The sequence below is a fragment of the Exiguobacterium sp. KKT215 genome (genome assembly GCF_055635335.1).
On the sequence record NZ_CM145756.1, the window covers coordinates 315350 to 371341 of the forward strand.

Genomic DNA, 55992 nt, shown 5'->3' on the forward strand with positions numbered 1-55992 from the left:
GGAGAAGTGGATGAGGTCGCGGCCCGGATTCGTGCCGTTCAAGATGCGACTGGAATCGGTATCACTGGCTATCTCGTACCGCAGGATGGCTATTGTTCGACCGAGATCAGTATCGGGGATGCGTACGGAGAGATTGAGTCTAACCAACTTATACGCTTGTTCACGTTATTAGAAGACCCGGCGGAACTTCGGTGAGTATTGAGAGTATCGTTAATTCGTGTCGCCACTTTTCAGATTTACGAAAAAGCACCGCGCCTCATTCGAGGCGCGGTGCTTGCTGTTATCTGGAGACGATGGCGTCGAGACGGTCGAGCTGTGAGGTGAAACCTTCGACGGCTCCCATGTCGACGACTTGTCGGAGCGACTCGGCGTCCGTGAATTCGGAGCGGCTAATGAACAGCGTGCCGTTCGGAATATCGATGAACTCATTGGTAATTGTCATGACGGGAAGCTCGGGATTGACGTGGCCGTCCGCGTCCGAGAATGCGTCCGTATAGACGATTTTCCGATGCGGGTCGATCTCGAGGAACGTCGATTTGCCCCATGACTCCATGCCGTAATAATCACCTTGACCTTTATCGACACACGTCATGCAATAATGCCACGTGCCCCCAGGTTCGAACTCGAACGTGCGAATCTCTGTCTTCCATCCAGTTGGTCCCCACCAGGTTTCGAGGTGGGCCGGTGTCGAGAAAGCCTCGAACACGAGCTCACGCGGTGCGTTGAAACTTCGTTCGACAACTAACGTGTTGCCTTCGACTTGAGATTTCACTTTTTCCATTGGAAAGCCCCCATTCTCGAGAAAGAAAATGCATATGTCTAATCAATGTAGTCTCTATTCCCGATTCATGGACCTCTTCAACCTTTTCCGTCAAATATCAAATCGAGCACGGTCTCGCCGATCGGCCGCTCCTTGCCTTCGTACGGGAAGGAATGGATATGGATGGCCGGATTGAAGTTCAGCTCGATGATGCCATAGTCATCTTCACGCTCGAGCGACGGAATCATCATATCGACCCCGCAAATCGTCGCGCCGATGGCTCGGGCGGACTCGACCGCAATTCGTTTGTAGGAATCGGCAATCCGGTCTGTATAGTCGATACTGTCCCCGCCCGTGCTGATGTTCGAGTTCTCACGCAAGAAGACGAGCTCACCATCGGCGAGGACACTGTCCGGTGTCTTGTCTTGTGGACGGAGGAACGCCACGACGATGTCATCGATGTCGATTTTCTCGAGCGGTGTCTTATAGCCTTTGCCACGGAGCGGGTCTTCATTCTTCTTGTCGACGAGCTCACGGATCGTCGACACGCCGTCCCCGGTCACGTTCGCCGGGACGCGGTGCAAAATGCCCGCGACCTCGTCACCGATAACGAGAAAACGATACTCTTTCCCGGGCAGGAACGTCTCGAGCAGGACGACGTCGTCGAACGAACGGGCATGACGGAACGCCCCGCGCGCCTCCTCGAACGTCGTGCCGTCTTTGAAGATGTGGATGCCGATTCCGAAGTTTGTCGATTTCGGTTTCAAAACGATCGGCTCGTCCGCAAATGTAGACCAGGCTTCCTGTAAATCAGCTTCAGTGCGCAGCTCGACCCCGCCCGGCACGCGGATGCCATGTTCGGCGAGCACGTGTTTTGTCACTGTCTTGTTCTCCATCATGAGTACCGACACGTAATTGTCTTTCGACGTCTTCGTCGCCTGTTTGACATATTCGGTCTGGTTACCGTGGCGGATGCGGAGAAATTGGTCGTCGCGGTCGATCACGTCGACGGCATAGCCGCGTTTCAGCGCCGCCTTTATCAAAATCTGCGTCGATAGCTCCATGTCCGTGTAGCCGTGCACCCGGAACCGGTTGGCGTACGCATCTTGATAGAATAGTTCCGCTTGCTGGAGCGACCAGGCCGTGTAGCCTTCGGTTGTCATGATATTCGTCAATTGAGCCGCATACGTCGACTCGACATGGTTAACCCGCTTCCGGACAGAGGGGAAGACGTCATCGAATCCGAGAGTGTACCGTTCATTGAACGCTTCGACTTCGTCGAGCAAATCGCGTGCGTACGTCTGAAGCGGCACCGCCTCGCCGTCCCGATGCAGCAAGAGCGTAGGGGATAGCCCTTCTTTCGCCACGCGTTGCTGGTTGTGGAACGCCTCGGCCTGCCAGTCCGCGAACCGTGTCTCGTCTTTCAACGTCAAGTAGAGCAGGAAGACGTGCAGGAACTTCAAATCGGACAGGGCGATCCCGGTCTTCTCGAACGGGTTGAGGTCGATGTTGCGAATCTCGATGTAATCGATGCCGTTCGTCTCGAGTCGTTCCAAGTCATTGCCGCCCTGTGACGTCTTCAGTCGAATCGGAGAGTAGAGCTCGTTCGGGTTGGCGATATCGCCTTGGGCGATGAAGCGGCGCACGCTCGCGGTGTAGTCTGAGAGAGTTGAATAGTCCGGATAGAGCGGCTCGACGTTCGTATAGCCGCAATCGCTATTCCGGTATGACAACGCCGTCGTATTCGAATACACGTCCTCGCTGAGCGCCTGCATCTGACTGACGCAACGTTCTTCATAGCTCGTATGGACAGCTGGTGTCCCGCCTAACAGATAGACGACGAGCCAACGTGTCCGTAAATAGTTGCGGACGAGTTTTAAATACAAATTGTTCTTGAAGCCTTCGTAGTGCTCGGATGATCCTTCATAGAGCGCCTCAATCAGCTCGTCTGCGAACGAGAAGTTGAAATGGATGCCTGAGATGAGCTGTTTTTTCGCCCCGTATTTTTGGAGCAGGTGCTCCCGATAGCGTCCGGCCTCGATCCCAGAGCTGCCAAAGTCGGCGAGCGGGATGACGCCGCCGTCCGGAAGCGCGCACGGCATCGACTGTGGCCAGAGCCGTTCATCGCCGATGTTCAGTGCCGTGACATCGTACAGCGTCTGTAAGAAGTTGTGCGCGGCTTCGACGGTCGGAAACGTAGGGGTAATCAGTTCAATCTGACTTTCTGAGAAGTCGGTCGTGATATACGGGTGCGTCGCTTTGTCACCGAGTGCTGTCGGATGTTTCGTGACGGCGAGCGTCCCTTCAGGGGTCACGCGGAGCATCTCACGCTCGATGGCGAACCGGCCACGCAACAACTGGTTAGTAAGGTCATTAAATCGCTTCTGCAAGGGAAGTCACTTCCTTTTTCATTAGTCGGACATAGAGGACGGAGACGAGCCCTTTGATGATGCTTGAGATGGCGATGCTCCACCAAATGGCATCGAGACCGAGATAGGGTTCGAGGGCAAGCGCGAGCGGGATGCGGGCAACGGTGAAGACGATGGAGATCGTTGCCGGGATTTTTGGCAGGCCGAGTCCCGAGAAGTAGCCGTTCCCAATCATCTCGAATGAGGCGAAGATGAGCGAAATCCCGATGATACGTAAATAGCTCGCGCCGATGTCAATCGTTGTCGGGTCATCGACGAATAGCCCGATCAGGACGTCCGGAACGAACAGAAAGACGAGGGTGATCAGCCCGGTATACAGGATACCGAGACGCGTCGTCACCCGGTAGCCTTCATGGACCCGGTCCACTTTGCGGGCGCCGAGATTTTGCCCCGTATAACTCGCGATGGCCCCGTTCAGTCCGCCGATCATCATATAGGCGATCGATTCGATTTGTAATCCGATACGCTGGGCTGCGATTGCCTCTGTCCCGTACGAACCAATCATCCGGGCGAGGAAGATGCTGATGACGGTGAACAAGACACGTTGCGTCGCCATCGGGAAGCCAAGGCGAAGAATCTCTGTATAGTCCGTGCGATTTGGTTCGACCGTCTCCTCCCAATCGAACAAGAGGCGGGCTCGGTGCCAGAAGAAGCCGAACATGACAACGTTCGCGACGAGCGTCGCGAGACCGGCACCGACGACCCCGAGTCCGAGTGGATAGATGAAGAGCGGCGACAGGATCATATTGAGAGTGACCCCGGTCGCGTTGATGCGCATTGCTGTCGTCGTATTGCCGTAAGCGCTAAACAGACGGGCATAGAATAGGTTGGCAAACGAGAAGACGAGCATCGGGGCACTGACGAGCAAGTAACTGTACGCCAATCGTTCGACAGGTGGGGCGTCCATGTTCAAAAATCCGATGAGCGTCTGGCCGAACCCGGCGAGGAGGACGGCAAATAACAGGCCGAGGCCGAGGTTCATCCGCCTCCCGGCCCGGATGTAGCGCTGAATCAACGCCTGATCTCGTCGTCCGACGGCTTGCGACACTTTGATGCCGGCGCCGACGACGATAAGGGATTGAATCGCCTGACCGAGCATGATATAAAAGCTGGCCGCGCCGATGCTGGCGACGGCGTCGCTACCGAGCGCACCGACCCAGAACATATCGACGAGACTATACGTGAACTGTAAAAGCGAACTGCCGACGAGCGGGAGGGCGAGCGCCACGATGACGCGTTGAACCTGACCGGTCGTCAAATCGATGGTTTTCACTATGAAAGACCCCTTCAATACATTTAGTATATAATCGTTTAGTTATATATAAGCACGACGTGACTGAATTCGCAATCGTAGGGAACGACTCGACGAAAAATCGACACAAAAAAAGGAATTCGATGTGAATTCCTTAATGGGTATAGGCGCGGATCCAAGTCGTCATATAAACGAGTGTCGAGATGATCAGTGTCGAGGCGAGTGCGTAAATCGGATAAGCGGGGAGCGCGTTCTCGAACAGCGGATAAAACATGAATGACGCCATGAGGAGCGGCACAGTAATCCCGAACGAGACGTAGGCGGCTTTCGTCGCTTTCGCCGTGATGATCTGCTCGCGTTCGTCGACTTCGCTAAATTCTGTCATCCGGACCGACCATTGGCCAAAGCTTAAGTTTTGGTTCGGGCGTGTCTTGAACGAATAGATTGTCCAAATGATAAAGAAGCCGACTAACAGCAAGAGCGGCAATAAGTTAAACTCAATTTCGAATCGGTCGGTCTCGATGACGGTCGACACGTCAGACAAGAACGAGCTGAACAGAAATGCCATCAGGACGTACAAGATGATGCTGGAGATGGATTGGATGACGACGTGTTTCAATTTGTTTCCTCCTCGATTGTGAAAATAGATTCGACCGGTTCCTCGAATACGCGGGCGATTTGCATCGCCAGCATAAGCGACGGCGTGTAGATCCCTTTTTCGAGCGAGATGATCGTCTGTCTCGTCACACCGACTTTGGCCGCCAAGTCACCTTGAGTCAATTGATGCCGGGCCCGCAACTCTTTGACGCGATTGATTAATGGCATGCCGCCACCTCATTTCTTGTTTCTATCTTCAGTGTAAAGTAAACTTTACTTAATGTAAAGCTAACTTTACTTATTTGTGGATGGTACAATATAATCAAAGTTGAAAGGGGAGAAGTCGGATGAAGGCGATTTTTGGACAACATCACGTGTCGGCGATGACAGGGGACGCGTTGAAGAACTTGCGATTCTATACGGAGGTACTCGGGATGCGACTCGTCAAAAAGACGGTCAACCAAGACGATCCATCGATGTATCACTTGTTTTACGCAGATGAATCGGGGACACCGGGGACGGATTTGACGTTCTTCGAGCTGCCTTTTCTCGGGCAAACGTATAAAGGGTCGAGCAGCATCTCGCGGACGGCGCTTCGGGTGCCGGATGGGGCATTGTCGTACTGGCTTGAGCGATTTTTCGAATTCGGTGTACTCCATGATCCGTTAGAGGATGTGCTCGGTCGTCCGACGCTTTACTTCGAGGACGAGGAGGGGCAACGGCTCTGTCTCGTCGAGGGCGGATCAGGGACGCCGCGGAAAAACGGACCGGTGCCGGCAGACGTCGCCGTCTTCGGCCTCGGATTTAGCGAGTGGACGGTACGGCGAATTGAGAAGACGGAGCGGGTGCTGACGGACGTGCTCGGTTATCGCTTCGCGTCTGAGTTCGAACGGAACGGTCAATCGGTTCGTGTGTTCGAGACGGGGGATGGCGGTGTGGCGACAGAGATTCATCTCGTCGACCGTCCCGATTTACCGTCGGAGCGTCCAGGACGAGGCAGTGTCCACCACGTCGCGATTCGCGTCGAGGATGATGACGAGATGGCGCGTTGGGTCGAGCGGCTCGATTCATTCGGCATCAGTCATTCGGGCCTAATCGATCGTTATTATTTTAAATCAATTTATTTCCGCGAACCGAGCGGGATTTTGGTGGAACTCGCGACGGACGGCCCTGGATTTGCGACGGACGAACCAGTCGAGACGCTCGGAGAACGTTTGGCGCTACCACCGTTTCTTGAGCCACAACGAGCCGAGATTGAGGCCAAATTAAAACCGCTATAACAGACAAACCCGACGGACTATTTCAGTCCGTCGGGTTTTGTATGCCTAGCAACATGGCCAGTTCGTTCGTCCGGTTGGCAACGAGGTCGGCAATCGTATAGCGGTCGAGCACGTGCAGGAACGCGAGCATCGCCTCGTTCAAGACGCTCCGCAGGTCGCATGCGGGTGCGATGACACATCGTCCTTCCCCGAAGCATTCGACGAGCTCGAACGGTTCCATCGTCCGGACGACGTCGCCGACGTTGATGTCCTCCATCGGTCGGGCGAGCCGGAAGCCGCCACCACGGCCGCGCACCGATTCGAGATACCCATGCTTGCCAAGCTCATAGACGACTTTCATGACGTGATTCTTTGAAATCTGATATTGGTCCGCCACTTCTTGAATCGTTACGAGACGATGGGAGAACGTGGCGCTATACATGAGTGTTCGGAGTGCGTAATCGCACGTTTGCGTGAGCCGCATGTTGTTTCACCTCTTATCCGTTCATTGTACAAGACATCGTCTGAAAGCGCGATGATGGAAGATGTGAAAAAAGCGTGGCGGATTCAAGGCGGAAATTTGAACTTGTATCTAAACAAGTATTTTATATATTGCTTTTGAAGTGACTTACCTCACATAATGAACATGAACTTTCAAAAAGGGGGAAACAAAATGTTAGATCAACAAACCATGGATATCGTCAAAGCAACCGCACCGGTCTTGAAAGACCATGGTGTCGCCATCACGAGTCACTTCTATAAGCGCATGTTCGAAAACAACCCAGAAGTCCGTCAATTCTTCAACCATACGAACCAAAAACGCGGTCGTCAGCCAGAGGCGCTCGCCAACGCCGTCTATGCGGCAGCCGTCCATATCGATCGTCTCGAAGCGATCCTTCCGGCCATCCAACCGGCACTTCATAAACATAAGAGCTTGAACATCCGGCCAGAACATTATCCGATTGTCGGACAAAACTTACTCGGCGCGATTCAAGACGTGCTCGGTGAAGCAGCGACGCCGGATATCATCGACGCTTGGGCGAAAGCATATGGTGTCATCGCCGACGTCTTCATCTCGCTCGAGAAACAGATGTACGATGATGCACCATGGATCGGTTTCAAACCGTTCACGGTTGCTGAAGTGATTGAAGACACACCGGAAGTGAAACGATTCCACATCAAAGCGAACGACGGCGTCGTCGGGATGGCCATCCCAGGTCAATACATCTCGGTTCAAGCCCGTATTGCTGGGGAAGACATCTTGCACCATCGCCAATATAGCGTCGTCGAGACGACAGAAGACGGCTACTGGATTGCTCCGAAGGCGGAAGGTCTCGTCTCAAACTGGCTCCATGAGCAGACGGTCGGTACGGAGATTCCAGTGAGTGCCCCAGCTGGCGAATTCGTGCTCGAAGCATCGGATCGTCCGCTCACACTCGTCGCTGGCGGGATTGGCATCACACCGCTCTTCAACATGGCGAAAACGGCACTCGGTCAAGGCCGTTCGGTCACGTTGCTCCATGCTGTCCGCAGCACGAACCTCCGTCCGCTCGGTGAAGAGCTCGATGAACTTGTGAACGCTGGTCTCCAGCTCATCACACACGTCGATGACGTATCAGGTTGCATGAGTGCGACACAACTCGAAGCACTTGATGTCGAGGGACACGACGTCTACACGTGCGGTCCGACCGCGATGATGGAGACGGTCGTCCAAACGATTCCACAAGCCCGTTACGAGTTCTTCGGTCCATCAGCCGTACTCGCTAGAGCATAAGAAAGGACGACTGCGAAAACAGTCGTCGTATCACCGCAGACCGGTTATCGGTTTGCGGTTTTTATAGTTGCTCAGCGTGGATCACGTTTTTGTCGCGGTCGAGCGTTTCGATTGTCCAGTCGCCAAGTAGCGTCTTCTCTAGAGTAATCAAGTAAGTCCTGATATATCCTTCGTCTCGAGGATCGTTGACCATGTAGGTTTTACTCCAATCGGAATTCTGTAACCGCAAGTACACGACGTCTTCGGGTTGATTGTTCAACCGAACCCCAAGGTATTCGTCTGTTCCATTGCCAAGATGAGCCCAGTCGAATGGTGTTTCTTCAATTGTGTCACGGGTCGAGCTACTAAACTCACCGTTCGTTTTCATGATGCCTAGACCGAGAATCGTGTCGTCTGCGTTCGTGAATAGCGTGACGGTCGATCCTTCTAATTTATGGTATTCGTAAGCAGACCACCCTTGGGCAGTCATCTGGTCGTTCAATTCTTGTTGTACCTGTTCGGATGCTTGTTTTCGTTGTTCGTCGTTATAAGACCGGATACCGGCCGTGACTGAAATGGCGATGATGATGATCATACCTGTAAGGAATAATGCGAGTCCACGTTTTGACATTTTGCCTCTCCTTGTTCAGTTTTCAGAAATCGATCGAGTCAATGACTTGCTCATTTTGGTCTAACGTTTGAATCGTCCAATCTTCTTGAGGGACGTTATGTAATTTCAAGATATGATATTTAGAAAATGTATCCTCTTCGGGACGATTGAGGACGTGTTCTCCTTGCATACGCTCTCCGATGATGCGGAGAGAAGCCACTTTTTGAGGGTTGTTGTGGAGACGCACCCCCCAATAATAAGTGCCTTCATGTTCAAGCTCGATATAGTCGAACGGAGCTGCATCGACTGTCTCGACAGTTGTGGCACTATACCCGTCACCACTCATTTCGGCGAGTCCAAGCATTGTCTCGTCCTCATTTGTGAACAGTGCGAGGTTTGATTCATCAAATTGATCGTATGTATAGGCGTGAAACCCGTCATCAGCCAAATAGCGATCAAGCTTTCGATTCTCTAAAAATGTAGGTCCGTTTTGTATCAAGGCGATAAGTGCGATACAAGCTAGCAACACTCCGATAATTTTTCGTTTGAACATTTGTCTCTTCCTTTCTATAGCAACAGCCCATGCCTCAATCCTGAGCGCATGGGCTGTTTGATTAGTACGTCAAGCTCGCGGCGACGATGATGCCGACGACGAGTGAGGCGGAGAAAAGGCTGATCCCGATGGCGAGGTTGCCGTTCTCGACTTCTTTCTCTAAGTTCACGCCTGGTGTCAGGACGTATTCAAATGTCCAGAAGGCGAGCACTTGGGCAAGAATCCCGACGAGTCCCCAGATGAAGGCGTCGAGCAGGTTGACGCTGTTCGCCCACACCGTGTAGATGACGATGGCGAGTCCGATTGCTTTCCCCCAAAGTTTCAAGGCGACGGCGACGTTACCTTCTTTAATCAATTTACGTTCCGAATACTTCGTCGTAAGGGCGAAGACGACGAGTCCGGCTAAAATCAGGCCAAACCCTGTGCCGAGGTGAGCGAGGAAGCTCAAGATGGAATCGAGCGTGATGAACGTCATAAGTTATTCTCCTTTGTTGTGCCGATGGCTAAGTAGTAAGACTGGTTATTCGTAATCATGCTGCCGGCGCGGACGCCGAGGGCGGACGGATGGCCGTTCAAGCAAAAACAGCCGACCATGTAGTGCGTCTCGAACGGACCGTTGACCGTGTTCGTCAGACGGGTCGGCAGCTCGATGAACTGTTGATACACCGCCGTCTCGTCCGCGTACGTCTGGAGTGTCTCTTTATGAAACGGGACGCCGGCTTGGTCGTAGAGGATGACCGAGTCGCCTTCCCGGCCGAAGGCGGGCTTTTGCACGTACGCGCTCTGGCCGATAAACGGATCAGGCTCGAGATACGTCGGTAAAAAATATGTCTCGATGATGGAACGTTCCGCTTCGTCGAAATATGTATCGGCCTCATACAGTTCCCAAATGAGCGCTTGGACGCCTTTGGACTGCATGAGAAACGCCGAGAGCGGATTGAGTACCGAGACGTGTTTGGCTGCGTTCAGTTCGAGCAGGCGGATGCCAATCAAATCACCATTGGGTGCCCGGTCGTCGACCAGATGCTCGATCGGGTACGTCTGACGATATAACACGTCGACTTTTTCCCCGGACGGTGTGAAGACGCCGTCCGCATTGACGAGCAATCGGTCGAGCGGGACGAATTCGGACGGTAAATCGAGCGTCTCTTGAAGGAAGCGCGTCGTCCATTTGTCCTCGATGTTGTCGTCATGGGCCGTGAAGACGATTTTCGGTGTCCCATCCCGGTCGAGTCGTTGCCACGCTGCGATGACGGCTTTTCGAAGTTCGGCCTTGAGCTCTTCGGTCGACGCCGCGTTCGGGTCGTCGAGCCCGAATTCTGTCGTCACATAGCCGTTCACGTCGAACAGTTCTTTGATGAACGTCGGTGTATCGGCATTGAATTCCATCAACTTGAGGGTGCCGTCTTTGACGATCCAGTCATAGCGACCGATAATCGTCTCTTGCGGCAGCGCCTTGTCGCGCAGGAACGGTAGGCTCGCCTCAGGATAACCGAGCAAGCGGAGTGTATCGTCCGGGAGGGTGCGCAATAGGCGGTTCGTCTTACGGAAAATCGCATCGACGTCACGCGTCGCTTTCCGAATCTGCCCCACCGCGTCCGTAGACATGGTAAGACAGTCGTAAAGAGCGTACTCCTCGTCGTTCAAGTCAGACCAAAAGAAAGGGATTTGGCCAAACAGTGCGTCTCGCTTCATCCCCCAAAGCCGCCTTTTGAACCGCTACCGAGTCCCGAGTTGGAGCCTGAGTTTGATTTGTTCGGGGTGATGTTGCTGGCGCCACCGTTCGAGCGGTAATTTTTATATGCCGAGGAGTTCTTCAATGCACTCTTTGAATTGAATAGGCTACCGAGTAAGAAGAAGCTCCCGAAGTGAGGGGAGCGATCATCGTCACAGTAATATGACTCCGTCTCATCATCCCAGTCCCAATCGTCGCATTCATAGCCGGTCGGTTCTTCCGGTAACGTCGCTTGTTCTGTTTCGTCGGTGCCGCAAGCCGCTAACGATGCGGTCAAGACAGCAGCCGACAGACCGCTCAAGATTTTTTTGCTTGTCTTCATGTTGATTCCTCCAATGTATAACCTGTAGGGGTGACGTAAATGACATAGACGCCACGATCTTCGTCCGTCTCGGCCGAGTCGCGCTCATATTCTTTGCCGGCGACGTACAAATACTGACTGCCGATCATGGCGAGTGCGTCGAGATGCCGATCGACGTAATACGCCTCGAGCATCGGGTTGTCGAACCGGTCGTCGAGCGTCCGGATCTCGACTTTAATGTCGGTCGTCTCGTGCTTGTCGACGGGGCCTTCCGTGTAGCGGTCGACGTAAATCAAGAAGTATTGTTCGCCTTCGAGCGCCGATGAGCGCTGTTTGTAGGTCATGCCGTCCTTGACGAAAAATTCGCATTCGCGGCGGGCGAGTACTTCATCGAGGCCGAGCGATGTATAATGGTAGAGTGGCTCGAACGAAAGTTCATTTTTATAGAGTCGATATTCCAAAACGATTGAGTTCATGACGTCGTCCTTTCTTTTTTCTTTCTATACGGAACCGAATGTAAGGTGGTTTCGTAAATCAAGTAAGTTGTCTCTAGTATATAGGAAAAGGAGGGGTTTTTCTGTGCATATCTTTTTTCGTGTCTGGCGCGGGTTATCGAAATTATCGTTTTTGAACGTCGTCCTGGCATCGCTCGTCATCATCTTGACCGGTACCGTCCTCGGATTTGTGCTTGAACCGGAGACGTTCCCGTCGATGTTCGACTCATTCTGGTGGACGATGACGACGCTCACGACCGTCGGATATGGTGACTTTTTCCCGACATCGGTCGCGGGACGTTGGCTCGGGATTTTCTTGTTCCTGTTCGGGATCGGGATTATCGGGGCGTTGATTGGAAAACTCGTTGAAGTCGGTGCGACGTTTCAACGGTTAAAACGGGAGGGGAAGTTAGTGTATCGAGGAGAAGGGCATTACGTCTACATCGGCTGGTCGCCGAAGACGAAAAAAGCGATTGATGAAGTGCTCATCTATGAGCCAAAGGCTGAGATCGTCTTAATCGATCAGTTGAAGGAAGAAACGTACGACCACGACAACGTCCACTTCGTCCATGGTGACGCGTCGGACGAGGCCGTACTCTTGCAGGCCAATATTTTAAAGGCGCGCCGGGTCGCCATCTTCGCGGATGCCCGCATCACGGAGACACTCCTCGCCGACGGGAAATCGTTGCTCATCGCGTCAGCGGTCGAAGCGCTCTCGTCTGAACGCGGCGTCGATTTGCATACGGTCGTTGAGGTGTGCGAGGAACGGAACATCTCGAAATTCAAACACGTCCGAATCGACGACTTTATTCTCGCGAACGACTCGGTGTCACTCCTCATGGCGAAAGCGACGCTGCAGCCGGGGACGACATCGATTTTCCGTCAGCTGCTTAGTAAACAGTCAGGCGGCAACATCCAGGCGCTCGCGCCGAAACCAGAATGGACGACCATTCGGGATGCAGCGGAAAGCTTGTTGCACCAAGGCGTCACGTTAATCGCCGTCAACGACCGTCTCGATTACGCGACGGTGCTCGATACACCGCTTCAAGCGAACGATATGTTGTACGTCGTCTGTCACGATGACTCGTGGGAGCGACTGAACCAAGGAGGAATTTGATGTATAACGGAACGTTTATCCGTAAGATGACACGCATGCAGAACGTGCAACGATGGGACGAGTATGCACCGCATTATCATGACAATGCGGCAAGCCACAGTTTCCGCGTCGCTGTCTTCAGCTTAATCGCGGCATACTACGAAGAGAACAAAGGACGGGACGTCAACTTGCTCGACGTGCTCGGCAAGGCGCTGTTCCATGATATGAATGAAGTGCAGACCGGTCCAATCATGCACCGGACGAAAAAAGAACCGACGCTCAAAGAACATATCGAACGGATGGAGCGGACGGCGAGTCTCGGACTCGTCGAGTTGTTGTCGCAGTCGCTCCGGCCGCATTTTTATCGTTTCCTCGTCGAGGCGGAGGACGACTCATTCGAAGGACGGCTCGTCGATGGAATCGATTCGTTCGACGCGATGCTGTTCGTCCGCCGGGAAGTCGGACATGGCTCGCCTCATTTCGTCGCGAAGCTTGAAGAGATGAAAGCAGCCCTGCGCGATCATCCGCTCGAATCGGTCCGCTGGCTCTATGAACAAGTCGAGGCCGAGACCGACGTGGCGACGTTCATCGAGAACGTCATGCGGATGGACAGTGTAAGACGGTGGAAAGGCCGTTTCAATACGATCGACGATAACGACGCCATCCATGGATTCCGGGCGGCCGCGCTCGGGCTGTTCAGCGGCTTGTTGGAACGCGAGAAATATGACGTCGACGTCGATGTCGCCGAATTGACGGCCCGCCTTCTCTGTCACGACCTCGTCGAAGGGGTGACCGGTGACGTGCTCGGCCCGGTGAAACATTCGACCGCGGAGACCGGTGCGGCGTTCGAGGCGTACGAACGGACCGAGAGCGAGGCGCTCTTGTCGCTCCTCCCGGACTATATGCAGCCGGCGTTCCGCCGCTATATGGCCGATTCGAAAGATGATACGTATGAAGGCATGCTCGTCGATATGATGGACAAACTCGACGCGCTCATCAAGATGAACATGGAGCGGAAGATGAACGGGGCTGAGTACGAGGTCACGTATCGGGAGCAACTTCGTAAAGTGCAGATGCGCTACGAGAACCCGAGCATGTTGTTCTTTTTAGCTTACATCTTGCACGATTTAGATTACGTCACTAGTTAACAAGGTCGCAGACGAACTGTCTGCGGCTTTTTTATATCATTTATTGACATATATCATTAAAAGATATATATTGAGAGTAAGATATATCAATGAATGATATAGGAGGTGGCGGGATGCCACGTAACGACACAATCGAGCTCGGAGAATTGACCGACAGCATGCTCTATATCCTGCTCGCCTTGACCGAGGCGCGTCACGGCTATTTGATTATGCAGTTCGTCGAGGAGTTGACGAACGGACGAATCAAAATCGGACCGGCGTCGATGTACACCATCATCAAGAAGCTCGTGAACGCGCAACTGATTGAGCCGATTGACGGGGACGGCAAGCAGAAACGCTATGTGATCAAGGCGCAAGGCCGTGCCCTCGTGGCGGAAGACTTGAAACGACGGCAAGCGATCGTTGACGATGCACGCTTCATTTTAGACGGGGAGGGACACCGATGAAACGGAAATATATGTCGAGTTGGGGATTGGCGTTCGCCGAAGAGCGGGAAATGAAAAAGCTAGGGGAGATGGCAGCTCGTGGCTGGCATTTAGAGAAGTTCGCTCCACTCGGCTATACGCTCGTCGAAGGGGAACCGATGGACGTGCGCTATAGTCTCGATTATCGCAAACAACCGGACGAGGATTACTTTGAGCTGTTCGCCGCGAGCGGATGGGAACATGTCACGTCGACCGGCGATGAGATTCATGTGTTCAAAGGCAGTCCGGACGCGACGCCTCTGTATACGGATCGCCAGACGACCCAAGAGAAATATGGGCAAGTCGAGCGTGCGATGGGGCGGTGTGCGCTCATCTGCTTGCTGTTATCACTTGGATTTGTGTTCATGCTCCAATTGGATTGGCCGCAGACGGCGGAAGCCATCATTTTGGTGTTACAGACGCTTGTCGTCATCGGGCTCGTCTTCACAGGACTCCCGTATCTCGGTTTCCTCGTGAAGCGAAAACGTTTGGAACGGAATGAATGACTAGGCGGATGGCACAAGCCATCCGTTTTGTTTTGGTCGACTGAACTATTCAAGAAAAAAATAGTTAGGCGCAGAGAACTGTTTTATGGAAATCCTCTATTCAACCAAAATAGAATCGGGCATGATAATTAATGAAAGCGCTTGCATTCATTTTGAAGAGGAGGAACGGGCATGGGTAAAAGACGGAAAGGGTTAGCGATGACGGCTGGTGTCACCGCGATTGCACTGCTCGCCGGGCAACCGGTCGCACAGGCGGCGACGCCGCAAAACGGTACGATGATGCAGTACTTTGAATGGTACGTCCCGAACGACGGGCTGCATTGGAACCGACTATCGAACGACTCGCAGCACTTGAAAGACATCGGGGTGACGACGGTGTGGATTCCGCCGGCGTACAAAGGCACGTCACAAAACGATGTCGGGTATGGGGCGTACGATTTATACGATCTCGGCGAATTCAACCAAAAAGGGACGACCCGGACGAAGTACGGGACGAAAGCGCAGCTCCAGACCGCCATCTCGAACTTGCGCGGTAAAGGGATCGGTGTGTACGGCGACGTCGTCATGAATCACAAGGGCGGGGCCGATTATACCGAATCCGTTCAGGCGATCGAGGTCAATCCGTCGAACCGGAACCAAGAAACGTCCGGTGAGTATGGCATCTCGGCCTGGACCGGGTTCAACTTCGCGGGGCGCAACAATACATACTCGCCGTTCAAATGGCGCTGGTACCATTTTGACGGTACCGATTGGGATCAGTCACGCAGCTTGAGCCGCATCTATAAGTTCAAGAGCACGGGCAAGGCGTGGGACACGGACGTGTCGAACGAGAACGGCAACTATGATTATCTTATGTATGCCGACGTCGATTTCGAGCATCCCGAGGTCCGCCAAGAGATGAAGAACTGGGGCAAATGGTACGCCGACTCGCTCGGGCTCGACGGTTTCCGGTTGGATGCGGTCAAACATATCAGCCACTCGTACTTGAAGGAGTGGGTGACGAGCGTACGCCAGACGACCGGGAAAGAGATGTTCACGGTCGCCGAGTATTGGAAGAACGATCTCGGTGCCATCAACGACTATCTGTATAAGACGGGCTACACGCACTCCGTCTTCGATGTGCCGCTCCATTACAACTTCCAAGCGGCCGGTAACGGCGGCGGGTATTACGATATGCGCAACATCTTGAAAGGCACCGTCACCGAACAGCATCCGTCGCTGTCCGTGACGATTGTCGATAACCACGACTCACAGCCGGGCCAGTCGCTCGAGTCGACGGTCGCCAACTGGTTCAAACCGCTTGCCTACGCGACGATCATGACGCGCGGTCAGGGTTATCCGGCCCTCTTCTATGGAGACTATTACGGCACGAAAGGGACGACGAACCGCGAAATCCCGAACATGTCGGGCACGCTCCAACCGATTTTGAAGGCACGAAAAGACTTCGCCTACGGGACGCAGCATGACTACCTCGATCATCAGGACGTCATCGGCTGGACACGTGAAGGTGTGACCGACCGTGCCAAATCGGGTCTCGCGACGATTCTATCGGACGGTCCGGGCGGCTCGAAGTGGATGTACGTCGGCAAACAGAACGCCGGCGAGGTATGGAAAGACATGACGAACAACAACGCCCGTCTCGTCACGATCAATGCTGACGGCTGGGGTCAGTTCTTCGTCAACGGAGGCTCGGTCTCGATTTATACGCAACAATAACGAAAACACCCGATCGAAGTGAGGTGATCCTCTCTTCGATCGGGTGTTGTTTGAATTTAGCGTTTCCAGACCCACTCGTCACTCTCGTATTTGGCGACGAGTTCCTGAATCTCATGTTGTTGTGCCTCGGTGAACGTCAGCGGTTCGAACGTCAAATCGAACGCGTCGCGGAACCCGTCCGTGAAAGCTGCGGCGACCTCGTCGAACGCGACCTTCCGGCCGAGCGTCTCGTTCAACGAGACGGCCTTGTCGCCGAAACGTGCCTTCGCCTCGGCCTTTTCATCGGCCTCGAGGTTGAAACAGTCGAACAGGACGTCATCATCAATCGACAATGGGATTGACCCGTGCTGAAGGACTGCGCCTTGATGGCGGACTTGGGCGCTCCCGGCAATCTTTTTTCCGTCGACAGCGAGCTCATAGTACGAGGCGGCGTCGAAACAGACGGCCGACTTCGGTTTTCGGAGCGCCTCGCGATCGGCCTCGGTCAAGGGGACCGAGAATTCGGCCGGAACGCCGAGCGCATGATAGCCGCGCCGCACCCCTTCGGTCAGGAGGCGATAGCTCTCGATGACGTTCGTCGGCAAGGACGGCATCGTCTCAGGCAGAATGACGCTATACGTCAATTCGTCCGCATGGAGGACGGCCCGTCCCCCGGTCAAGCGGCGGACGACGGGAATGCCGTTCGCGTTAAGCGCCTCGCGATCAAGATCACGCGTCGCCCGTTGAAAGCGTCCGACGCTGATGGCGTGCGGTGCCCAGGCGTAAAAACGGAGTGTCGGTTTCATGTCGCCGCGTGCGACCCAGCCGGCGATGGCTTCATCGATTGCCATGTTCTCGGCCGGGGACAGCGGGGCGGTGTGGAGCAAATGCCATGTCGTTCCAGTCATATCGGTCTCTTCTTTCTCTTAATCGATTGGCAACATCGTATGGCGACGTGCCTTGTGGACTTGTTCGTCCGCGTGATACGAGGAACGCACAAGCGGTCCGGCCTCACAGTGGGAGAAGCCTTTCGCCAACGCGATCTCTTTCAGCTCGGCGAACTCATCTGGATGGTAGTAGCGCTCGACGTCGAGGTGCTTCTTCGTCGGCTGCAAGTATTGGCCGAGCGTGAGGATGTCAACGTGATGGGCCCGGAGGTCGTCCATCGCTTGAATCAACTCTTCCTTCGTCTCGCCGAGTCCGACCATGATGGACGACTTCGTCGGGATGTCCGGGTTCAGTTCTTTCGACCGTTTTAAAAATTCGAGCGTCCGGTCGTACGTCGCTTTGGCGCGGACTCTCGGTGTCAAACGACGGACCGTCTCCAAGTTATGGTTCATGATGTCCGGGCCGGCATCGATGAGCGTCTGGAGCGCCGAGAAGTCACCCATCATATCGGACGGGAGCACTTCGATTGACGTCTCCGGGTTCATGGCACGGACGGCGCGGACCGTCTCGGCGAATACCGTCGCTCCGTAGTCGTTCAAGTCGTCGCGGGCGACGGCCGTGATGACGACGTGCTTCAGGTTCATGAGGCGGACCGACTCGGCAACGCGTTTCGGTTCTTCCCAGTCGAGTTCGTTCGGCTTGCCCGTCGTAACCGCGCAGAAGCGGCAGGCGCGGGTGCAGATGCTTCCAAGAATCATGAACGTCGCGGTGCGGCGGACGGCCCAGCATTCATGGATGTTCGGACATTTCGCCTCTTCACAGACGGTATGTAGATTTTTCTCGCGCATCATCTTTTTGAGACCGGTGTATGTCTCGTTCGTGTTCAGTTTAATCTTTAACCATTCCGGCTTTCGTTTCAGTTCCCCTCGTGCCAAGATGATTTCCCCCTTTTTGAAAGTTAACCCCTAACAAAAAGAGTTTACCAAAGATGAGGACGAATTCGAACCAGCGAAATTATTGGCTTTGCCAATACAGCTTGGATGTGTGTCAAAACAGAACATATATTTCAAAATGGTTACGCTTTCATGCGAAGTGTTGTTTCCCATTTTTTGAATTGCTATACTGACGTTGACCACCTGAATAAGGACCATATGTAACTGATACGATCAGGCATGGGGTGAACGAGCGTTGGTGAGGCAACGCTTCTTCCTCCATGCCTTTTTGTTTGGGGGTCGGGGAAACTTTCAAAAAAGGAGTGGGGAACATGAACAAAGCATTGAACTGGACGGCGACACTGGGGCTAACGACAGCGCTACTCGTCTCATCGGTCCCGATGGCGACTGCGGTCGTAGCGGAGGAGACGCCAGCAACGTCGATTGAGCAGCGTGTGGACGCCAAGCTCGCGTCGATGACGCTTGAACAAAAGCTCGGTCAAATGATCATGCCAGACTTCCGATTATGGAACGGGGCGAACCATACGGCACTCGCGACAGATGTGGCGCGCGTCGTCGATCGGTTTGACCTCGGGGGTGTCATCTTGTTCGCGGAAAACGTGACCGAGACCGAACAGACGACGAAACTCGTCCACGACCTCCAAGAAGTCGTCAAACAAGACGAAAGCAACGACGTACCGCTCTTCATCACGATTGACCAAGAGGGTGGAATCGTGACACGTCTCGGAACGGGCACGAACTTGCCGGGTAACATGGCGCTCGGGGCGACACGGAGCAGCCAGTACGCATACGACGCGGGGAATATTATCGGTTCGGAGTTGAACGCTCTCGGGGTGAACGTCAACTTCGGTCCGGTGCTAGACGTCAACAACAACCCGGCCAACCCGGTCATCGGCGTACGCTCGTTCTCGAGCGACCCAGAACTCGTCGGCGAGCTCGGCTCGGCGATGACACAAGGGATCCAAGACCAGGGCGTCGCCGCGACGGCGAAGCATTTCCCAGGTCATGGTGACACGGCGGTCGACTCGCATTACGGACTTCCGATCGTCGACAAATCGCTCGAGGACTTGCGTGGACTTGAACTGTTACCGTTCAAACGGGCCATCACCGAAGGCATCGATATGATAATGACGGCACACATCGGGATGCCGCAAATCGAGGATGAGGTCGTCAACTCGCCGCGCGGCACGTTCCCACTCCCGGCGACGCTCTCAGATGACGTCATCACGGGCGTCTTGCGTGAAGACATGGGCTATGAGGGTATCGTCATCACGGATGCGTTGAACATGCAGGCGATTGCCGATAACTTCACGGAAGCCGAAGCGGTCATCAAGACGTTCGATGCGGGCGTGGATATCGCGCTCATGCCGACGATTTTACGGTCGAACGCGGACGTCGTGAAGCTCGAGACGATCTTTGAAGACGTCATGGCGGCCGTCGAGGATGGACGCCTGTCAGAAGACAAGATTGATGCGGCCGTCGAACGGATTTTGACGCTCAAAGCGGAACGCGGCATTTGGCAAGAATCGGTCGACACGACGACGCTTGAAGCGAAACTTGCTGAGGCGAATGCGGTCGTCGGCAGTGCCGAGCATAAAGCGAAAGAACGTGAAATCGCCGAAGCGGCCGTCACACTCGTGAAAAACGATGATAAGACGCTTCCGTTCAAACCGAAAAAAGGCGAGACGGTCCTCGTCCTGTCACCGGCGAAAGACCAGACGGACAGCATGATCAAGACGATCAAGTCGCTCGAGAAGAACGCCGGCAACATGAAAGACGTGAACGTCATCGCCGCGAACTATACGGCATCGACGAAGCACTTGGATCAAAACCCGGCATTGAAAGAAAAACTCGACGCGGCCGACTATATCATCGTCGGCTCGAACGTGAACAACAGCGCCAAGCTGAAATCGACGTCGGCTGACAACTACGTGCCGGCCGAAGTGTTCCGTTACGCCAACGAGACGGGCAAGAAGTCAGTATTGCTCAGCCTGCGCAACCCGTACGATGTGGCGGTTCAGCCGGATGCACCGGCCCAGCTCATCATCTACGGCTTCAAAGGTGACCCGAACGGACCGGATTCAGAGGCGGGCAATGCCAAATCGGCAGGACCGAACCTCCCGGCCGGCATTCGCGCCATCTTCGGTGAAGTGAAACCGACGGGCAAACTCCCGGTCGACGTACCGACGTTTGAGAACGGCGTGTTCGGAGACGACTTGCACCTCGAGTTTGGTGACGGATTCCGCAACTGGAACAAGTAAACTAAAACCGCGAGTGCCCCATGAGGGTACTCGCGGTTTTTCGTTTGATTGTCACGCCTCGAAATAGCCGACGACGAGAAGGCCTGGGCCTGTGTGCGCCCCGATGGCCGAACCGACGATCGTCTTCGTGACGCTCGCCGGGTTCACGTGTTCCCGTAACAACGCCTCGAACTGATCGGCTTTGACCGGGTCGTCCCCGTGACCGATGAAGACATGCCCACCCTCGACGAGCGGTTTCGACTCGGTCATCCATTCGACGATGCGGCGTAACACTTTCTTGTGACCGCGCACCTTCTCGATTGGGACGAGTTTGCCGTCTTCGACTGTCAAAAGCGGTAAAATTGTCAACAAATCCCCGATGAACGCGCTCGCTTTCGAGACACGGCCGCCGCGCATCAAATACTCGAGCGATTCGACCGTGAACAAATGCCGGATTTTGCCGACGAGCGACGTCGCGTAGGCGACCGTCTCTTCATACGTATGGTCTTGGCCATACTCGGCGACCGTCTTGACGAACAGCCCTTGGCCGACGGACGCGGCACGCGTATCGAGAATATGGAACGTGCTGTTCGGGTATTCTTCTTTAAGTAGGTTGCCGACCATGACGGCCGTCTGGTATGTACCCGAGAGCTCGCCCGAGAAAGCGAGATACAGGAACGGGATTTCTGATTCGAGATGTTGGCGGAAACAATGCTCAAGTCGGGCCGCCTCGATTTGGAACGTCTTCGGTGTCTTGCCGTTCCGCATCGCGTCGTACACGTCTTTCGGTTGAATTGTTTCTCCGTCTAAAAATTCCTCGTTGTCGATGATGACGCCGAGTGGCAATACCTCGAGGCCGTACTCGATAACTTGGTCTTGGGTCAAATCGGCTCCGGTATCGGTTATGATTTTAAACATGCGGTCACTCCTCTGCTAATTGTTGTTCAATGTCGCGAATCGGTTCGTTGCGTTTCCACATCCGGTCGAGTTGGGTCGCGAGCGTCGCTTGTTCGTTCTCATCGAGCGTGCCAGGTATGAGCCGGCTCATGCCACCGAGGACGGTGTAGGCGCGACGCAACACGTCATCGACAGTGAGCGGGATTCCTAGCAAATCCTCGAGTGACGCCATCGTCTCAGGGACAATGGCCGGATAGGTAAAGCGCGTCGCTTCACCTTGGATGGCTTGCGCATAAAAGTCACGGATGAGCGCGGCCCGTTCACTTCCGCTCTTGCGGACGCTCAAGTAAATCTGGACGGCGACGCCGCCACGGACGCGGCGCTGGGAAATGCCGGCGAACTTCTTGCCGTCAATCGACAAATCGAAGCTGCCCGGGCAGTATGAGCCGACGATTTCGCCAGGCACGATCTCGTTCGTCACATCTTGGAACATGAGTTGGATGAGTGACGTCATCGCCTCGTAGCCGCTATCGATTTGAATCCCGTCTTTCTCGGGTAAAATCAAAGATAAGTTCAACACGTCCGCGTCTAAGACGACGGCCAGTCCTCCTGAATTGCGGACGACAGGACGGAAGCCGTGTTCATGAAGCAAACGGATGCCATCTGCCAAGTGGGGCAGACGGGCGTCTTGAATCCCGAGCACGACCGTGTTTAGATGAACCCAGGCCCGCAGGACGGCACCTGACGTCGCGGTCGAGGCACAGAGCGTATCGTCCGTCGCGAACGATTGCTCGGCTTGGAACGCCGGACCGAGCGAAGACTGGTCAATGACACGGTAGGTCGGTTGTCGTAATAATGGATGGGTCATATACATAATTCCTTTTCAATAAATAATTTCCTTCCCATTATAACATGGGAGGAACAACGTGCTAGAAGTCGAATCCAATCATTAATGAAACGTAGGGGGCAACGTCATGTATACGTCACGAGGTCAATTGTCAGGATCGAAAGTGTTCAAAGATCCGGTTCATCGATATATATACGTCTATGATCATCTCGTCTGGGAATTGATCAATACGAAAGAGTTTCAACGGTTACGTCGCATCAAACAGCTCGGGACGTCGTTTTTGACGTTCCACGGGGCCGAGCATACGCGTTTCCATCATTCGCTCGGCGTCTACGAAATCGCCCGACAGCTAATCGATCAGTTCCATGAGTATCCGGAGTGGGATGACCGCAACCGGGAGTTGTTGCTCGCGGCGGCGCTGCTGCACGATGTCGGACACGGTCCGTTCTCGCACGCGTTCGAGCACGTCTTCGCCGTCCGTCACGAGGTGTGGACCGAACGCATCATCCTCGGGGCCACGGAAGTGAACAAAGTGCTGTCCGAGATGGGGGTCGGCTTCCCGGAAGAAGTGGCGGCCATCATCAATAAGACACACCCGAACCGACTGCTCGTCAATATCCTCAGTTCGCAACTCGACGTCGATCGGATGGACTATCTGCTCCGTGACGCCCATTTCGCCGGTGTCAGTTACGGTAAGTTCGACCTTGAGCGCATGCTTCGGGTGTTGCGTCCCGATGAGGACCAAGTCGTCGTCAAACAGTCGGGCATGCATACGATTGAGGACTATATCATGCGGCGCTATCAAATGTATTGGCAAGTCTATTTGCACCCGGCGACGCGGTCGAGCGACCTGTTGCTCAAAGCCGTGCTCGAGCGGGCGCAAGAGCTGTACGAGTCGGGCTACGCCTTCGAGATGACGCCGAAGCATTTCTTGCCGATTTTCAATCATGAGGACATGACGCTCGAGCATTACTTGAAGCTCGATGAGACGATCGTCTATTTCTATTTCCAAGAATGGATGGACGAGGCGGACCCGATTTTGGCCGATCTCGCGAGCCGGTTCGTCAACCGCCGCCTGTTGAAGTATAAGAATTTCCCGGAAGCGAACCGCGTCCGCTACATGGACCGCTTGCGTTCGACGATGGAGTCAATCGGGTTGCCGACCCGCTACTACTTACTCGAGGACCAGCTCAGTCAACTGCCGTACGACTTGTATAAAGGGCATGGCAAATACGAAGGCATCTATCTCAAGATGAATGACGGCGACCGCCGGGAAATTTCGGAAGTGTCGATGCTCGTCCAATCGATTTTAAACTCACGACAGTCGGACGAAAAAATTTATTATCCGGAGGACGTGCTCCTCAACTTGAAAGATTTCGCGTCAGAAAAAACATGGATGTTGTCAACGTTACGAGGAGATTGAATCGTTGAAAAGGAAGTGACACCATGGGGGTTGGCACATTGGTCGGCGGGGTCGGCATCTTCTTGCTCGGGATGATGCTGTTGACGGATACGTTGAAAAATATGGCCGGAGAGAGGCTCCGGCAACGGTTGAACCGATTGGCGGAAGGGCCGGTGTCGGGTGCGTTTCTCGGAGCGACGATGACGGCGCTATTCCAATCGTCGACGGTGACGACGCTCATGACGATCAGTTTTGTCAGCGCAGGTCTGTTGACGTTCACCCAAGCGCTCACACTCGTCATCGGAGCGAACGTCGGCAGCGCGACGACGGGCTGGCTCGTGGCACTCTTAGGGTATAACGTGGACATCCGCGAGCTGTTGCTCCCACTCATCGGGGTCGGTATGGCACTCCGCTTGATCGGGCGGCGCGTCAAACGCATCGGCATGCTCATGGTCGGGCTCGGTCTGATTTTCGTGGGCATCGGGACGCTTCAAGAAGCAATGCGCGACGTCGTCACGTTCTCGTTCGCGGGTTGGGAAGCGGACACACCGCTGCACCAACTCGCGCTGCTCGGGACAGGCCTACTCATGACCGTCTTGTTACAGTCCTCGAGCATCGGTCTCGTCTTGACGATGACGGCGCTCGCGACCGATACGGTGACGCTCGCCCAAGCCTGTCTGCTCGTGCTTGGACAAAGCGCCGGCACGAGTCTCGTCGTGGCCATCGGATCAATCGGGGGCTGGAAGTCGGCTCGCCGTATCGTCTTGGCGCACATGCTCGTCCACGGGTCGATTTTACTCATCGGCTGGCTGACGTTCCCGCTCTTGTTCGGTATCGTGAACGGTGTGGCCGACCGCCTCAATTGGAATGAACTGTTGCGGCTCGCCTTGTTCCACACCTCGTTCCATTTGCTCGGGGTGTTCACGTTCCTGCCGTTCCATCAGGCGTTCAGTCGTCAGTTGCTCAAGTGGATCCCGAGCCGGGCGGAAAAGCTGACCCGGTTCCTCGACCCGAATATGGCCCGCATCCCGACGGTCGCGCTCGAGGCGGCCCGGCGCTCGTTGATTGAGATTGAGCGCTATTTGGCCAAAGAGACGCAACTGTTGCTGACCGAGGCACGTAAACGCGACGACGAGCTCCAACTCGTCGAGAAGACGCTCGGCGACGTCCGTGTCTTTTTGAGCACGATTCAATTGGAAGAAGGGCGGGGACGCAACGACTATGGCCAACATCTGTCGCTGCTCCATACAATCGACCACTTGGAGCGGTGGCTGTTCGTCATGCGTGAAGTCGACCCGGTCGACGCGCTCCGCGATACGGACTTCCTGGTCGCGCGTCAGCTCGTCTTGCATGAACTCGACATGGTCGAGACGCTCAATCATCACACGCCCCCGGAAGAGTCGCGGCAGTGGAAGACGGCCTCGAAACAGCTCGCTGAATATCGAAAAGCGCACCGGGCCGAACTGCTCGAGGAGACGGCGGCCAATCAACTCGAGATGGATCAGACGATTCAAAAGGTGCAGGCCCTCCTCTGGCTCGACCGAATCGGCTATCACATTTGGCGTGCGACGCGTCATCTGATTAAACCGACCGTCCCGAGCGAGCGGTTTGAAGTGAATCTGGAAGACTAAACAACGACCGCCCTCCAAGATGGAAGGGCGGTCGTTGTGTTTACTTCTTATCTGCGTGCATGACGCCGGCTTGGCCGTAGTGCGTCGCGTCCATCTCTTCGATGAAGACGGTGATGTTTTCTTTCGGGGCGTTCGTCGTCTCGGAGACGGCGTCTGTCACTTTTTCAATCAACGCACGTTTTTGTTCGACCGTGCGACCTGGGAGCATTTTAACCGTTACGTATGGCATAACATTTCCTCCTTTTAGTTCGTTCCCTTTCATTCTAGTGAAAGGTGAGGCAAGTGGAAAGCAGAAAATCGATTGGGCGGACGGTACAAATAAAAAATGCAGGTGCGAAATATGTGAAAACGGGGTAAGGAACAAGACAGACTAGTCGTAGGAGGAACAGGCGGATGAAATGGAAGGGTAGACAAGCAAGTCGAAACGTCGAGGATCGACGGGGGCAACGTGTCGGAGGGAAAGGCATCGCAGGGATTGGTGGGGGCTTTGGTCTCATCTTGGTCATCGTCTTCACACTGCTCAACGGGGGCAATCCGGGCGATATCGTCAACAACATCGGACTCGGAGAACCGGAACAGTCCTCTGGAACGTATGAAGGCTCGGCGCGGGAAGAAGAGATGGCCGACTTCGTGTCGGTCGTGCTAAGGGATACCGAAGAAGTGTGGACCGATATTTTTGCGGAGAACGGATTGACGTATCGGGAGCCGACGCTCGTCATCTATAAAGATCAAGTCGAATCGGCGTGCGGGATTGCCGGATCGGCTGTCGGACCGTTCTACTGTCCGGGTGATCAGAAGTTGTATATCGATTTGAGTTTCTATGATGACCTGAGTCAACAGTTCAATGCACCGGGTGACTTCGCGATGGCGTACGTCGTCGCCCACGAGGTCGGTCACCACGTCCAGACGTTGCTCGGCACGACGGACGAGATTATGCCGCTCCGAAACGAGATGAGTGAGACACAGTTCAACAAATATTTGGTCCGCTTCGAACTCCAGGCCGATTATTATGCAGGCGTTTGGGCCCACCACGCTCAAGGGATGGGTTACCTCGAGTCCGGCGACGTCGAAGAAGCGATGAATGCGGCGCACCAAATCGGGGATGACACCCTTCAGAAACAGGCGCGCGGCTATGTGACACCGGATTCGTTCACGCACGGGACGTCCGAACAACGGAAACGTTGGTTCGATAAAGGGTTCCAGAACGGGACGATTCAAGGCGGCGATACGTTCAACGCTAAAAACTTATAACCATGAGGTCAAGCGATGGCTTGACCTTTTTCCATGTCCAAGTTGGCTTGTGAAGAAAGAATCCGCTATCATGGAAACAGAAACTAGAAGTAGGAAGGGGATGACCCGATGGAATCCTTACTCAAAAAAATCGAATTCGCCAAAAGCGAGATGACGTCCGTGGAGAAAAAAATCGCCGACTATATTTTATCCCACTCGACGCTCGTTCCGAATATGACGACGAAAGAGCTCGCTCAAAAGACGGACGTGTCCGAGGCGAGTATCGTTCGCTTTGCGCGTGTCGTCGGAATCGATAGCTTCAAGGCGTTCAAACTCGCCCTCGTCAAAGACTTGGCGATCACCGAGACGACGCTCACCGATTTCAACGTGTTGCAGCAGAAAGACACACCTTACGATTCGTTTCAAAAAGTCATCCATGTGAACAAAATGGCCATCGAGGCATGTGCCGAGGCGATGGACAAGCGTGAGCTCGAGCATGCGATCGATACGTTCGCCCGAGCGAACCGGGTCGTGTTTTATGGGGTCGGCGGTTCGTCGACGGCCGCCTATGACGCGCAATATAAATTCACAAAGCTCGGCTATGCGGCCCAGACATCGCAAGATTTCCATTACATGTTGTCTCTCATTCCGCATCTCGGCCCGAACGACGTTTTCGTCGCCATCAGTACGTCGGGTCGGACGAAAGACGTACTCGAACTCGTCCGCTTCGCCAAGAAAAAAGGGGTGCCGGTCGTCGCCATCACGGACCTCGATAAATCTCCGCTCTATCGAGAAGCGGATGTCCGACTATGCACGCCGAGCGTCGAACGTGATTTCCGGATTGCGAGCATCGCTTCACGGATGACACAGTTGACGATTATCGACACACTTTATATGGGGCTGTTGCACCGAAAAGGCGAGGGATTGATTGATCGCTACGCCGAGGCACGTGACGAGATGGTGAAGTTGCGCCGATGATTCACGTCTATGACCCAACGTGGCGCGATGCGGTGGCGGCGTTCCTCTTACAACAACGGTCGTTCGCGGAATTGAACGGACAGGCGCCCGAAACGTTCCGCGATGAAAACGTGGCCGATTTTGAGACGGAGGAGACCGTCAGCCTCGTCTTTGAGGACGGGGACGTCATCGCCGTCGCCGACTTGTTGAAGCAACACCCGGTCGACGGCTCGCTTTGGCTCGGTCTGTTCGTCGTCGATGAACGGCTGCACGGCACCGGGATTGCGACGCGGTTGTATGAACAGCTCGAACAAACATATATGCGTCCGTTCCAGACGGTGTTCCGACTCGGGGTATTACCTCACAATGAGCGGGCGCGCCGCTTTTGGGAGCGGCAAGGCTATGTGTATGAAAAAGATTCCATCACGGCACGCGGCGATCACGTCCACGTGTTGAAAAAAGTCATCAGCTAAAGCGCTCGGTCCAATAGGGCCGGGCGTTTTTCTATAGATGTATACACGTATACAAATCTACATGTATACGCCTGACCTGCAATGAAATTTTATTTCCTTATTTTTTTAAATAAGTTTGACTTTTAATTTCAAGTTAGTACAATAAAATTAGAGAGAAGAAAGGATGGTGGCGATGTTAGATAAACTGGCTACTGAAAGACGAAATGAACGAACGATGCACTTGGACGAGATGGCGGTCGAGGAGTTCCTTGCAGTGATGAATGAGGAAGATCAATCGGTCCCACACGTCATTCAAGAAGAACTGTCGGTCATTGCCGAAGTGACGAAGCGTGCCATCGCATCCTTCAAACAAGGCGGACGTTTGATTTACATCGGCGCAGGGACGAGCGGACGGCTCGGAATCTTAGACGCGGCGGAATGTGTGCCGACGTTTGGCGTGTCACCGGACATGGTCGTCGGACTTATCGCAGGTGGCGAACGGGCGTTGATTAAAGCGGTCGAGGGAGCAGAGGATAGCAAGGATTTGGCGGTCAATGATTTGAAAGCGCTTCACTTGAATGCGTTCGACACCGTCATCGGGATTGCCGCGAGCGGACGGACACCGTACGTCATCGGCGGACTCGATTACGCCCGCGAGGTCGGCGCGACGACAGCCGCGCTATCGTGTAACAAAGGTTCAAAAATCAGCGAACACGCCGAGTTCAAAATCGAAGTCGAGACGGGACCAGAAGTATTGACCGGATCGACCCGATTGAAAGCAGGGACGGCGCAAAAACTCGTCCTCAACATGATCTCGACGGCGTCGATGATTGGGGTAGGGAAAGTGTATCAAAACTTGATGGTCGACGTGCAGCCGACGAACGAAAAGTTGGAAGTGCGGGCCAAACGGATGATTGCGGAAGCGACAGGGGTCGACGAACAGACGGCCGCGCGTTATTTCGATTCATCCGGTGGTCACGTCAAGACGGCGATTGTCATGATTTTAGCCGACGTCCCGCATGCGGAGGCAGTCGAGCGATTAGAGCGTGCGAACGGATTCGTCCGTGACGCATTATAAGGGGGATTCGAGATGAAGAAAGAAGAGGTTCTTGCACATGCGATATTAGAGCATGTCGGGGGGAAAGATAACATTCGTCAACTCGCGCACTGTATGACACGTGTGCGTTTAGCGCTCAAAGATCCGACGAAAGCGGATCTCACTGCATTGAAACAAATCGATGGTGTCATGGGTGTCATCGATGACGAGACATTGCAAATCGTCGTTGGCCCGGGGACGGTCAACCGCGTGGCGGACCATCTCAGTCGTGAGACGGGGCTCGCCATCGGGGAAGAGTCGGTCGATGCGAATTTGACGCCGGACGAACGGGCGGCCATCGAACGTCAAAAAGTGAAAGACAAACAGAAGTCGCCGTTCAAGCGCTTCTTGCGTCGCTTAGGGAACATCTTTATTCCGCTCATTCCAGGGCTTGTCGCTTCAGGTATCATTAACGGGGGAGCCAACTTCGCGAAGAACGCCGGCGTTGACCCGACCGAAACGTGGATGCAAATCCTCTTATTGCTCGGTAGCACAGTGTTCGCGTATCTCGCCATCCTCGTCGGTTGGAACACGGCCAAAGAGTTCGGCGGGACGCCGGTACTCGGTGCCATCGCCGGGGGGATTCTCTTCAACCCGGTGCTCGCGGACATCACCATTTATGGGGAACCGCTCGTTGTCGGGCGGGGTGGACTGTTCGGGGTCATCTTTGCCGCTTGGCTCATGACGTACATCGAGAAACACGTTCGTCGCTTCATGCCGACGGCGGTCGATATCATCTTTACACCGCTTCTCACGGTCCTCGTCGTCGGTTTCACGGCGCTCTATGCGATCATGCCGGTCGCAGGCATCTTGTCAGACGGGATCATGCAAGGATTGAACGCCGTGCTTGAAGTCGGTGGACCGGTAGCAGGGGCTGTCCTTGCTGGATTCTTCCTTCCGCTCGTCATGGTCGGGTTGCACCACGGACTCACACCGATTCACTTGGAACTCTTGAACACGGTCGGTAACACGGCACTCTTGCCAATCCTGGCGATGGCAGGGGCTGGACAAGTCGGGGCGGCGCTCGCGATTTTCGTGAAGACGCGCAACCAACGCCTCCGTAACATCATCAAAGGGGCCATCCCGGTCGGATTCCTTGGAATCGGCGAGCCGCTCCTTTACGGGGTCACACTCCCGCTTGGCCGTCCGTTCCTGACGGCTTGTATGGGGGCCGCGGTCGGCGGTGCCTTCCAAGCGACGATGAAGACGGCAGCACTCGGGATTGGGGTCTCGGGTCTCTCGCTTACGCCGCTCATCGATAACGGCATGTACTTGACGTACATCGCAGGTCTTGTCATTTCGTATACGGCTGGCTTCATCTTCACATATTTCTTCGGCTTCAAAGAAGAAATGGCAGACGGGATTTAACAACTGAGGCGGCTCTTTGGAGTCGCCTTTTCATTTGATGAGGAGGAATTTCTGATGAAGGGATTATCGGTTTATTTGAGCGAACCGCTCACACCGCAGTTCAAGATATGGGTCGGACGCATGCGCGAGATTGGCTTCACCTCGATGTTCACGTCACTGCATATCCCCGAGGACGACACGTCGGTGTATACGGAACGGCTTCGTGACCTCGGGACGCTCGCACGAGAACTCGACATGGAACTGTTTGCGGATATCGCACCGACGTCGCTCGCCGCGCTCGGCAAGACGTGGGACGATGCCCATACACTTCTCGATTGGGGCGTGACGGGGCTGCGCGTCGATTACGGCGTGACGCCGAAACAAGTCGCCGACTTGTCGACCCGAATGACGGTCGCCTTGAACGCGAGTACGCTGTCTGAAGCGGAACTCATAGAGATGAAGCAACACGGCCTCGTGACGGACAACGTCGAGGCGTGGCACAACTTCTATCCGCGCCCGGAGACGGGGCTCGATCGTAACTGGTTCGATGCCAAGAACGATTGGCTGAAGCGGCAAGGGTTGAGCGTCCAGGCGTTCATCCCTGGTGACGGGACACTCCGAGGACCGCTGTTCGAACGGCTGCCGACGCTCGAGGACCATCGCCTGTTGTCGACGTTCGCCTGCTACATGGACCTCATGGATTCGGTCGATCGCATCTTAATCGGCGACTCGGGACTCACTGATGAGACGATTGAACAGTTCGCCTCACACGCCGACAAAATGCTCGTCCTTCGGGCAGAAGCGGAGACGACGATTGAGGCCGCCTTCTATCGTGTCCAGACGAACCGGATGGACCCGGCACGTGACGTCGTCCGCTCGGTCGAATCGAGGGGCTATGGACGTCCGGGGGACCGCTTGCTCGAGCCGATGGCAGCAAGACCGCGTCCGCTCGGAACGATCACGGTCGATAATGCGAAATACGAGCGCTATGCCGGTGAGCTGCAAATCACAAAACGCGATTTAGTGGCAGACGATCGGATCAACGTCCTTGGGCGCGTCATCGAGGCAGACCGGCCGCTCGTCCAATCGATCGGACCGGGCACGAAGTTTCGAATCGAGTGGTGTTGACGTTCCGGATTGCCACATTCCCTCGTCTTTGTGTACAGTAGAGAGGGAGGGAATGCCATGAAAGAGATTAATTTTAACATCGTCGCTGACGATTCGACCGATGGCCACGGCGGTTTTGGGGTCGGTTCGCTCAGTTTGAACAATATGTCTCCCGTCATCATCGATGTCGAGGCGGGGACCGCGGTCATCGATATGGGGGCCATGCATGCCAAATCGGCGATCGAGAAACGCATCAAATTTTTGACGGATCCAGAAGCGGTGCCGAACGGCAAACCGTATTGGATTGTCTGGGTCACGGTCGGACGAAAGCCAGAAGGGTTCTATTACGGCGGTGTCGCAGCTTGTGACATGTCGATCGACCTCGAGGCACGGCGCGGCTATAAACTGTTGCCGTATCACGTCAACCAGATGGACAAGTCGCTCAAAGGCCGCATCTTGATTGACATGATGGATGCACCGTCACGCGACGTGCTCGCTGCCTTTTTGAAAGAACATCGTCCTGAAATCTGGGAACAATCGACCGAACTTCAAACCGAGCTTGAGCGTTTGAGCGCCGAGTGAAAAGATTGGACCGTTTTGGTCTCCAATCTTTTTTGTTTTCATGTGCCCCGATTTGGGAACATGAATTTGTTATCATGTTGTGATTTCACCGTAATTGTATGAATATTCAGTATTATGCTATACTAAACGCACTTGTGTAAAAGAGAAAGGGTGACACGATGAGTGAAACTAAGAAAATTATGATTGGGCTACTGTTGGGGGTAGCCGTCGGTTTAGCATTAGCAGGATTACCGGGCAATATTTATGATATGGCCAATACGTATGTCCTCTCGCCAGTCGGAACCGTATTTTTGAACTTAATTAAAATGTTAGTCGTCCCGATCGTCTTCTTCTCGATCATTCTTGGTGTTATGGGTCTCGGTGACCCGAAAGAACTCGGTCGCGTTGGAACGAAATCATTGCTCTTCTTCTTGACGACGACGGCGATCGCCATCGTCTTGGCGATGGGTGTCGCTTATGTCATCCAACCAGGAGAACGTGGAGATTTCCCGACGACGGGATTAGAGTTTGATGCCTCTGGCTCGGAAGAATCGTCGAATATCGTACAGACGTTCGTCAACATGATTCCAACGAACCCGGTCCAAGCGCTCGCTGAAGGCAACATGCTTCAAATCATCGTGTTTGCGGCACTCATCGGATTCGCGATGATCGCACTCGGTGAAAAAGCGAGAACATGGCGTCGATTCGTCAAACAAGGTGACCGCATCATGATGTACTTGATTCATTTGGTCATGAAGCTCGCGCCGTACGGTGCGTTCGCTTTGATCGCCTCAGCCATCGGTGGCATTGGATTAGAGGCTGTCCAAGCGATGGCATGGTACATGTTTGCGGTCGTATTTACACTGGCACTACATTCAATTTTAATCTATGGGGGGGCAGTTGCCATCCTCGGGAAAATGAATCCCGTCTTCTTCTTTAAAAACTTCTATGAGGCGATGACGTTCGCATTCTCGACATCGTCGTCGAACGCGACGCTCCCCGTGTCGATGGAAGTGGCTCAAACGAAACTCGGTGTCCCGCGCTCGATTTCGTCGTTCGTCCAACCGCTCGGTGCGACGGTCAACATGGACGGAACAGCCATCATGCAAGGGGTCGCAACGATTTTCATCGCGCAAGTGTTTAATGCTGATTTGACAATCACGGAGCTCGCAACGGTCGTCATCACAGCGGTACTCGCCTCAATCGGGACGGCGGGCGTACCAGGTGTCGGACTTGTCATGCTCGCGCTCGTCTTACAATCAGTCAACTTACCGGTCGAAGGGATTGCCCTGATCATCGGTGTCGACCGGATCCTCGATATGCTCCGGACGTCGGTCAACATTACAGGTGACGCCGCGTGTGCGGTCGTCGTCTCGAAACTCGAAGAGAAACATCTTCCTGCAGTCGACGAAGACTCGTGGGATGAAGTGGACGCAAAATAACCTAAAGGCTGACCCGGTTCATACCGGGCCAGCCTTTTCAAATGAAGTGAGGTTTTCATACATGGAATGGGAAGTTCTGCCGATTCCGCTGTTTGTCGTGGTCAGCATCATCTTAAACAGCATCATCGCCATCGCGGGCGTGTTGCCGAGCGCCTTTTTGACGGCACTGAACGTTCAACTGCTAGGATTTGGACCAGGGGTCGCCGTCTCCATCGTCGGTGAGGCCGTCGGCGCCGTGCTCAGCTTTATCCTGTATCGGCAGGCACTCCATCGCTACACATCACCGGACGGAAAGCGGCTGCGGCGTCTCCGTGAAGCCGAAGGGGTCGAGGCTTGGTTCCTCGTCCTCGGGCTCCGGCTGTTACCGTTCGTGCCGTCTGGTCTCGTCACGCTGTCGGCCGCCTTCAGCAGGATGTCGCTCCCCTCGTTCGCTGTAGCGAGCACGATTGGAAAAGTCCCGGCGCTATTGATTGAGGCGCTTGCCGTCACGGCCGTCCTGACCGTGGCGAGCGGGTGGCAACTCGTTCTCGTCGCCGTTCTCGCCGTGCTGTACGCCGTGTGGCGTTTGTCTCAGAGAAGCGGCGAGAAGATATGACAGAACGCTTCGACGAAGCGTTTGCCGTTCGATTTCTTACGCATCATCGACCAGTCGACGAGAATCGATTCATCGAAGTCGTTCAAGAACGCTTCGTGCAACTCTTGAATGGATGACGTCTCGAACTGGGCGATCGTCATCTCATGGTTCAAATACATGCTCCGAAAATCAAAGTTAGCCGTCCCGACGAGCGCAATCTTGCCATCGATGAGGACGGTTTTTGCGTGGATAAAATGACGATTGTATTTATAAATCCGGATGTTCCGTTTGAGCAATTGCTCAAAATAATACTCGGTCGCATGGAAACTGAACCATTCGTCTCCTTTTCCGGGGACGACGATTCGGACGTCGATGCCTCGCTTGCCGGCGACTTCTAACAGCGCGAGCATTTCGGGAGGCGGAATCAAGTAAGGGGTCGTCATCCAAATCGATTCTTTCGCCTGCATCAACAGAGCCATGAGCCCGTCTCGAATCGTCACATCTTTCCCTGGTGATGTGACGAGCAGTTGCGTCGCCCCGTTTTCTTGTTGCGGCTCATCGATAAAGTATTCCGGTAAGTGTTTGCTGTCGGCAAACAAGTCCCACGTCTCTTTGTCTTCCTCATGACCGGCATACAGCCAATTCTCGACGAACAGGCGCTGCAATTCCCGGACGAGCGGCCCTTCGAGACGCAGATGGGTATCGCGCCAAAATCCGAGCTTTTTATGTTTGCCCAAATATTCATCTCCGACGTTCAGGCCACCCGTGTAAGCGATTCGTCCATCGATGACGATCAACTTCTGATGATTGCGGAAGTTGGCATTAAAGACGAGGAGCGGGTGGACGACCGGGTCGAACGCCTCGACGTGGACACGGGACTCGCGGAGTGGTTCGAGAAACACTTCGCTAATCTCTTGACTGCCGAGGCCGTCATACAAGAAGCGGACGGTGACGTTCTCGTTGGATCGCTTGATGAGAGCGTCACGAATCTTGAGCGAGATTTCATCGGTCCGGAACAGATAATACTGGACGTGGATATGATGGGTCGCTTGCTCGATATCTTTAATCACTGCATCGAATTTTTCCTCGCCATTGACGAGTAGTTTCGTCGACGTGTGGCCGTCCGCGCCGGTCGCCCCGAGTTTTTCGAGCGTGCGCGTGAGCGGATAACAATCGGATACGTCATTGGACGTCTCGACGCGTTCCTCTTCAATCGCTTGGCGGAACATACGAATCTCGGTCGAAGTCCGTTTAATCCGACGGTGGCGTCGCGGTGTCCGTCCGAATAGTACCCAGGCGAGGGCGCCGAGGAACGGGATGAACAGGACGGCGAGTAGCCAAGCGAGCTTGGCCTGCGGTTGAACCTGGTCGAATAAAATATGCCAGCCGACGAGGAGCGGCGCCACGATCGCGAGACCAATCAGGAATGGGATCAATCCGTCCACGGAGTAGAGGACGAGGAGAAGGAGGAGGCCGAGTACAATCATGGTGAGGAGTTGCCAGACGCGTCGTTTCAACACGTACACCTTCTTTCTGTTCAGTTGTCATCACTGAATTCATTCCACCGTTTACACATTGTTAATCTAAAATTACGTTTCACGATATGGGCGAAGGGAATTATCGTAACTGTACGACACAACTTAAAAGGGGTGTTAGCGATGAAGAAGAAAGGTGCATTGGCCGCGTCGCTCTTGGCGACAGGCATCATTCTCGGGGCTTGCGGGGGAGCAGACGAAGAACCGATGAACAATGAAGATACAGAAATGCAAGAAGATATGGATGAAGAAGAAGACGATTAAAAAAACGGCCTAGAGCGGATGCTCTAGGCCTTCGTTGCGTCAAAGCGAATACGGGGACGGTTTGCCAAAGTAATAGCCTTGGGCGAGGTCGAATCCGAGTTCACGACAGACGTCGACTTCTTCGGCGCGTTCGATGCCTTCGGCCAGAATCGTGATGTCCATCGATTTGGTCAATTGACGTACATTTTTCAAGAATGTCCGTTTTTCGGCGTCTTGATCGCAAAACGAGATGTACGACCGGTCGATTTTGACATAGTCTGGTTCGAGGCGTTTCAACATATTGAGCGTCGAGAAGCCGGCCCCGACATCGTCGAGGGCGACTTTCATGCCGCGCTTCTTATATGTAGAGAACACGTGCTGCAAGTGGGCCACGTCTTGCACTTTCTCCGTCTCGACGACTTCAAAGATGAAACGGTCGGGACTAAGCCCGTATTGATCGATAATCTCGAACGTGTGTTGAAGACAATAGTCCGGGTTATAAATCGTCGACGGCAAGAAGTTGATGAACGTCTTTTCGTGCGGGGCGACGGCATGATAGGTCGCTTTAATCGCCTCGGCGCGAGCGCGCTGGTCAAGCTTGGAATGCAGGCCGAAACGGTTGGCCGCGCGGAACAGTTCTCCGGGAGAGACGTTATTGCGACTGCGGAGTAACGCTTCGTAACCGAATCGTTCACCGGTATCGAGATGGACGATTGGTTGCAGATGGCTCTCGAATTCACCGTGTTGAATGAGTTCGATCGTATCACGGTTGGCGATTTGTTCGAGTAGGTTACTCGCCGAGATGATTGCGGTTTGACGTTTCGTCACTTGATCGACGCAATAGACGTCCTCCTCGACGGTAGAGAGGTGTGCGCTTAATTCATCTAACGATTCATACGGATGGAACGTGTCGTTGACGACGACAAGGCCGCGCTCAAAGAACGGGATGTTCGTGGAGCAGGCGGTACAGGGAGACCACATGTACATTCCTCCTTTCCAAGAGATAAAGTTGGTTCTATTTAGTTTATCGGATAAAACTCACATAAAACTCACATGGTAGGACAAATAAATAAAAAAATCGTGCAAATTGCGGGTAGTTTTTGTATACTTCCTATCGTATGAATAAGAAGCGCCTCAAAACGCCACTCGCATACGAACAACTTTTTAATCAGAAAGGGGTTCTATCGATGGACCAAAAATTAAAATTATGGTTTACGGAGCACCAGACAGAAGATTACGGAATCACGTTCCGTGTAAACCACGTTTATGAGAGCGAACAAACGGAGTTTCAACGACTAGAAATGGTCGAAACGGACGAGTTCGGAACAATGTTGTTACTTGACGGAATGGTCATGACGACGGATAAGGACGAATTCGTCTATCACGAGATGGTGGCTCACGTCCCACTCTTTACGCACCCGAATCCGAAGCATGTGCTCGTAGTCGGCGGCGGAGACGGCGGCGTCATCCGTGAGATTATGAAACACCCATCAGTCGAAAAAGCAGTTCTCGTCGACATCGACGGGAAAGTCATTGAATATTCGAAGAAATACTTACCAAACATCGCAGGCGAACTCGACAACCCACGCGTTGAAGTCATCGTCGGCGACGGCTTCATGCATATCGCTGAGTCTGAGAACGAGTACGACGTCATCATGGTCGACTCGACAGAACCAGTCGGCCCAGCGGCCAACTTGTTCACGAAAGGATTCTACGCCGGAATCTCGAGAGCGCTCAAAGCCGATGGAATCTTCGTCGCGCAGACGGACAACCCATGGTTCACGCCAGAGCTCATCCAGACAGTCCAACGTGACGTGAAAGAAATCTTCCCGATCACGAAGCTCTACACTGCGAACGTACCGACGTACCCGAGCGGCATGTGGACGTTCACAATCGGTTCGAAGCAGTATGATCCGGAAGCAGTGGCTCCGGAGCGTTTCCATGACATCGAGACGAAGTACTACACGCCGAAGCTTCACAATGCGGCCTTCGTCCTGCCTAAATTCGTGGAGGACTTGACGAAATGATTAAACGTTTCGATGAAGCCTATTCAGGCAAAGTGTTCATCGCGAGCCTGCCAGAAGTCGCAGACGCGAAGACGGTCCTTTACGGGATGCCGATGGACTGGACGGTCAGTTTCCGTCCGGGTTCACGTTTCGGCCCGAACCGGATCCGTGAAGTCTCAATCGGGCTTGAAGAGTACAGCCCGTACTTGGATGGGGACTTGAGTGAGGCCGCCGTCTATGACGCCGGTGACATCCCGCTTCCGTTCGGGAACGCACAAAAGTCGCTCGACATGATCGAGTCATTCGTCAAGGACGTCATCCAAGCAGGCAAGTTCCCGCTCGGTATGGGTGGGGAACACCTCGTCACTTGGCCGGTCATCAAGGCGATGCACGATGCATACGGCGACGATTTCGTCATTCTTCACTTCGATGCGCACACGGACCTCCGTGACGAATACGAAGGCGAGCCGTTGTCGCACTCGACACCGCTCAAAAAAGCGGCCAACTTAATTGGGCCATCGAACTGTTACTCGTTCGGAATTCGTTCTGGGATGAAAGAAGAGTTCGACTGGGTCAAAGAAGTCGGCTATAACATGTATAAATATGAAGTGATCGAACCGCTCAAACGCGTGTTGCCGACGCTCGCCGGGAAGAAAGTGTACGTCACGATCGACATCGACGTCCTCGACCCATCGGCTGCACCGGGAACGGGAACGCAAGAGATCGGTGGCATCACGACGAAAGAATTGCTTGAAGCGGTCCACGCCATCGCGAACGCTGACGTCGACGTCATCGGGGCCGACCTCGTCGAAGTGTCACCGGCGTACGATCAGTCGGACATGACGGCCATCGCCGCCGCGAAGATTCTTCGCGAGATGATGATCGGGTTCGTGAAGTAACGATGCCGAAAAAAGGTCAGCTCGAGATGGAGCTGAGTGCTCGCATCACCCAATGGGAGAAAGAGTATCTCGGACGCGGTTCCTTGACGTGTAAAGCAGATTTGCTCCGCGACCTGGCGATCGTGACGCTCCAAGGCGTCTTGACCCCGGCCGAGTACGAACTGGCCGCCAAATCGGCCGGACGCGAGCAATTGAAGAAGTACCGCAACAACCTCGTCGAATCCGGTCGGCCTCAGCTCGAGGCCATCGTGCACGACGTACTCGGGCGGCGACTCGTCTCGCTCCATACGGACATCAGCACGAAGACAGGGGAACGCCTTATCGTCTTTCGCCTCGATGCGCCGTGGGAGAATGGGATTGACAAGCCGTGACGACGTTTTTACACTAGAAGCAGAGACGGTTCAGGATTGGTGGTGTCCGCGAGACATCCCCGTCGTCCTGACCCGGAGCTGACTAACTACACATCCGACAGTTGTCGGCTAGACGGAGCGAACGTGTTCGAGCCGTCGGCATGCAGCGCACACCTTTCTTTGGTGTGCGCTTTTGTCGTCTAGGAGGAAATGTATGGAACTATTGACGTTTTTATTGACGAGCGCCCCGGTGCTCCTATTCGTGACCGGTGTGATTGCCGCTCTCGGAAAATCGAATTTACGAATCCCGGAGTCGCTCAGCATCACGCTCAACTTGTACTTACTGCTCGCCATCGGGTTGAAAGGGGGAATCGGTCTCGCCTCGGTGTCGATGGACGAGTTGGCACTCCCACTGGCAGTGACGCTCGTCGTCGGCATCATCTTGCCGCTCGTCGCCTTTGGAATCGGCTCGCTACTCAAATTCACGTTCCCGGAACGGATCGCCATGGCGGCCACGTTCGGCTCGGTCTCGCTCGTGACATATGTCGCCGCGACGGCCCAGCTCGAACGTCTTGGTATCGTCTATGAACCGTTCATGACGACGCTCGTCGTCGTGCTCGAGATTCCGGGTCTCGTCGTCGCGCTGTTGCTCTACAATCAGAGCCGTGTCCTCGGGATTACGGCGGCCCCGACTCAATCGCTCACGGTCATCCGCGACAGTCTGCTTTCGAAGAGCATTCTGCTGTTGTTGGCCGGTCTCGTCGTCGGAATCGTCACACCGGATACATCGGCGCTCGAACCGTTTTTCATCGACTTGTTCCCGGGCGTCTTGCTCTTGTTCCTGCTCAGCCTGGGCGTCAAGGTCGGTCATCAGTTGAAGGCGGTGCCGTCCTATGGCCTCAAGTTTTTAGTCATTGGCATGACGTTTCCTCTCGTCGGGGCCGTCATCGGTTACATCGCGGCCGGGATGGCCGGACTGTCGGACGGGGGGACGATTCTCTTCATGACGCTCGCCGCGAGTGGGTCGTATATCGCCGCCCCGGCCATGCTCCAGGCGTCGGTACCAGAAGCGGAGCCGTCGTTTTATTTGACGCTCGCCCTCGCCGTCACGTTCCCGTTCAATCTGCTCGTCGGCATCCCGCTATTCATTTCAATCGTCACCTGAAAACAGGCCCGTTCTCACGAGGAGTGGGCTAACCTAAATTTTTGAGACAATATAAAAACACCTTCGCAGTGGTACACTTTAAAAAAGTGCTAGCATCGGAGGTGTTTTTGCGTGGGCAAAAACGTATATTCAAGTGAAGTGAAATGGGCAGTGGTGAAAGACAAACTGAGCGGTGAGTTGACGAATAGAGAAATCATGGAGAAACACGGAATCAAAAGTGAGTCCCAGATCCACACATGGATGAGATGGTATCGGTCCAATGAAATCTATCGATTTGACCAGCCGATCGGGAAGCAGTACACCTACGGACTTGGTCCTGATTCCGCCAGCGAGGATGACAAGAAAGAGCGTCAACTATCCCACCTGAAGACGGAGAACGAAATCTTAAAAAAATTCATGGAGATCGAAAGAGAGTTGAGAAAGAAGTAATCCTAAAGACTGTAGAACTCCTGAAGAGGAAATATACGATCACGACGATCCTACGTGTCCTAGACGTGCCACGGGCAACCTATTACCGTTGGGTCAGAGAACCGGTGAAGCACCCTTCGGTGCTAGAGCAAGCAATCGTCGAAGTATGTAAGAATACGAAATATCGATATGGACATCGAAAGATAAAGGCCCTGTTAGAGCAAAACTATGAGTTAACAGCAAACCGGAACACCGTACAGAGAATCATGAAAAAGCACCATCTCCAGTGTCGGATCAAACCCAAACGAAAATGGAGGTCTCAGGGTGAGAGCATCATCATCGCACCTGACCTTCTCAAACGAGACTTCACGGCCAGTGAACCGAATAAGAAGTGGGTGACGGACATCACCTATATCCAATACGGGAGCACGACGAAATATCTTTCGACCATCATCGACCTATTCAACAATGAGATCGTTGCCTATAAGTTGTACGAGCATCAACAGACGCCCCTTGTCATCGATACGTTAAAGAAGGCGTTGGAAAGCCGGAACAACCCCGAAGGGGTCATCATCCATTCGGACCAAGGAAGTGTCTATACCTCATATGCCTTTCAAGATTTCGTTAAGAGGAGCCATCTGACGAGCAGCATGTCTCGAAGAGGCAACTGTTGGGATAATGCGGTGATCGAATCATTCCATTCGAACTTGAAGTCTGAGGGCTTCCAGTACGTCAAGTTCAACTCGTTAAGCGACCAGGAAGTGCATGAACGGGTGAACCATTACTTGACCTACTACAACGAAGAACGTATCCAAGAAAAATTAGGCTACCTCACACCGATAAAATACGGTGGGATGGCAGCCTAATCAAGGTGTTTTTATTAGTGTCTCATTTCGCTAGGTCAGTCTAGAGACCGGGCCTGTTTTTATTGATTCACTTTTTGTTCTTCCATACATTTTAACGCCGCCGTCCAACTGCCGAATAAGGCGTTGATGGTCGATGTGCTCGGCACATTTCGTCCTTCGGCCCATTTCCGATAATGGAGGATGCTGAAGTGAGACAACTCTTGTCTGGCGACCCGAAGCGCCTCGATAACATCTTCTTCATCCCATTTCCGCTTCGGTGGGGCGATATCGAGGACGAACAAGGCGTAGCTCCACGATCCGTACTTCCGCGCAATCGTCGCGACCGTTGGATAGCCGCGCTCTTGGGCCCAGATGGCGTAATGCTGGGATGTGAGACGCTCGAGTTCCTCTGACGCTTCAATCAACGCTTGAATAATCCGTTCTTCATTATTTTTCGCCGCGGTCGTCTGAAGTTTCGCTTCCCGGAGCGCGTTCGACCAAGAGCCGAACCGGCTGCTGATTAACGTGAGCGACGGGGAACGGGTCACTTTCGACCACTCCCGATACGTTTGGCTCGTGAAGAGCGAAAGTTCTTCGGCGGCTTGATTCAATGCCCGAAGGATATCTTCATCGGAATAGTAATGGAACGACATTTGAATTTGGGCGGCGACGAGTGCCTCGCGCCAAGACCCGAACTGGTGGATGACGGTGGAAAGGGACGGCACGTTTTTGGTTTGCGACCAAACACTGTACCGTTTCGAATCGAGCTCGGCATGTTCTTGAGCAGCTAACTGCAATGCTTGTACGATTTGAGGGCGTGTCCATTTTTTCATCTTGGTGTCTCTCCTTTGGAGGGAGACGCAGCGAGCGTCTCGGAAGGTCTCTTGGTGTGAATGAACAGCTTGTATTGGTTGGAAGAGTCAACGAGCTAGTCAAAAAGAATGCTTGAAATCGATTTTTACCTCCTTATGCTCTGTTTTGATGAGATGCAAAATAATGTAAACGATACCCAATTCGGGTTATGTATATTCCCATTTCCCGTTTGTCCGACAATTATTCATTATGTGAAAGAAATCATGATAATAATTTCGTGAACTCCTTTGTTGCCATCCGTGTCGTTCATGAGAAAAAGCTTGTTTTATCTTTAAATTTGTCGAGAAGAGTCGGGTAGTTTACTAGCATCGACGCATCTTTTGCGCATTCCAACCCACACCACGAACGAACAACTCAGACTCTTGGAGGTGCGAACTACCATGGCAACACTTGTGAACGTGTATCGGAAGAATCAACGGAATTTGCTGTTCTTATGTCTCGACATCTTGATCGTCTCATTTGTGCTCTATGCGACGTTTGAATTGCTGTTCTCGACGATTACGTCGTACGCAGCGCTCGAATCGAGCGAAATGTTGATGATGGTCGGTATCAAAATCATCAGCTTCAGTCTCGTCGGGACGGTGTTAAAAATCCATCGTATCGACTGGCGTTACGCCTCGGTCCATGAGATGAAACAAGTCGCCATCGCCTTACTGAGCAGTGACTTGGTGTTGTACGCCTACAACCAATTTCACTTCGGGGCAGGGCTCGGCATGATCATCGCCGTCCAAGGGTTGCTCGCCTTCAACTTGATTTTGTTCACGCGATTCTTGGCCCGCAACCACGTATTCGATGTGTTCAAACCGCACTCCAATCACCCAGGACGAAAAGCACTCATCATCGGTGCCGGTGATTCGGGCCAGTTGATCGTCCGTGAGTTGAAAGAACATCGGACGACCGTCCTCTGCGTTGTCGGTCTACTCGATGACAACCCGCACCTACAGTCGCTTTACGTGCACGGTGTTCCAGTGCTCGGGGTGACGGACGATTTAGAGCGCATCATCCAAGAGCACGGGATTGAAGTCGTGATTTTGGCCATCCCAAGCCTGTCCTATGCGCGACGCCTTGCCTTGCTCAAACGGATTGAGAAGACGGGTGCTGAGTCCCATGCGTTACCGATGATCTCGGAGCTCGCGACCGGGAAGGTCTCCATCAGTGAAATCCGCGAAGTGAAAATCGAAGACTTGCTAGGCCGAGAACCGGTCCAGTTGGACATATCTGGAATTTCTAGTCATGTGGAAGGAGCGACGGTACTCGTCACGGGTGCCGGCGGATCAATCGGTTCGGAACTGTGCCGTCAGCTCATCAAATTTGCCCCGGCTGAAATGATTCTCCTCGGTCACGGCGAGAACAGTATTTACTTGATTGAACGAGAGCTGCGCGAACTCGGGACGGACACGGTGCTTTATCCCGTCATCGGTGATGTGCAGGATGAGGCCCGGCTTGAAGAAGTGTTCCGGATGTATAAACCGGACATCGTCTATCACGCCGCCGCCCACAAACACGTTCCGCTCATGGAAGACAATCCGCTCGAAGCCGTTAAAAACAACATTTACGGGACGAAACATATGGTCGACGTCGCGGCCCGTCACAAAGTGAATCGCTTCATCATGATCTCGACGGACAAGGCGGTCAATCCGACGAACGTGATGGGTTCGACGAAACGAATCGCCGAAATGGTCGTCCAAGAGAAAGCTCGTTCCAGTGATACGATTTTTGCGGTCGTCCGCTTCGGTAACGTCCTCGGCAGCCGTGGCTCGGTCGTCCCGCTGTTTAAAGAACAAATTCTACGCGGAGGTCCGATCACCGTCACCGATCCCGAGATGACCCGTTACTTCATGACCATCCCGGAAGCGAGTCGTCTCGTCATTCAAGCGAGCGTCTTATCGCGAGGTGGTGAAGTGTTCGTGCTCGATATGGGTGCTCCGGTCAAAATCATCGATTTGGCGAAGAAAATGATCGAGTTGAGCGGTTTCACGACCGACCAGATTGGAATCGAGGTCACCGGGATTCGTCCTGGTGAGAAGTTATACGAAGAACTGCTGGACGAAAGTGAGCTCGGTTCGGAAGCGAACGTCTTCCCAAAAATCTTTGTCGGTCGGACCCGGCCGTTCAAGACCGTCTCCTCCGTCTTGCATTTGATTGAAACGTTCCGTGATGACCGTGACGCGTTGATGTATCTGTTGCTGTTCATCGCCAACAGCGACGACCTCGATCGAGACGTCGAACGGCTGTTCACACACGGGGTGAAACGGATGCGTCCTCATATCGCCGCATCACGTCTCGCCGATGGGAACTGAACGCCACTACGAGCGAGGAGGGGAGAACGATGGTCGATCAAACAGTGCTCATCGTCGGCGTCGCCAGCTTTCAAGGATTCCATCTGGCACGTCGACTGTTACAGGAAGGGTTTGACGTCGTCGGAATCGACGATGAAGGGCGGCACAAGACGAGAATTGCCAAACAACGTCTCTACGTCCTGACGCACCCGCAGTTTCAGTTGATTCGTACGACACTCGCGAACAAGACGGTCATGCGCAGCATCTTGAAGCGACATGAACCACGCCACATCATCTTATGTTCGACCCGTACCGTCGACGACCCGCTCGAACGATATGAGTTGATGAAGCGGTATATCGGGCTGCATACGACACGAGTCCCGCTCGAGTCGTTCATCACGTTCGACCTCCCGGTAAAGGAAGTGAGCGAAGAAGATCCTGCCATCCACTTATTCACGGAAGACGTCTTCGGACCTTGGGATGACGCCTCGACACTCGTGTCCAAAGCGATTGTCGCGGTCGACCGCGGCGTCCGTCTTTCCGGTTATTATGCGACGGACATCATCAACGTCTCCTATATCGATGACGTCGTCGAGTCGGTCGTTCGGCTATTGCGTTTGGTTCAAACGGGACTGTCGCCCGTCGGCTACTTTCAAATTCCAGCCTCGGACTACGTGACCGTTCAAACGTTACTGTCCGATATCGGGCACATCCTCAACAAATCAGCCAAGACGTCGTTGCCGATGCGCACATCCGTGCTCCGGCAGTCGAACATTCCGACGCTCGATACCTTAGTCGGTTTCAGCCCGAGTACATCGCTATTTGAAGGGCTCGAGCAAGTCGTCGACTGGTATATCTCGTATAAAAACATGATGAAGGAGGGCATCAAATGAACATCTTATTATCAAAGCCGCATATGTCCGGACGTGAGATGGCTTATATCGAAGAGGCGTTCGCAAGCAATTGGATTGCGCCGCTCGGCCCGAACGTCAATGCGTTTGAAGCGGAAGTGGCTGCATATGCGGACCATCCTCACGCCTTGGCGACAAGTTCGGGCACGGCCGCCCTCCATTTAGCGCTACTTACTCTCGGCGTCGGGACAAATGACACAGTCTTCTGTCAATCGCTCACGTTCGTGGCATCGGTCAACCCGATCCGTTATGTCGGGGCGATCCCGGTCTTTATCGATTCGGAAACGACGACGTGGAACATGTCGCCGGACGCGCTCCGGAAAGCGTTCGTCCAAGCGGCGACGAAAGGGAAACTTCCGAAAGCAGTCATCGTCGTGCATCTCTATGGCGTCGTCGCGAAAATAGGTGAGATTCGCCACATTTGCCGCGAGTATGGTGTCCCGTTGATTGAAGATGCGGCCGAATCACTAGGTTCGACATGGCACGGGCAGATGACGGGCACGATCGGCGACATCGGCTTCTATTCGTTCAACGGCAACAAAATCATCACGACCTCAGGCGGCGGCATGCTCATGGTGCCGAATGCGGAAACGAAACAGTTAGCGCTCAAGTTGGCCACGCAAGCCCGGGAAGACGCGCCGCATTATGAGCATGAACAAGTCGGTTACAACTATCGATTGAGCAATGTCTCGGCCGGCATTGGTCGGGGACAGCTCGAAGTGATTGAACAGCGCGTCCAAGCGAGACGTCGCGTCTTCGCCCGCTACGAGCGCATGTTCCGGCAACTTGGGACGACATATCAACAAGAGGTCCCATATTCACGGGCCAACCGTTGGCTCACGGCCATGCAATTGGACCAAACCGACTTGCATCGTGACACATTGATGCAGCGGCTCGCCACGGCCGGGATTGAATCGCGTCCCGTCTGGAAGCCGATGCACTTACAGCCCGTTTACCGCGATGCGGAATACGTGTCGGTCGACGGAGAAGACGTCAGTCGCCGACTCTTCGAAAACGGCATCTGTCTTCCGTCGGGATCTGATTTGACGCTCGGAGAACAACAGCAAGTCATCCAGACGGTACTCGATACACGTACAATCGTGACCGAACAAAGTGTCTGAGGAGGACGAACGATGAACCGGGAAGCAGAGATTATCCAGTCGCTTCGAGCCGCTGCATCTCTGACTCCGACCCTCACTGTCAAACAATATCAGCTCTGGAGCCGAGACCGAGACGTCCCGACGTTCCTCGACGTTCTCAATTTTTATGGGTCATGGACCGGCGCGTTAAAAGCGGCCGGGCTCGTCGAATCCCGCAAACAGTATACCCAACAAGAACTCATCGCTGCGCTTCGGCTCGCACTTGAACAGGAAGGGAGATTGACGAGCACCCACTATCAACAGTGGGCCAAAGGTCAAGTTGCCCCTTCCCTAGGTGATATTATTTCCCACTTCGGGTCTTGGAGTCTGGCCGTGAAAACGGTTGAGCGTTTAGAAGAACTCCATTTTACCGTCCAACCAGAACGTGAAAAAGCAGAAATCGTCCAATCGTTACTCGAAGCAAGCCGGGTCGTGGTCCCATTCAACGCCGTCACGTATCAGAAATGGGCCAAACAACATAAACGACCGAGTGTTGCCAAAATATCGCGGCGGTATGGCTCTTGGAAACGGGCACTCGCCGAGTTGGAGCTTCGTGAGTCGTGTGATGGAAAGAAGTGAACATGGAGGAGGAATCGCGATGAACGGAGCATTTGTCATCTCGTTAGATTTCGAATTGAACTGGGGCACGTTTGACGGCACGACGATCGAGGCGTATGGCGAGAATCTACTCGGGGTACGGCAAGTCGTTCCAAGCCTGCTCGACTTGTTCGCCGCGCATCAGATTCATGTGACGTGGGCGACCGTCGGCTTCCTGTTCTATGAGACGAAAGCGGAACTGTTGAAAGACTTGCCGACGATTCAGCCGGCGTACCGTCATCCCGAATATTCTTCGTACAACTGGATGCAGCACGTCGGGGCGGACGAGGCGACCGATCCGTATCACTTCGGTAAGTCACTCGTCGATCAAATCATCGCTACCCCTGGCCAAACGATTGGAACTCATACGTATTGTCATCTCTCTTGTCTCGAGGAAGGTGTGACCATCGAGGCGTTCAAGGCCGACCTTGAGGCGGCGAAGCGTGTGGCGGCGCGGCGGGATGTCCCGATTCAAAGTATCGTCTATCCACGTAATCAATCGAGTCCGGCGCATTTCAAGGCAGCTCAAGAAGTCGGAATCGATGTCTATCGGGGCAATGAGACCCATTACATTTATCGGGCCGATGCGAGAGGGGATGAGGGGTTAGGCCGACGGGCCCTTCGACTGTTGGACGCCTACGTGAACTTGACCGGGCATCACACCGTCTCATGGGAATCCATTCGACAGTCGTCTCCGTATAACGTGCCTTCGAGCCGCTTCCTCCGTCCGTACGTGTCGGCGCTCCGCTTCCTCGACCGTCTCAAATTGCGTCGTATCAAGCGCAGCATGACGCATGCGGCCAAGACCGGACAAGTGTTCCATCTCTGGTGGCACCCGCATAACTTCGGGAAGCACTTATCGGAAAATATGGCGATGTTGAGCGAAATCGTCGCTCATTATGAGAAGCTCCACCAGACATACCAATTCGAAAGTTTATCGATGGAAGAAGTGGCTGACCGGTGCCGCCCGGTCGTCGTCTCGACGCAGGAGCGTCACGGATGAGCGTTGTTTTAGGAAAATGGAAGGAGGGAAACGCCATGGGCCGACCAATCGTGTTACTTGTCGGGGAACATCGCACATCCGCCTACGTCTATCAGGCGATTCGCAATCTAGGGGTGACCCATGTGATTCGAGAAGATGGTCCGAGCGAGCATCGACCCGAATCGCTCAACCATTGGCTGACACACGCTTATGTCCGGTCGATGGCGCCTCTCATGCGCGTATCCAGCCGGGCCCGGATTCGAGAATTGAAAGGTCGCTATCCGTTGAACGACGAGCCGATTCCGTTCCATCACATCCTGCGAGTCACTTCGTTAAACGATGCGAAGACGACGATGTGGCTCGATCGTCTCGACCCACAACTGATCGTCACCCATGAGACGGGACCGATTGACCCGAGTGTCCTCGCTCGATTCGATTGTCCGGTGCTGACGGTCAAACCGACGATCGCCGAAGGGCAGATTGAGGCATACTGGGCGTTTCGGGCCAAACCGGACGTCTGTGAGGCACGAATCGAACAGTGGACCGAGCGGGGCTGGTCTGTGGTCGACCGGGCCGTGCTCTATATCGGTGGGACGGATAACTTTGCCACGTACCCGTATTTACAGCTCACGACAGCGCTCCCGCTCCTGAGACGGCAAATCGAGTTGCTGTTAAAGGAAGATGTCTATGACCGCCGAACGGCGAAATAACGGCCAAAGCGCGATGCTTTGGCCGTTTAGCTTTGGGTGATGCAATAGTGTTGGATGGCGTCATTATAGTAGACGGCAAGTCCTGGGGCGTACCTGTCATAAAACGCGGTGAAACGCTCGTCCATGACGTACATCTGTCCGAGTCCGCTGAACATGTCGAGCGAGCAGTCATAGAACTGGTCGTTGATGAACATGTGGTTCGCCTGGACGGCCGCTTGGACACGTGGGTCTTCGACCGGGACACCGGCCGTGAACAAGTCGACGAGCGGTTTGACGAGATCGACTTGCTGTTGACTGAGAGCTTCCCAGTCTTCTTTCGAGCGCTTGTCGGCGCGCGTACGTGACGTCTTGTACGCCTCGCTCTCGCCCCAACGCTCCACGACCTCGGGTTCGTGTTTCGCTTCATGGGCTTTCAGTTCGTCAAACGACAGGCCGTTGAACAACGATTTGTCTTCCATTGAAATTCCTCCTCTCAGTGAGGTGAGCGTCGATTCCGCCGTCTCGGCGAGTGTCGCGAAATAGGCGGCCTTCGCGCGCAGGGCGGTCACCTGCTCCTCGAGGGCACGGGTCCGATCGAACGGTTCGGCTTCGAGCAACGCCTGAATCGTCTCGAGTGGAAAGTCGAGCGAGCGATATAGCAGAATCGACTGTAAACGCTCGGCGTCATGTGACGAGTAACGGCGATACCCGTTGGCGTCACGCTCGGCAACAAGCAGACCGACCGCATCATAGTGCCGTAGCGTCCGTGTGGTCGTGCCGGCGAGCGTGGCGAGCTGTTGAATCGTATACATGTCCTCACCTCCTTGGATTCAGCGTACACGTTGACGTCGCGTCAAGGTCAAGCCTCTTTTTCAAACAAAGAAAAACCATCCCGTTCGCCGATGTACCGGAAGCCGAAGCGGGGATAATAGGCGTTCAAAAAAGAGTTCGTGGCGACGCAGTCGAGGCGAATCCGGTCCGACGTTGCTGCGAGTGCATGACGCATCAGCTGTTCGCCGATTTGTTGGCCTTTCATTCGGTCGTCGACGACGAGCCGATGTAAATAGACGGCCCCCCGGGAATCGTCCCATAAATTCTCATCCCAAGCCGTCGGCGGAATCAAACTGACCGACCCGGTGATGGTTCCATTTGTTTCATATACATACACGGTCCCGTTCGTGACGTCATGAGTCACAAAATCGGTCCGGCTCGGTTCCAAATATTTCACCCATTGCGTTTTTCCGGCTGCCTGAAAAGCTTGGGCTTTCTGTAAAATTAGTTGATCGATTGCCGAAAGATCGGCCTGTGTGGCCAAACGAATCATATAAGTCGCCTCACTTTCATTTCATTTCAAATTCGTGTAGGGTACACGGTGAGTAAGCTGTTGAAACACTCTTTGTATTGATTTCGAATTTTTGTTAAGATAAACGTAGTGCATCGTGCAAACGATTGCGCTAATGCGATATAGAGAGAACAGCACTGATATTAGTATATAGGATGCGCAGTGAGTTTAGGGATAAGGGAGTATCATTGAGACATGCAACTTTTACAACGTGACCAACACACACAAACGAAAACACTGAAACGAAACTGGTGGAAAGAAGCCGTCGCTTATCAAATCTACCCGCGCAGCTTCTACGATGCGAACGGCGATGGAATCGGCGACATCCAAGGCATCATCGATAAGCTCGACTATTTGAAAGACCTCGGCGTCGACGTCATCTGGATTTGTCCGATGTATAAGTCGCCGAATGATGACAACGGCTATGACATTAGCGACTATCAGGACATCATGGACGAGTTCGGATCGATGGAAGATTTCGATCGACTGTTGACGGAAGTCCATGCACGCGGCATGAAGTTGTTGCTCGACCTCGTCGTCAACCATACGTCGGACGAGCACCCATGGTTCATCGAATCGAAGAGCTCGAAAGACAATCCGAAGCGTGACTGGTACATTTGGCGTGACGGCAAACCCGACGGCTCGAAACCGAACAACTGGGAGTCAATCTTTGGCGGGTCGGCCTGGGAGTTCGATGAGACGACGGAGCAATACTTCTTGCACGTCTTCTCGAAGAAACAACCGGACCTGAACTGGGAGAACGCCGAGATGCGCCAGACGATCTATAACATGATCAACTGGTGGCTCGACAAAGGCATCGACGGCTTCCGTGTCGATGCAATCAGCCACATCCGCAAACATCCATCGTTCGGCGATTTGCCGAACCCAGAAGGCCTCGACTTCGTGCCATCGTTCGAGATGCACATGAACGTCGATGGGATTCACGGTTATTTGGAAGAGCTTCGCGACGAGACGTTCAACAAGCACGACATCATGACGGTCGGGGAAGCGAACGGCGTGTCGCCTGACGACGCCCACCTTTGGGTCGGCGAGAAGGAAGGCAAGATGAACATGGTGTTCCAATTCGAACACATGGGTCTCTGGCGTGAAGACGCCGAGTCGAAGCTCGACGTCGTCCACTTGAAGAACGTCCTGACGAAATGGCAAAAAGGTCTCGAAGAAGACGGCTGGAACGCCCTCTATGTCGAGAACCACGATCAGACACGGACCGTGTCGTCATGGGGTGATGACGAGCGCTATTGGAAAGAGAGCGCGAAATCGATTGCGATGATGTATTTCCTCATGCAAGGGACGCCGTTCATCTATCAAGGCCAAGAGATCGGCATGACGAACGTGAAGTTCGACTCGATCGACCAGTACGACGATATCGCGACACGCAACCGCTATTACATCGGTCTCGAACATGGCAAGAGCCATGAGGAGATGATGGACATCACGTGGAACTCGTCACGTGATAACACGCGCACACCGATGCAGTGGAGCGATGCCCCGAACGCGGGCTTCACGTTCGCCGAGACGCCTTGGTTCGGCATCAACCCGAACTACACGGACATCAACGTCGACGCCCAGCTCGAAGACGACGACTCGATTCTCAACTTCTATAAAGAGATGATTCGTCTTCGCAAGCAAGACGAGACGTTCGTTTACGGGACGTATGACATCGTCTTGCCGGAGCACCCGGAGATTTACGCGTACACGCGCACGCTCGGTGACTCGCAATACCTCGTCATGACGAACTTGACGGGCAAAGAAGCCATCTTTGCGACGGAGCTCACGCTTCGCTCGGAAGACGTCGTCTTGCAAAACATGCCGCTCGAGCCGCATGATGAGACGACACTCGTCCACTTGAAGCCGTTCGAGGGGCGCGTCTATAAAATGAGTTAATCGAAGACAGGGACATTCCCTGTCTTTTTTTTTGCGTACAGGGAAATGACGAGAGAGCACGAATTCATATATAGACAAGACGAGGAGGGGTTGGAATGAGACTGTTACTGACGTCGGCCGGGATTAAAAATGACCGGATTAAACAAGCGTTACTCGAGTTGTTAGGGAAACCGATTGAGGAGTGTACCGCCCTGTGCATCCCGACCGCGATTTACGCGTTGCCGGGTGGGACGAATCACGCGTGGGACTTTTTCAACGGTGATTTCTCGACGCCGATGTGTGAGTTAGGGTGGAAGTCGGTCGGGGTCCTCGAATTGAGTGCCCTCCCAAGCCTTGATGAAACGGTGTGGAGACCGGCGTTCGACGAGGCGGATGTGTTGTTGGTCAACGGAGGCGACCCCCTGTTCTTGCATTATTGGATGCAGCAGTCCGGTGTCGCGCAGCTGTTACCGGATTGGAATGGCGTCTATGTCGGTTTGAGTGCCGGCAGCATGGTTATGACCCCGAGAATCGGGGAGGCGTTTGTCGGTTGGCAGGCGCCAGGCGTGCAAAGCGATGAGACGCTAGGCTACGTCGATTTTTCGATTTTCCCTCACCTCGATCATGAGATGTTGCCGGAGAACACGTCCGAGCATGCGACCGAATGGGCAGGCATGTTGGCTGGGCCGAGCTACGCCATCGATGACGAGACGGCGATTCGAGTCGTCGACGGTCGTGTAGACGTGATTTCGGAAGGGAATTGGCTGAAGTTTTAACGAAACGAACGGCCGCGGATGATCACATCCGCGGTCTTTTGCTTGAAGCGGACTTCTTGCACGCGCATAATATAAAATTGATCGGGCCCGACGTGTGAAGCGCGTGCGAACCGGGAAAGAAAAAGTTACCGATTCCGGACCGTTCGCGAGATATGGTACGATTGGACAGCGGAAAGGGGAATCATCATGGCAATTGAACCGAAACGCGTACGTGTGCGCCAAAAGACGACGATCAGTGAGATCGCGGAACCGATCGAGCTGCAAGCCGAGGGGCTCTATTATGAATTGAAGACCGGCTTCATCTTGACGTTCGATCAAGAACGGGAAGACGGTGTCGTTCCGACGACAATCAAATATACGACAGGCCGGCTCGCGCTCATCTGTAAAGGACCGATCGAGATGAATCATTCCTTTATCGAAGGACGTTTGACGCAAAGCCTATATAAAAACCCATATATGTCGATGACGATGGCGACGACGACAGAGCGACTCGATGTCGCGGACGGCCGTTGCCGCTTCGTCTACGAGTTATCGATGAACGAAGACGTGGCGGGAAATTATGACGTCGACGTCACATGGACGTTTGAAGGAGGAGAGTTCGCATGAATTTTGCAGAACGCGTGAAAAAGATTGAAGAGATGTTGAACGAGGATTGGTTCGAGATGCTCGAGACGAACGAGGACGAGTATGAAGAGTGGCGTGGCCGCCTCGAGGACCATGCTGAGCAGGTCGTCGGGCACTATGACAACGAGACCGGTGTCGATATGGACTCGGTCGACAAGTTGCTCCAGTTGAACGATGAGTTCCCGCTTCTTTATGGAGAAGATACGGTCCGGCTTTACGTCGCGTTGATCGAGGCGCGGCCGGAAGACAAGTCGGTGTACGAACGCTATATCGATTATTTGGCGGCCATCGGTGACGCGACACATGAGGAATTTTTACGGTTCCACACGCTCGTCGAGGCTGGCCGTTTAGACGAGGCCCGTACGCTCGCCCCACAGATGCCAAAACGACTAGGATTAGAAGACTGACCCGCAATCGATTGCGGGTTTTTTGCTAGATGATTCTATGAAAAAGGCGACATCTCGTCACAGGAACGTCTGTTTTCAACGTGAATCGGCTTCGTTATGATGAAGAGAGACCAATCAATTAGGGGGACGTCAGATGCTACAGCTCGTCAAAACAACGATGGCGCAACAAGCGCAAGTACTCGAATTTTTAAAGGAGTGGCGGGAGCGGGAAGAGACGATCGTCCCGAACGCGGTCGACCGCGACGCGTCTGACTTTGCGTCGTACGTCAAACAGATTCGTGATAAAGAGATACGGGTGAACAACGTCAGTTGGGTGCCGAGCACGACGTATTGGCTGACGGACGGGGACGAGTTGCTTGGGGCAGCGAATATCCGCCACGAATTGAACGACAACCTCCTCAACTTTGGGGGCCACATCGGTTACGGCATCAAGCCGAGCGCACGTGGACGCGGTCTGGCAACGAAACAGCTCGAGCTCGCGCTCGAGAAAGCGAAAGAACTCGGGATTGAGCGGGCGTTGATTACGTGTGACCGGACGAACGTGGCGTCACGCCAAGTCATCTTGAATAACGGAGGAATACCGGACACACCGTTCACAGCGGAAGGCGGGAAAATCGTCGAGCGGTTTTGGATTGAACTGAAAGGATGACGTGAGATGGCGAATTGGATCGTGGTCTATTTAGCACTGATCAATTTTTGGGGAATCTATCTGTTTCCACGAGACCGGGTACCGTCTCAAAAATGGTTCTCGTTTTCGAGCGGGATCGCCATCACGTACTTTTTCATGTATCTCTTGCCGTCTTTGAATAAGCGGCAAGACACGCTCCGGGTCGAATGGCTCGACCTGGCCTTGCCGTCGGAGATTTATGTCATCAGCTTGCTCGGCTTCACCGTCTTTTATGGGACGATGCGTGTCGTTCGAACGCCACACTTCAAAGACGAGACGATTGATCAGAACGTGTCGTATTGGCTCCAAGTGACGCTGTTGACGGCATATATGTCGTTCTCGGCTTACGTCGTTACGGCATCATCCGTCACGTTCGTCGCCCGCAGCTTCTACGCAACGGCGCTCGGCGTCCACTTCCTCGCTGTCGGTCACGACTTGTATCGCCATTACGGGGAACGCTACCTTCGGCAAGGACGTTATTTGTTGAGCGGCGGCATCCTCATCGGCGGTTTCTTCTCCCGTTTCATCGATCTCGCCTCGCACGTCGAGGCCATCTTGTTCGCGTTTGTCGCCGGGGCGATGATTCTGAATATCGTCAAGTTCGAACTTCCAGCCGACCGCAACCTCCACTTCCGGACGTTCGTCCTCGCGGTCGTCGGGTATGGCGGCATCCTCTTATTCTTGAAGCATGTGCTCAATTTTTGACCCCTTCGATAAAAATGAATGACTGTTCATTCATTGTTTGATATACTGAATTCAAGATTGAATCCGTTTTCATAAGGGGGAGTTTTGGGGATGTCTACATTTTTAATCGTCAACTGGATTCTATTCTTGCTCGTCCTCGGCTATGGACTGTATTTGTTCGCCTCGCTGGTCTATCAGCGCTATACGTTCATCAAGCTCGGGAAGCAGGCAGAGTGGAGCCAAACGAATAAGGAACGGCTCGAACAGGTCATGATCAACGTGTTCGGCCAAAAGAAATTGTTAAAAGACAAGAAGAGCGGCATCATTCACGTCATGATGTTCTATGGGTTCATCCTCGTCCAGTTCGGGGCCATCGACTTCATCTGGAAAGGGCTTGCTGTCGGGACACGT

61 protein-coding genes (2 of these 61 only partly in view) are annotated in these 55992 nt (G+C 53.9%); 39 read left to right on the forward strand and 22 right to left on the reverse strand.

Features of this window, described 5'->3' with window-relative positions:
- Window positions 1-195, forward strand: the final stretch of a protein-coding gene (locus tag ACZ2GZ_RS01795; RefSeq protein WP_470295428.1) for a threonine aldolase family protein. Its footprint begins 879 nt before the window's first position; 195 of the gene's 1074 nt are visible here — the last part of the coding sequence; the start codon falls outside the window, past its left edge; its stop codon occupies window positions 193-195.
- A gap of 85 nt (window positions 196-280) precedes the next feature.
- Here the strand turns inward: ACZ2GZ_RS01795 and ACZ2GZ_RS01800 are convergent, their stop codons facing one another.
- The 5 genes from ACZ2GZ_RS01800 to ACZ2GZ_RS01820 all read right to left on the reverse strand — a co-directional run bounded on the left by ACZ2GZ_RS01800 (window position 281) and on the right by ACZ2GZ_RS01820 (window position 5266).
- Complete coding sequence (locus tag ACZ2GZ_RS01800) at window positions 281-781, reverse strand: SRPBCC family protein (protein WP_029594605.1); 501 nt, start codon at window positions 779-781, stop codon at window positions 281-283.
- Between the two features lie 77 nt (window positions 782-858).
- Window positions 859-3150, reverse strand: a complete 2292-nt coding sequence (gene gshAB / locus ACZ2GZ_RS01805; protein ID WP_470295429.1) for a bifunctional glutamate--cysteine ligase GshA/glutathione synthetase GshB — start codon at window positions 3148-3150, stop codon at window positions 859-861.
- Window positions 3134-4462 carry an MATE family efflux transporter gene (locus ACZ2GZ_RS01810; RefSeq protein ID WP_029594607.1) on the reverse strand — a complete coding sequence of 443 codons (1329 nt, stop codon included), beginning with the start codon at window positions 4460-4462 and terminating at the stop codon, window positions 3134-3136. Before ACZ2GZ_RS01810 ends, gshAB begins: the two co-directional genes overlap by 17 nt.
- Window positions 4463-4595: 133 nt before the next feature.
- Window positions 4596-5060, reverse strand: coding sequence for a hypothetical protein (locus ACZ2GZ_RS01815; RefSeq protein WP_021066033.1), 465 nt, complete (start codon window positions 5058-5060; stop codon window positions 4596-4598).
- Window positions 5057-5266 (reverse strand): helix-turn-helix transcriptional regulator, encoded by a 210-nt coding sequence (locus ACZ2GZ_RS01820; protein ID WP_029594608.1) that lies wholly within the window; start codon window positions 5264-5266, stop codon window positions 5057-5059. Before ACZ2GZ_RS01820 ends, ACZ2GZ_RS01815 begins: the two co-directional genes overlap by 4 nt.
- Window positions 5267-5385: 119 nt before the next feature.
- On the opposite strand from ACZ2GZ_RS01820, the gene ACZ2GZ_RS01825 reads away from it, so the two are divergent.
- Window positions 5386-6318, forward strand: coding sequence for a ring-cleaving dioxygenase (locus tag ACZ2GZ_RS01825; protein WP_029594609.1), 933 nt, complete (start codon window positions 5386-5388; stop codon window positions 6316-6318).
- Between the two features lie 22 nt (window positions 6319-6340).
- Here the strand turns inward: ACZ2GZ_RS01825 and ACZ2GZ_RS01830 are convergent, their stop codons facing one another.
- Window positions 6341-6781: an RrF2 family transcriptional regulator gene (locus ACZ2GZ_RS01830; RefSeq protein ID WP_021066036.1), complete on the reverse strand. Its 441-nt coding sequence runs from the start codon at window positions 6779-6781 to the stop codon at window positions 6341-6343.
- Window positions 6782-6970: 189 nt separating this feature from the next.
- On the opposite strand from ACZ2GZ_RS01830, the gene ACZ2GZ_RS01835 reads away from it, so the two are divergent.
- The gene (locus tag ACZ2GZ_RS01835) at window positions 6971-8071 is read left to right on the forward strand and encodes a globin domain-containing protein (RefSeq protein WP_021066037.1); all 1101 of its coding nucleotides are present in this window, start codon (window positions 6971-6973) and stop codon (window positions 8069-8071) included.
- A gap of 61 nt (window positions 8072-8132) precedes the next feature.
- On the opposite strand, the gene ACZ2GZ_RS01840 is transcribed toward ACZ2GZ_RS01835, so the two are convergent.
- The 6 genes from ACZ2GZ_RS01840 to ACZ2GZ_RS01865 all read right to left on the reverse strand — a co-directional run bounded on the left by ACZ2GZ_RS01840 (window position 8133) and on the right by ACZ2GZ_RS01865 (window position 11725).
- Window positions 8133-8681: a hypothetical protein gene (locus tag ACZ2GZ_RS01840; RefSeq protein ID WP_029594610.1), complete on the reverse strand. Its 549-nt coding sequence runs from the start codon at window positions 8679-8681 to the stop codon at window positions 8133-8135.
- A gap of 22 nt (window positions 8682-8703) precedes the next feature.
- Window positions 8704-9213: a hypothetical protein gene (locus ACZ2GZ_RS01845; protein WP_029594611.1), complete on the reverse strand. Its 510-nt coding sequence runs from the start codon at window positions 9211-9213 to the stop codon at window positions 8704-8706.
- A 61-nt stretch (window positions 9214-9274) separates the two neighbouring features.
- A complete protein-coding gene (locus ACZ2GZ_RS01850; protein WP_021066039.1) occupies window positions 9275-9688 on the reverse strand; it encodes a DUF350 domain-containing protein in 414 nt (137 codons plus the stop codon).
- Window positions 9685-10908 (reverse strand): glutathionylspermidine synthase family protein, encoded by a 1224-nt coding sequence (locus ACZ2GZ_RS01855; protein ID WP_029594613.1) that lies wholly within the window; start codon window positions 10906-10908, stop codon window positions 9685-9687. Before ACZ2GZ_RS01855 ends, ACZ2GZ_RS01850 begins: the two co-directional genes overlap by 4 nt.
- Window positions 10905-11270, reverse strand: a complete 366-nt coding sequence (locus ACZ2GZ_RS01860; protein WP_029594614.1) for a hypothetical protein — start codon at window positions 11268-11270, stop codon at window positions 10905-10907. Before ACZ2GZ_RS01860 ends, ACZ2GZ_RS01855 begins: the two co-directional genes overlap by 4 nt.
- A complete protein-coding gene (locus ACZ2GZ_RS01865; RefSeq protein ID WP_029594615.1) occupies window positions 11267-11725 on the reverse strand; it encodes a hypothetical protein in 459 nt (152 codons plus the stop codon). Before ACZ2GZ_RS01865 ends, ACZ2GZ_RS01860 begins: the two co-directional genes overlap by 4 nt.
- Before the next feature lie 103 nt (window positions 11726-11828).
- Here ACZ2GZ_RS01865 and ACZ2GZ_RS01870 point away from each other — a divergent pair, with 103 nt between their 5' ends.
- The 5 genes from ACZ2GZ_RS01870 (at window position 11829) to amyS (ending at window position 16673) form a co-directional block, all read left to right on the forward strand.
- A complete protein-coding gene (locus tag ACZ2GZ_RS01870) occupies window positions 11829-12860 on the forward strand; it encodes an ion channel (protein ID WP_029594617.1) in 1032 nt (343 codons plus the stop codon).
- Window positions 12860-13987, forward strand: a complete 1128-nt coding sequence (locus ACZ2GZ_RS01875) for a YfbR-like 5'-deoxynucleotidase (protein WP_029594618.1) — start codon at window positions 12860-12862, stop codon at window positions 13985-13987. The genes ACZ2GZ_RS01870 and ACZ2GZ_RS01875 overlap by 1 nt, the downstream gene beginning before the upstream one ends.
- Window positions 13988-14100: 113 nt before the next feature.
- Window positions 14101-14433: a PadR family transcriptional regulator gene (locus tag ACZ2GZ_RS01880; RefSeq protein WP_029594619.1), complete on the forward strand. Its 333-nt coding sequence runs from the start codon at window positions 14101-14103 to the stop codon at window positions 14431-14433.
- Window positions 14430-14957, forward strand: coding sequence for a DUF2812 domain-containing protein (locus ACZ2GZ_RS01885; RefSeq protein ID WP_029594620.1), 528 nt, complete (start codon window positions 14430-14432; stop codon window positions 14955-14957). Before ACZ2GZ_RS01880 ends, ACZ2GZ_RS01885 begins: the two co-directional genes overlap by 4 nt.
- A gap of 198 nt (window positions 14958-15155) precedes the next feature.
- Window positions 15156-16673, forward strand: a complete 1518-nt coding sequence (gene amyS, locus ACZ2GZ_RS01890) for an alpha-amylase (protein ID WP_236355757.1) — start codon at window positions 15156-15158, stop codon at window positions 16671-16673.
- A gap of 56 nt (window positions 16674-16729) precedes the next feature.
- On the opposite strand, the gene ACZ2GZ_RS01895 is transcribed toward amyS, so the two are convergent.
- Window positions 16730-17560 (reverse strand): lipoate--protein ligase family protein, encoded by an 831-nt coding sequence (locus tag ACZ2GZ_RS01895; RefSeq protein WP_029594622.1) that lies wholly within the window; start codon window positions 17558-17560, stop codon window positions 16730-16732.
- An 18-nt stretch (window positions 17561-17578) separates the two neighbouring features.
- Window positions 17579-18478 (reverse strand): lipoyl synthase, encoded by a 900-nt coding sequence (gene lipA, locus ACZ2GZ_RS01900; RefSeq protein ID WP_328585781.1) that lies wholly within the window; start codon window positions 18476-18478, stop codon window positions 17579-17581.
- A 326-nt stretch (window positions 18479-18804) separates the two neighbouring features.
- Here lipA and ACZ2GZ_RS01905 point away from each other — a divergent pair, with 326 nt between their 5' ends.
- Entirely contained in the window at window positions 18805-20754 is a 1950-nt protein-coding gene (locus ACZ2GZ_RS01905) for a glycoside hydrolase family 3 protein (RefSeq protein WP_029594624.1), read from the forward strand.
- A 51-nt stretch (window positions 20755-20805) separates the two neighbouring features.
- Here ACZ2GZ_RS01905 and ACZ2GZ_RS01910 read toward each other — a convergent pair whose 3' ends face one another.
- Window positions 20806-21651: a DegV family protein gene (locus ACZ2GZ_RS01910; RefSeq protein WP_029594625.1), complete on the reverse strand. Its 846-nt coding sequence runs from the start codon at window positions 21649-21651 to the stop codon at window positions 20806-20808.
- Between the two features lie 4 nt (window positions 21652-21655).
- The gene (locus ACZ2GZ_RS01915) at window positions 21656-22504 is read right to left on the reverse strand and encodes a lipoate--protein ligase family protein (RefSeq protein ID WP_029594627.1); all 849 of its coding nucleotides are present in this window, start codon (window positions 22502-22504) and stop codon (window positions 21656-21658) included.
- A 100-nt stretch (window positions 22505-22604) separates the two neighbouring features.
- Here ACZ2GZ_RS01915 and ACZ2GZ_RS01920 point away from each other — a divergent pair, with 100 nt between their 5' ends.
- Entirely contained in the window at window positions 22605-23900 is a 1296-nt protein-coding gene (locus ACZ2GZ_RS01920) for an HD domain-containing protein (RefSeq protein WP_029594628.1), read from the forward strand.
- Between the two features lie 23 nt (window positions 23901-23923).
- On the forward strand, window positions 23924-25510 hold the full coding sequence (locus ACZ2GZ_RS01925) for a Na/Pi cotransporter family protein (RefSeq protein ID WP_029594629.1): 1587 nt from the start codon (window positions 23924-23926) through the stop codon (window positions 25508-25510).
- A gap of 40 nt (window positions 25511-25550) precedes the next feature.
- Here the strand turns inward: ACZ2GZ_RS01925 and ACZ2GZ_RS01930 are convergent, their stop codons facing one another.
- Window positions 25551-25739, reverse strand: a complete 189-nt coding sequence (locus tag ACZ2GZ_RS01930; protein ID WP_012727443.1) for a 2-hydroxymuconate tautomerase — start codon at window positions 25737-25739, stop codon at window positions 25551-25553.
- 164 nt (window positions 25740-25903) lie between these two features.
- Here ACZ2GZ_RS01930 and ypfJ point away from each other — a divergent pair, with 164 nt between their 5' ends.
- The 9 genes from ypfJ (at window position 25904) to ACZ2GZ_RS01975 (ending at window position 34297) form a co-directional block, all read left to right on the forward strand.
- The gene (gene ypfJ / locus ACZ2GZ_RS01935; RefSeq protein ID WP_021066055.1) at window positions 25904-26761 is read left to right on the forward strand and encodes a KPN_02809 family neutral zinc metallopeptidase; all 858 of its coding nucleotides are present in this window, start codon (window positions 25904-25906) and stop codon (window positions 26759-26761) included.
- A gap of 108 nt (window positions 26762-26869) precedes the next feature.
- Window positions 26870-27718: a MurR/RpiR family transcriptional regulator gene (locus ACZ2GZ_RS01940; protein ID WP_021066056.1), complete on the forward strand. Its 849-nt coding sequence runs from the start codon at window positions 26870-26872 to the stop codon at window positions 27716-27718.
- Complete coding sequence (locus tag ACZ2GZ_RS01945) at window positions 27715-28170, forward strand: GNAT family N-acetyltransferase (protein WP_021066057.1); 456 nt, start codon at window positions 27715-27717, stop codon at window positions 28168-28170. Before ACZ2GZ_RS01940 ends, ACZ2GZ_RS01945 begins: the two co-directional genes overlap by 4 nt.
- Before the next feature lie 163 nt (window positions 28171-28333).
- Window positions 28334-29227 (forward strand): N-acetylmuramic acid 6-phosphate etherase, encoded by an 894-nt coding sequence (murQ, locus tag ACZ2GZ_RS01950; RefSeq protein WP_256442315.1) that lies wholly within the window; start codon window positions 28334-28336, stop codon window positions 29225-29227.
- A gap of 12 nt (window positions 29228-29239) precedes the next feature.
- Window positions 29240-30613 (forward strand): PTS transporter subunit EIIC, encoded by a 1374-nt coding sequence (locus ACZ2GZ_RS01955; protein ID WP_029594632.1) that lies wholly within the window; start codon window positions 29240-29242, stop codon window positions 30611-30613.
- A 54-nt stretch (window positions 30614-30667) separates the two neighbouring features.
- The gene (locus ACZ2GZ_RS01960) at window positions 30668-31720 is read left to right on the forward strand and encodes a DUF871 domain-containing protein (RefSeq protein WP_470295430.1); all 1053 of its coding nucleotides are present in this window, start codon (window positions 30668-30670) and stop codon (window positions 31718-31720) included.
- Window positions 31721-31777: 57 nt separating this feature from the next.
- Window positions 31778-32281: a YwhD family protein gene (locus ACZ2GZ_RS01965; RefSeq protein WP_021066061.1), complete on the forward strand. Its 504-nt coding sequence runs from the start codon at window positions 31778-31780 to the stop codon at window positions 32279-32281.
- A 158-nt stretch (window positions 32282-32439) separates the two neighbouring features.
- On the forward strand, window positions 32440-33702 hold the full coding sequence (locus ACZ2GZ_RS01970) for a dicarboxylate/amino acid:cation symporter (protein WP_029594634.1): 1263 nt from the start codon (window positions 32440-32442) through the stop codon (window positions 33700-33702).
- Window positions 33703-33763: 61 nt separating this feature from the next.
- On the forward strand, window positions 33764-34297 hold the full coding sequence (locus tag ACZ2GZ_RS01975) for a TVP38/TMEM64 family protein (RefSeq protein WP_021066063.1): 534 nt from the start codon (window positions 33764-33766) through the stop codon (window positions 34295-34297).
- Here the strand turns inward: ACZ2GZ_RS01975 and cls are convergent.
- Window positions 34273-35796: a cardiolipin synthase gene (cls, locus tag ACZ2GZ_RS01980; protein WP_241764564.1), complete on the reverse strand. Its 1524-nt coding sequence runs from the start codon at window positions 35794-35796 to the stop codon at window positions 34273-34275. The genes ACZ2GZ_RS01975 and cls overlap by 25 nt on opposite strands.
- 138 nt (window positions 35797-35934) lie before the next feature.
- On the opposite strand from cls, the gene ACZ2GZ_RS01985 reads away from it, so the two are divergent.
- Complete coding sequence (locus ACZ2GZ_RS01985; protein WP_021066065.1) at window positions 35935-36075, forward strand: hypothetical protein; 141 nt, start codon at window positions 35935-35937, stop codon at window positions 36073-36075.
- 39 nt (window positions 36076-36114) lie between these two features.
- Here the strand turns inward: ACZ2GZ_RS01985 and ACZ2GZ_RS01990 are convergent, their stop codons facing one another.
- Window positions 36115-37035, reverse strand: coding sequence for an EAL domain-containing protein (locus ACZ2GZ_RS01990; protein ID WP_029594636.1), 921 nt, complete (start codon window positions 37033-37035; stop codon window positions 36115-36117).
- Window positions 37036-37241: 206 nt separating this feature from the next.
- Between ACZ2GZ_RS01990 and speE the strand changes: the two genes are divergently transcribed.
- The 5 genes from speE to ACZ2GZ_RS02015 all read left to right on the forward strand — a co-directional run bounded on the left by speE (window position 37242) and on the right by ACZ2GZ_RS02015 (window position 41748).
- Window positions 37242-38081, forward strand: coding sequence for a polyamine aminopropyltransferase (speE, locus tag ACZ2GZ_RS01995; protein ID WP_029594637.1), 840 nt, complete (start codon window positions 37242-37244; stop codon window positions 38079-38081).
- Complete coding sequence (gene speB, locus ACZ2GZ_RS02000) at window positions 38078-38959, forward strand: agmatinase (RefSeq protein WP_021066068.1); 882 nt, start codon at window positions 38078-38080, stop codon at window positions 38957-38959. Before speE ends, speB begins: the two co-directional genes overlap by 4 nt.
- Window positions 38960-38961: 2 nt before the next feature.
- Window positions 38962-39330: a Na-translocating system protein MpsC family protein gene (locus tag ACZ2GZ_RS02005; protein ID WP_021066069.1), complete on the forward strand. Its 369-nt coding sequence runs from the start codon at window positions 38962-38964 to the stop codon at window positions 39328-39330.
- 193 nt (window positions 39331-39523) lie between these two features.
- The gene (locus ACZ2GZ_RS02010) at window positions 39524-40474 is read left to right on the forward strand and encodes a sodium-dependent bicarbonate transport family permease (protein WP_029594638.1); all 951 of its coding nucleotides are present in this window, start codon (window positions 39524-39526) and stop codon (window positions 40472-40474) included.
- A gap of 111 nt (window positions 40475-40585) precedes the next feature.
- Window positions 40586-41748, forward strand: a protein-coding gene (locus tag ACZ2GZ_RS02015) for an IS3 family transposase (RefSeq protein ID WP_470295176.1) whose coding sequence is annotated in 2 segments (ribosomal slippage) — window positions 40586-40862 and window positions 40862-41748 — 1164 coding nt in all. Because the reading frame shifts where the segments join, the coding sequence is not laid out codon by codon here.
- A 59-nt stretch (window positions 41749-41807) separates the two neighbouring features.
- Here the strand turns inward: ACZ2GZ_RS02015 and ACZ2GZ_RS02020 are convergent.
- The gene (locus tag ACZ2GZ_RS02020; protein ID WP_021066071.1) at window positions 41808-42560 is read right to left on the reverse strand and encodes a homing endonuclease associated repeat-containing protein; all 753 of its coding nucleotides are present in this window, start codon (window positions 42558-42560) and stop codon (window positions 41808-41810) included.
- A 420-nt stretch (window positions 42561-42980) separates the two neighbouring features.
- On the opposite strand from ACZ2GZ_RS02020, the gene ACZ2GZ_RS02025 reads away from it, so the two are divergent.
- Genes ACZ2GZ_RS02025 through ACZ2GZ_RS02050 form a run of 6 tightly spaced genes read left to right on the forward strand, consistent with a single transcriptional unit; the run spans window position 42981 to window position 49218 of the window.
- Window positions 42981-44900, forward strand: coding sequence for a polysaccharide biosynthesis protein (locus ACZ2GZ_RS02025; protein ID WP_029594639.1), 1920 nt, complete (start codon window positions 42981-42983; stop codon window positions 44898-44900).
- Between the two features lie 29 nt (window positions 44901-44929).
- Complete coding sequence (locus ACZ2GZ_RS02030; protein ID WP_029594640.1) at window positions 44930-45772, forward strand: NAD-dependent epimerase/dehydratase family protein; 843 nt, start codon at window positions 44930-44932, stop codon at window positions 45770-45772.
- Window positions 45769-46911 carry a DegT/DnrJ/EryC1/StrS family aminotransferase gene (locus ACZ2GZ_RS02035; RefSeq protein ID WP_029594641.1) on the forward strand — a complete coding sequence of 381 codons (1143 nt, stop codon included), beginning with the start codon at window positions 45769-45771 and terminating at the stop codon, window positions 46909-46911. Before ACZ2GZ_RS02030 ends, ACZ2GZ_RS02035 begins: the two co-directional genes overlap by 4 nt.
- Before the next feature lie 12 nt (window positions 46912-46923).
- On the forward strand, window positions 46924-47508 hold the full coding sequence (locus ACZ2GZ_RS02040; protein ID WP_021066075.1) for a hypothetical protein: 585 nt from the start codon (window positions 46924-46926) through the stop codon (window positions 47506-47508).
- Window positions 47509-47527: 19 nt separating this feature from the next.
- On the forward strand, window positions 47528-48529 hold the full coding sequence (locus tag ACZ2GZ_RS02045) for a polysaccharide deacetylase family protein (protein WP_035385634.1): 1002 nt from the start codon (window positions 47528-47530) through the stop codon (window positions 48527-48529).
- Window positions 48530-48564: 35 nt separating this feature from the next.
- A complete protein-coding gene (locus ACZ2GZ_RS02050; RefSeq protein ID WP_029594643.1) occupies window positions 48565-49218 on the forward strand; it encodes a hypothetical protein in 654 nt (217 codons plus the stop codon).
- Between the two features lie 26 nt (window positions 49219-49244).
- Here the strand turns inward: ACZ2GZ_RS02050 and ACZ2GZ_RS02055 are convergent, their stop codons facing one another.
- Together ACZ2GZ_RS02055 and ACZ2GZ_RS02060 are read right to left on the reverse strand one after the other, a co-directional pair.
- The gene (locus ACZ2GZ_RS02055) at window positions 49245-50009 is read right to left on the reverse strand and encodes a MerR family transcriptional regulator (protein WP_029594644.1); all 765 of its coding nucleotides are present in this window, start codon (window positions 50007-50009) and stop codon (window positions 49245-49247) included.
- Window positions 50010-50056: 47 nt separating this feature from the next.
- On the reverse strand, window positions 50057-50521 hold the full coding sequence (locus tag ACZ2GZ_RS02060) for a GNAT family N-acetyltransferase (protein WP_029594645.1): 465 nt from the start codon (window positions 50519-50521) through the stop codon (window positions 50057-50059).
- A 213-nt stretch (window positions 50522-50734) separates the two neighbouring features.
- On the opposite strand from ACZ2GZ_RS02060, the gene ACZ2GZ_RS02065 reads away from it, so the two are divergent.
- The 7 genes from ACZ2GZ_RS02065 to ACZ2GZ_RS02095 all read left to right on the forward strand — a co-directional run.
- Window positions 50735-52444: a glycoside hydrolase family 13 protein gene (locus ACZ2GZ_RS02065; RefSeq protein WP_285800917.1), complete on the forward strand. Its 1710-nt coding sequence runs from the start codon at window positions 50735-50737 to the stop codon at window positions 52442-52444.
- A gap of 95 nt (window positions 52445-52539) precedes the next feature.
- Window positions 52540-53199: a Type 1 glutamine amidotransferase-like domain-containing protein gene (locus ACZ2GZ_RS02070; protein WP_214714466.1), complete on the forward strand. Its 660-nt coding sequence runs from the start codon at window positions 52540-52542 to the stop codon at window positions 53197-53199.
- A gap of 186 nt (window positions 53200-53385) precedes the next feature.
- Window positions 53386-53805 carry a YwiB family protein gene (locus ACZ2GZ_RS02075; RefSeq protein WP_021066081.1) on the forward strand — a complete coding sequence of 140 codons (420 nt, stop codon included), beginning with the start codon at window positions 53386-53388 and terminating at the stop codon, window positions 53803-53805.
- The gene (locus ACZ2GZ_RS02080; RefSeq protein ID WP_021066082.1) at window positions 53802-54230 is read left to right on the forward strand and encodes a hypothetical protein; all 429 of its coding nucleotides are present in this window, start codon (window positions 53802-53804) and stop codon (window positions 54228-54230) included. The genes ACZ2GZ_RS02075 and ACZ2GZ_RS02080 overlap by 4 nt, the downstream gene beginning before the upstream one ends.
- A 133-nt stretch (window positions 54231-54363) precedes the next feature.
- Window positions 54364-54879, forward strand: coding sequence for a GNAT family N-acetyltransferase (locus tag ACZ2GZ_RS02085; RefSeq protein ID WP_029594648.1), 516 nt, complete (start codon window positions 54364-54366; stop codon window positions 54877-54879).
- Between the two features lie 6 nt (window positions 54880-54885).
- Window positions 54886-55602, forward strand: coding sequence for a hypothetical protein (locus tag ACZ2GZ_RS02090; protein ID WP_029594649.1), 717 nt, complete (start codon window positions 54886-54888; stop codon window positions 55600-55602).
- Window positions 55603-55692: 90 nt separating this feature from the next.
- Window positions 55693-55992 carry the 5' portion of a (Fe-S)-binding protein gene (locus tag ACZ2GZ_RS02095; RefSeq protein ID WP_021066085.1) on the forward strand. It continues 1830 nt past the right edge of the window, so 300 of the gene's 2130 nt are visible here — the first part of the coding sequence; it begins with the start codon at window positions 55693-55695; its stop codon lies beyond the right edge, outside the window.

Bases quoted from the DNA above. Each gene is read 5' to 3' on its own strand.
- ACZ2GZ_RS01800 (WP_029594605.1), bottom strand. From the start codon at position 781: ATGGAAAAAGTGAAATCTCAAGTCGAAGGCAACACGTTAGTTGTCGAA.
- ACZ2GZ_RS01820 (WP_029594608.1), bottom strand. From the start codon at position 5,266: ATGCCATTAATCAATCGCGTCAAAGAGTTGCGGGCCCGGCATCAATTG.
- ACZ2GZ_RS01825 (WP_029594609.1), top strand. From the start codon at position 5,386: ATGAAGGCGATTTTTGGACAACATCACGTGTCGGCGATGACAGGGGAC.
- ACZ2GZ_RS01830 (WP_021066036.1), bottom strand. From the start codon at position 6,781: ATGCGGCTCACGCAAACGTGCGATTACGCACTCCGAACACTCATGTAT.
- ACZ2GZ_RS01835 (WP_021066037.1), top strand. From the start codon at position 6,971: ATGTTAGATCAACAAACCATGGATATCGTCAAAGCAACCGCACCGGTC.
- ACZ2GZ_RS01840 (WP_029594610.1), bottom strand. From the start codon at position 8,681: ATGTCAAAACGTGGACTCGCATTATTCCTTACAGGTATGATCATCATC.
- ACZ2GZ_RS01845 (WP_029594611.1), bottom strand. From the start codon at position 9,213: ATGTTCAAACGAAAAATTATCGGAGTGTTGCTAGCTTGTATCGCACTT.
- ACZ2GZ_RS01850 (WP_021066039.1), bottom strand. From the start codon at position 9,688: ATGACGTTCATCACGCTCGATTCCATCTTGAGCTTCCTCGCTCACCTC.
- ACZ2GZ_RS01855 (WP_029594613.1), bottom strand. From the start codon at position 10,908: ATGAAGCGAGACGCACTGTTTGGCCAAATCCCTTTCTTTTGGTCTGAC.
- ACZ2GZ_RS01860 (WP_029594614.1), bottom strand. From the start codon at position 11,270: ATGAAGACAAGCAAAAAAATCTTGAGCGGTCTGTCGGCTGCTGTCTTG.
- ACZ2GZ_RS01865 (WP_029594615.1), bottom strand. From the start codon at position 11,725: ATGAACTCAATCGTTTTGGAATATCGACTCTATAAAAATGAACTTTCG.
- ACZ2GZ_RS01875 (WP_029594618.1), top strand. From the start codon at position 12,860: ATGTATAACGGAACGTTTATCCGTAAGATGACACGCATGCAGAACGTG.
- ACZ2GZ_RS01880 (WP_029594619.1), top strand. From the start codon at position 14,101: ATGCCACGTAACGACACAATCGAGCTCGGAGAATTGACCGACAGCATG.
- ACZ2GZ_RS01885 (WP_029594620.1), top strand. From the start codon at position 14,430: ATGAAACGGAAATATATGTCGAGTTGGGGATTGGCGTTCGCCGAAGAG.
- amyS (WP_236355757.1), top strand. From the start codon at position 15,156: ATGACGGCTGGTGTCACCGCGATTGCACTGCTCGCCGGGCAACCGGTC.
- ACZ2GZ_RS01895 (WP_029594622.1), bottom strand. From the start codon at position 17,560: ATGACTGGAACGACATGGCATTTGCTCCACACCGCCCCGCTGTCCCCG.
- ACZ2GZ_RS01905 (WP_029594624.1), top strand. From the start codon at position 18,805: ATGAACAAAGCATTGAACTGGACGGCGACACTGGGGCTAACGACAGCG.
- ACZ2GZ_RS01910 (WP_029594625.1), bottom strand. From the start codon at position 21,651: ATGTTTAAAATCATAACCGATACCGGAGCCGATTTGACCCAAGACCAA.
- ACZ2GZ_RS01915 (WP_029594627.1), bottom strand. From the start codon at position 22,504: ATGTATATGACCCATCCATTATTACGACAACCGACCTACCGTGTCATT.
- ACZ2GZ_RS01920 (WP_029594628.1), top strand. From the start codon at position 22,605: ATGTATACGTCACGAGGTCAATTGTCAGGATCGAAAGTGTTCAAAGAT.
- ACZ2GZ_RS01925 (WP_029594629.1), top strand. From the start codon at position 23,924: ATGGGGGTTGGCACATTGGTCGGCGGGGTCGGCATCTTCTTGCTCGGG.
- ACZ2GZ_RS01930 (WP_012727443.1), bottom strand. From the start codon at position 25,739: ATGCCATACGTAACGGTTAAAATGCTCCCAGGTCGCACGGTCGAACAA.
- ypfJ (WP_021066055.1), top strand. From the start codon at position 25,904: ATGAAATGGAAGGGTAGACAAGCAAGTCGAAACGTCGAGGATCGACGG.
- ACZ2GZ_RS01940 (WP_021066056.1), top strand. From the start codon at position 26,870: ATGGAATCCTTACTCAAAAAAATCGAATTCGCCAAAAGCGAGATGACG.
- ACZ2GZ_RS01945 (WP_021066057.1), top strand. From the start codon at position 27,715: ATGATTCACGTCTATGACCCAACGTGGCGCGATGCGGTGGCGGCGTTC.
- murQ (WP_256442315.1), top strand. From the start codon at position 28,334: ATGGTGGCGATGTTAGATAAACTGGCTACTGAAAGACGAAATGAACGA.
- ACZ2GZ_RS01955 (WP_029594632.1), top strand. From the start codon at position 29,240: ATGAAGAAAGAAGAGGTTCTTGCACATGCGATATTAGAGCATGTCGGG.
- ACZ2GZ_RS01960 (WP_470295430.1), top strand. From the start codon at position 30,668: ATGAAGGGATTATCGGTTTATTTGAGCGAACCGCTCACACCGCAGTTC.
- ACZ2GZ_RS01965 (WP_021066061.1), top strand. From the start codon at position 31,778: ATGAAAGAGATTAATTTTAACATCGTCGCTGACGATTCGACCGATGGC.
- ACZ2GZ_RS01970 (WP_029594634.1), top strand. From the start codon at position 32,440: ATGAGTGAAACTAAGAAAATTATGATTGGGCTACTGTTGGGGGTAGCC.
- ACZ2GZ_RS01975 (WP_021066063.1), top strand. From the start codon at position 33,764: ATGGAATGGGAAGTTCTGCCGATTCCGCTGTTTGTCGTGGTCAGCATC.
- ACZ2GZ_RS01985 (WP_021066065.1), top strand. From the start codon at position 35,935: ATGAAGAAGAAAGGTGCATTGGCCGCGTCGCTCTTGGCGACAGGCATC.
- ACZ2GZ_RS01990 (WP_029594636.1), bottom strand. From the start codon at position 37,035: ATGTGGTCTCCCTGTACCGCCTGCTCCACGAACATCCCGTTCTTTGAG.
- speE (WP_029594637.1), top strand. From the start codon at position 37,242: ATGGACCAAAAATTAAAATTATGGTTTACGGAGCACCAGACAGAAGAT.
- speB (WP_021066068.1), top strand. From the start codon at position 38,078: ATGATTAAACGTTTCGATGAAGCCTATTCAGGCAAAGTGTTCATCGCG.
- ACZ2GZ_RS02005 (WP_021066069.1), top strand. From the start codon at position 38,962: ATGCCGAAAAAAGGTCAGCTCGAGATGGAGCTGAGTGCTCGCATCACC.
- ACZ2GZ_RS02010 (WP_029594638.1), top strand. From the start codon at position 39,524: ATGGAACTATTGACGTTTTTATTGACGAGCGCCCCGGTGCTCCTATTC.
- ACZ2GZ_RS02020 (WP_021066071.1), bottom strand. From the start codon at position 42,560: ATGAAAAAATGGACACGCCCTCAAATCGTACAAGCATTGCAGTTAGCT.
- ACZ2GZ_RS02025 (WP_029594639.1), top strand. From the start codon at position 42,981: ATGGCAACACTTGTGAACGTGTATCGGAAGAATCAACGGAATTTGCTG.
- ACZ2GZ_RS02030 (WP_029594640.1), top strand. From the start codon at position 44,930: ATGGTCGATCAAACAGTGCTCATCGTCGGCGTCGCCAGCTTTCAAGGA.
- ACZ2GZ_RS02035 (WP_029594641.1), top strand. From the start codon at position 45,769: ATGAACATCTTATTATCAAAGCCGCATATGTCCGGACGTGAGATGGCT.
- ACZ2GZ_RS02040 (WP_021066075.1), top strand. From the start codon at position 46,924: ATGAACCGGGAAGCAGAGATTATCCAGTCGCTTCGAGCCGCTGCATCT.
- ACZ2GZ_RS02045 (WP_035385634.1), top strand. From the start codon at position 47,528: ATGAACGGAGCATTTGTCATCTCGTTAGATTTCGAATTGAACTGGGGC.
- ACZ2GZ_RS02050 (WP_029594643.1), top strand. From the start codon at position 48,565: ATGGGCCGACCAATCGTGTTACTTGTCGGGGAACATCGCACATCCGCC.
- ACZ2GZ_RS02055 (WP_029594644.1), bottom strand. From the start codon at position 50,009: ATGTATACGATTCAACAGCTCGCCACGCTCGCCGGCACGACCACACGG.
- ACZ2GZ_RS02060 (WP_029594645.1), bottom strand. From the start codon at position 50,521: ATGATTCGTTTGGCCACACAGGCCGATCTTTCGGCAATCGATCAACTA.
- ACZ2GZ_RS02065 (WP_285800917.1), top strand. From the start codon at position 50,735: ATGCAACTTTTACAACGTGACCAACACACACAAACGAAAACACTGAAA.
- ACZ2GZ_RS02070 (WP_214714466.1), top strand. From the start codon at position 52,540: ATGAGACTGTTACTGACGTCGGCCGGGATTAAAAATGACCGGATTAAA.
- ACZ2GZ_RS02075 (WP_021066081.1), top strand. From the start codon at position 53,386: ATGGCAATTGAACCGAAACGCGTACGTGTGCGCCAAAAGACGACGATC.
- ACZ2GZ_RS02080 (WP_021066082.1), top strand. From the start codon at position 53,802: ATGAATTTTGCAGAACGCGTGAAAAAGATTGAAGAGATGTTGAACGAG.
- ACZ2GZ_RS02085 (WP_029594648.1), top strand. From the start codon at position 54,364: ATGCTACAGCTCGTCAAAACAACGATGGCGCAACAAGCGCAAGTACTC.
- ACZ2GZ_RS02090 (WP_029594649.1), top strand. From the start codon at position 54,886: ATGGCGAATTGGATCGTGGTCTATTTAGCACTGATCAATTTTTGGGGA.